Origin of the sequence: Nocardia brevicatena NBRC 12119, assembly GCF_000308495.1 — a bacterium.
GTDB lineage: Bacteria > Actinomycetota > Actinomycetes > Mycobacteriales > Mycobacteriaceae > Nocardia > Nocardia brevicatena.
Genome location: NZ_BAFU01000240.1, coordinates 1 through 45,004, shown reverse-complemented (window position 1 = coordinate 45,004; position 45,004 = coordinate 1). Strand labels below are relative to the sequence as shown.

34 protein-coding genes and 1 pseudogene are annotated in these 45,004 nt (G+C 68.0%); 11 read left to right on the top strand and 24 right to left on the bottom strand.

Annotation, left to right across the window (positions count from 1 at the left end; translation table 11 throughout):
* Window positions 1–722 precede the first annotated feature (722 nt).
* A complete protein-coding gene (locus ON20_RS29030) occupies window positions 723–1,493 on the bottom strand; it encodes an IclR family transcriptional regulator (RefSeq protein ID WP_040840936.1) in 771 nt (256 codons plus the stop codon).
* 64 nt (window positions 1,494–1,557) lie between these two features.
* Here ON20_RS29030 and ON20_RS29025 point away from each other — a divergent pair, with 64 nt between their 5' ends.
* From ON20_RS29025 to ON20_RS29010, 4 genes are read left to right on the top strand one after another with little or no spacing between them, the layout of a single operon-like run.
* Complete coding sequence (locus ON20_RS29025) at window positions 1,558–2,715, top strand: cupin domain-containing protein (protein ID WP_040840935.1); 1,158 nt, start codon at window positions 1,558–1,560, stop codon at window positions 2,713–2,715.
* A complete protein-coding gene (locus ON20_RS29020) occupies window positions 2,712–3,542 on the top strand; it encodes a fumarylacetoacetate hydrolase family protein (protein ID WP_040840933.1) in 831 nt (276 codons plus the stop codon). Before ON20_RS29025 ends, ON20_RS29020 begins: the two co-directional genes overlap by 4 nt.
* On the top strand, window positions 3,542–4,165 hold the full coding sequence (locus ON20_RS29015) for a maleylpyruvate isomerase N-terminal domain-containing protein (RefSeq protein WP_040840932.1): 624 nt from the start codon (window positions 3,542–3,544) through the stop codon (window positions 4,163–4,165). The genes ON20_RS29020 and ON20_RS29015 overlap by 1 nt, the downstream gene beginning before the upstream one ends.
* 13 nt (window positions 4,166–4,178) lie before the next feature.
* The gene (locus tag ON20_RS29010) at window positions 4,179–5,444 is read left to right on the top strand and encodes an FAD-dependent oxidoreductase (protein ID WP_040840929.1); all 1,266 of its coding nucleotides are present in this window, start codon (window positions 4,179–4,181) and stop codon (window positions 5,442–5,444) included.
* 91 nt (window positions 5,445–5,535) lie between these two features.
* Here ON20_RS29010 and ON20_RS29005 read toward each other — a convergent pair whose 3' ends face one another.
* From ON20_RS29005 to ON20_RS28995, 3 genes are all read right to left on the bottom strand, one after another.
* Window positions 5,536–7,770 carry a glycoside hydrolase family 3 C-terminal domain-containing protein gene (locus ON20_RS29005; protein ID WP_040840927.1) on the bottom strand — a complete coding sequence of 745 codons (2,235 nt, stop codon included), beginning with the start codon at window positions 7,768–7,770 and terminating at the stop codon, window positions 5,536–5,538.
* A gap of 132 nt (window positions 7,771–7,902) precedes the next feature.
* Window positions 7,903–8,652, bottom strand: coding sequence for an SDR family oxidoreductase (locus tag ON20_RS29000; RefSeq protein WP_040840925.1), 750 nt, complete (start codon window positions 8,650–8,652; stop codon window positions 7,903–7,905).
* Between the two features lie 99 nt (window positions 8,653–8,751).
* On the bottom strand, window positions 8,752–11,166 hold the full coding sequence (locus ON20_RS28995; RefSeq protein ID WP_169332400.1) for a hypothetical protein: 2,415 nt from the start codon (window positions 11,164–11,166) through the stop codon (window positions 8,752–8,754).
* A 350-nt stretch (window positions 11,167–11,516) separates the two neighbouring features.
* Between ON20_RS28995 and ON20_RS28990 the strand changes: the two genes are divergently transcribed.
* Window positions 11,517–13,256 (top strand): sodium:solute symporter family protein, encoded by a 1,740-nt coding sequence (locus tag ON20_RS28990; protein ID WP_051163590.1) that lies wholly within the window; start codon window positions 11,517–11,519, stop codon window positions 13,254–13,256.
* Between the two features lie 9 nt (window positions 13,257–13,265).
* The gene (locus ON20_RS28985) at window positions 13,266–13,511 is read left to right on the top strand and encodes a hypothetical protein (protein ID WP_040840921.1); all 246 of its coding nucleotides are present in this window, start codon (window positions 13,266–13,268) and stop codon (window positions 13,509–13,511) included.
* 182 nt (window positions 13,512–13,693) lie between these two features.
* Here ON20_RS28985 and ON20_RS28980 read toward each other — a convergent pair whose 3' ends face one another.
* The 10 genes and pseudogenes from ON20_RS28980 to ON20_RS40750 form a co-directional block, all read right to left on the bottom strand.
* On the bottom strand, window positions 13,694–14,194 hold the full coding sequence (locus ON20_RS28980; RefSeq protein WP_051163589.1) for a L,D-transpeptidase: 501 nt from the start codon (window positions 14,192–14,194) through the stop codon (window positions 13,694–13,696).
* Window positions 14,195–14,386: 192 nt separating this feature from the next.
* On the bottom strand, window positions 14,387–15,673 hold the full coding sequence (locus ON20_RS28975) for a hypothetical protein (protein WP_040840917.1): 1,287 nt from the start codon (window positions 15,671–15,673) through the stop codon (window positions 14,387–14,389).
* The gene (locus tag ON20_RS28970) at window positions 15,670–15,894 is read right to left on the bottom strand and encodes a hypothetical protein (protein WP_040840915.1); all 225 of its coding nucleotides are present in this window, start codon (window positions 15,892–15,894) and stop codon (window positions 15,670–15,672) included. Before ON20_RS28970 ends, ON20_RS28975 begins: the two co-directional genes overlap by 4 nt.
* Before the next feature lie 402 nt (window positions 15,895–16,296).
* Window positions 16,297–16,779: a nuclear transport factor 2 family protein gene (locus ON20_RS28965; protein WP_040840913.1), complete on the bottom strand. Its 483-nt coding sequence runs from the start codon at window positions 16,777–16,779 to the stop codon at window positions 16,297–16,299.
* A 115-nt stretch (window positions 16,780–16,894) separates the two neighbouring features.
* The gene (locus ON20_RS28960; RefSeq protein ID WP_174361953.1) at window positions 16,895–17,647 is read right to left on the bottom strand and encodes an isocitrate lyase/PEP mutase family protein; all 753 of its coding nucleotides are present in this window, start codon (window positions 17,645–17,647) and stop codon (window positions 16,895–16,897) included.
* Window positions 17,648–17,751: 104 nt separating this feature from the next.
* Window positions 17,752–18,180: a nuclear transport factor 2 family protein gene (locus ON20_RS28955; protein WP_040840909.1), complete on the bottom strand. Its 429-nt coding sequence runs from the start codon at window positions 18,178–18,180 to the stop codon at window positions 17,752–17,754.
* Window positions 18,181–18,227: 47 nt separating this feature from the next.
* The gene (locus ON20_RS28950; RefSeq protein WP_040840907.1) at window positions 18,228–18,764 is read right to left on the bottom strand and encodes a DnaJ family domain-containing protein; all 537 of its coding nucleotides are present in this window, start codon (window positions 18,762–18,764) and stop codon (window positions 18,228–18,230) included.
* 29 nt (window positions 18,765–18,793) lie between these two features.
* The gene (locus tag ON20_RS37505; protein ID WP_245547556.1) at window positions 18,794–20,686 is read right to left on the bottom strand and encodes a hypothetical protein; all 1,893 of its coding nucleotides are present in this window, start codon (window positions 20,684–20,686) and stop codon (window positions 18,794–18,796) included.
* A gap of 203 nt (window positions 20,687–20,889) precedes the next feature.
* A complete protein-coding gene (locus tag ON20_RS39460; RefSeq protein ID WP_051163588.1) occupies window positions 20,890–21,141 on the bottom strand; it encodes a hypothetical protein in 252 nt (83 codons plus the stop codon).
* Window positions 21,142–21,211: 70 nt separating this feature from the next.
* A pseudogene (locus ON20_RS40750) lies at window positions 21,212–21,505 on the bottom strand (aminotransferase class I/II-fold pyridoxal phosphate-dependent enzyme); the annotation flags it as partial.
* Between ON20_RS40750 and ON20_RS40070 the strand changes: the two are divergent.
* The gene (locus ON20_RS40070) at window positions 21,443–21,577 is read left to right on the top strand and encodes a hypothetical protein (protein WP_281032929.1); all 135 of its coding nucleotides are present in this window, start codon (window positions 21,443–21,445) and stop codon (window positions 21,575–21,577) included. The pseudogene ON20_RS40750 and the gene ON20_RS40070 sit on opposite strands and share 63 nt — an antisense overlap.
* A 533-nt stretch (window positions 21,578–22,110) precedes the next feature.
* A complete protein-coding gene (locus ON20_RS28935) occupies window positions 22,111–22,728 on the top strand; it encodes an LLM class flavin-dependent oxidoreductase (RefSeq protein WP_245547555.1) in 618 nt (205 codons plus the stop codon).
* A gap of 85 nt (window positions 22,729–22,813) precedes the next feature.
* Here ON20_RS28935 and ON20_RS28930 read toward each other — a convergent pair whose 3' ends face one another.
* From ON20_RS28930 to ON20_RS28920, 3 genes are read right to left on the bottom strand one after another with little or no spacing between them, the layout of a single operon-like run.
* Window positions 22,814–23,827: a hypothetical protein gene (locus ON20_RS28930; RefSeq protein WP_040840905.1), complete on the bottom strand. Its 1,014-nt coding sequence runs from the start codon at window positions 23,825–23,827 to the stop codon at window positions 22,814–22,816.
* Window positions 23,824–25,158, bottom strand: coding sequence for a Dyp-type peroxidase (locus tag ON20_RS28925; protein ID WP_040840903.1), 1,335 nt, complete (start codon window positions 25,156–25,158; stop codon window positions 23,824–23,826). Before ON20_RS28925 ends, ON20_RS28930 begins: the two co-directional genes overlap by 4 nt.
* A gap of 12 nt (window positions 25,159–25,170) precedes the next feature.
* A complete protein-coding gene (locus ON20_RS28920; RefSeq protein ID WP_040840901.1) occupies window positions 25,171–25,731 on the bottom strand; it encodes a hypothetical protein in 561 nt (186 codons plus the stop codon).
* A 624-nt stretch (window positions 25,732–26,355) separates the two neighbouring features.
* Here ON20_RS28920 and ON20_RS28915 point away from each other — a divergent pair.
* Entirely contained in the window at window positions 26,356–26,913 is a 558-nt protein-coding gene (locus ON20_RS28915) for a putative immunity protein (RefSeq protein WP_305080304.1), read from the top strand.
* Window positions 26,914–27,086: 173 nt separating this feature from the next.
* Here the strand turns inward: ON20_RS28915 and ON20_RS28910 are convergent, their stop codons facing one another.
* Both ON20_RS28910 and ON20_RS28905 read right to left on the bottom strand, forming a co-directional pair.
* On the bottom strand, window positions 27,087–27,536 hold the full coding sequence (locus ON20_RS28910; protein WP_051163587.1) for an SRPBCC family protein: 450 nt from the start codon (window positions 27,534–27,536) through the stop codon (window positions 27,087–27,089).
* A gap of 13 nt (window positions 27,537–27,549) precedes the next feature.
* Window positions 27,550–27,906 carry a VOC family protein gene (locus ON20_RS28905; RefSeq protein ID WP_040840895.1) on the bottom strand — a complete coding sequence of 119 codons (357 nt, stop codon included), beginning with the start codon at window positions 27,904–27,906 and terminating at the stop codon, window positions 27,550–27,552.
* Between the two features lie 115 nt (window positions 27,907–28,021).
* Between ON20_RS28905 and ON20_RS28900 the strand changes: the two genes are divergently transcribed.
* A complete protein-coding gene (locus tag ON20_RS28900) occupies window positions 28,022–28,819 on the top strand; it encodes a helix-turn-helix domain-containing protein (protein WP_040840892.1) in 798 nt (265 codons plus the stop codon).
* Window positions 28,820–28,924: 105 nt separating this feature from the next.
* Here the strand turns inward: ON20_RS28900 and ON20_RS28895 are convergent, their stop codons facing one another.
* Window positions 28,925–30,487 (bottom strand): FAD-dependent monooxygenase, encoded by a 1,563-nt coding sequence (locus tag ON20_RS28895; RefSeq protein WP_040840891.1) that lies wholly within the window; start codon window positions 30,485–30,487, stop codon window positions 28,925–28,927.
* 583 nt (window positions 30,488–31,070) lie between these two features.
* Entirely contained in the window at window positions 31,071–31,646 is a 576-nt protein-coding gene (locus tag ON20_RS28890) for a dihydrofolate reductase family protein (RefSeq protein ID WP_040840889.1), read from the bottom strand.
* Window positions 31,647–31,717: 71 nt separating this feature from the next.
* Between ON20_RS28890 and ON20_RS28885 the strand changes: the two genes are divergently transcribed.
* Window positions 31,718–32,317, top strand: a complete 600-nt coding sequence (locus ON20_RS28885) for a TetR/AcrR family transcriptional regulator (protein ID WP_040840887.1) — start codon at window positions 31,718–31,720, stop codon at window positions 32,315–32,317.
* Window positions 32,318–32,503: 186 nt separating this feature from the next.
* On the opposite strand, the gene ON20_RS28880 is transcribed toward ON20_RS28885, so the two are convergent.
* The 3 genes from ON20_RS28880 to ON20_RS28870 form a co-directional block, all read right to left on the bottom strand.
* Complete coding sequence (locus tag ON20_RS28880; protein ID WP_040840884.1) at window positions 32,504–32,749, bottom strand: hypothetical protein; 246 nt, start codon at window positions 32,747–32,749, stop codon at window positions 32,504–32,506.
* Entirely contained in the window at window positions 32,746–33,420 is a 675-nt protein-coding gene (locus ON20_RS28875; RefSeq protein ID WP_051163586.1) for a DUF6875 domain-containing protein, read from the bottom strand. Before ON20_RS28875 ends, ON20_RS28880 begins: the two co-directional genes overlap by 4 nt.
* A 48-nt stretch (window positions 33,421–33,468) precedes the next feature.
* A partial coding sequence (locus tag ON20_RS28870) for a non-ribosomal peptide synthetase (RefSeq protein WP_051163585.1) occupies window positions 33,469–45,004 on the bottom strand: 11,536 nt, incomplete at its 5' end.

Below are 45,004 nucleotides of genomic sequence, written 5' to 3'. Positions count from 1 at the left end.
TCAGGGGTCCAAGAATGCATCGGTTGATGAGCACCTCTCCGCTCCGGGTCTACAGTCGCGGATCGCGGACTTGTCGACTATCCGAAATAGGATCCTCATCGACGCCGAAATGCTGCCCTCGCGGCGAGTCTGCGCCCGGGAGCCGGTAGACCGGAAGTAGCCGACCTCGGGCTGCCGGATCAGCGAAACGGCCGAAGTTCCCGAGATAGCTCCCATCCGCCCCACAGGCCGGGACTGTCCACGCTCCTCCTCACCTCGGATCAGAGAGTCGAGGCGAAGGTAGGACTTCAGGTGGTCATGGTCCAGGACAATGCCGTACCTATCCACGAACACGGCGTCCGCCGCCCGCGCCTGCTGCCCGTCCTGCCAGGTCTCGAGCGTGTCGGCGAGCAACAATGCCAGGTCGGCGTAACGGTCGGCCAGTCCGAGGCGGCCCAGCAGGCGATTACCTGCGGTTTCCGATGGTCGGTTCAGGCGGTGTCGGCGGGCGCGGCCTGGGACAACAGGGCCTCGTTGACCATGGGACGCGCAGCGCCGTGTAGGACGGGTGCCGGTCGATGAGTGTTTCGTCGTCGAACAGGTCGAGATCGGAGACGGGTGGTGCCGAAACGGTCATCTTTCACCTAGGCTCGGTAATCGGTGCCCCTCATTGAAGTGACCGCATTCACATCAATCAACCCAATGTTTTGTATGGTGCGGCATGCAGGCGGTGCATGTCTTGCTCAGGCGCCGCCCGCTTCGATGGCCCCGGCCGCTCGGTGAAGGGTGGCGACGAGGGTCGGCAACCGATCATGGTCATAGCGGACCGAGGGCATCGAGATCGACAGGCCCGCCAGCGCGGTACCGTCCGCATCCCGCACCGGGACCCCGATCGCGACCACCCCGCGCTCGGACAGGCCGTTGTTGAGCGCGAAGCCCGCACGGCGGACGCGGGTGAGCCGGGCGCGCAGGCTCGGCAGATCCGGTCGTTCGTCGGGGCGCTCGACATACCGCTGTGCGGCATACAGTTCCGCCACCTCGGCCGGGTCGAGGTCCGCGAGCAACACCAGGCCGGCGGTGGTGCGGTGGGCCGGGAACACCATTCCCTCGCGCGAGCCCACCCGCAGTGCCTGTCGGCACTCGACGCTGGCGATGAAACGCGTCGTGTCGCCCGTGCGGATCGTCAGGTTCGCCGACTCCCCCACCACGTCGACGAGCCGCTGCAGATGCGGCAGGGCGACCGCCCGCAAGCGGGAGGTGCGCGACTGCGAGTGCGCGGCGAGTTGGAGGACCGGGCCCGGGTGGTAGACGCGCTGGTCGTCCTGGACCGCGAAGTCGCGGTAGACGAGTGTCTGCAGCAAGCGGTGGGCCGTCGACCGCGCCACGCCGAGCCGCTCGGCGATCTGGCTCACCGTGAGACCGCCCTCCAACTGCAGCATGACCGCCGCTCGAAGTGCATGGTCGGCGCTGGTCACGACATACGCCGGCGGGGTCTTCGGTTCCGCGTTACCCATCCTGACCGTTCTGCTCTCCAGAATTTATCGTTCTGCTGACCCGGCAAGGGCCACTGTAGGTGATATGAGCACGACTGACACCCCGGTCCGTTTGCGAGCGGTCGCGGCGCCGAACCAGCCCGAGGTGACTCCTGCCCTCGAGGAGCTCTACCGCGGCTTCGAACAGGAGTTGCTCGTTCCGCTGTGGACCGAGATCGGTGACCTGATGCCGGCGCATCCGCGGTCGCGGGCGGTGCCGCACCTGTGGCGGTGGGAGAACCTGCTCCGGCTGGCCGAGCAGGCCGGCGATATCGTCCCCGTCGGCCGCGGCGGTGAACGACGTGCGATCGCGCTGGCGAACCCGACCCTGGGCGGTCGGCCGTTCGCCGCCCCGACGCTGTGGGCGGCGATCCAGTACCTGATGCCCGGCGAGGACGCCCCCGAGCACCGCCACACCCAGCACGCCTTCCGCTTCGTGGTCGAGGGCTCGGGCGTGTGGACCGTGGTCGGCGGCAGCAGCGAGGTGGCGGAAGGCGACGCCGTCCCGATGCGCCGCGGCGACTTCCTTCCGCAGGCCGGGTGGAACTGGCATGCGCACCACAACGCGACCTCGGAGCCGATGGCCTGGATCGACGGGCTGGACATCCCGTTCCAGTACGTCATCGAATCGCAGTTCTTCCAGTTCGGTCGCGAGGAGATCAGCGCCGCCGAGCGGATCACGCCGGAACGCTCGCGCTCCGAGCGTCTGTGGGGTCACCCGGGTCTGCGGCCGCTCTCCGTCGGCGAGGTCGCCCCCGGCTCGCCGCTGCTCGCCTACAAGTGGGAGCACACCGACGCCGCCCTGAACGACCAGCTGCTGCTGGAGAAGGAGGGGTACGGCGGCACCCTCGAGCCCGGACACGCCGCCGTCCGCTTCACCAATCCGCGCAACGGCACCGACGTACTGCCGACCATCCGCGCAGAGTTCCACCGGATCGTCCGCGGCGCGGAAACCGCGCCGGTTCGCGAGACAGGGTCGTCGGTCTACCAGGTATTCGACGGCTCCGGCACGGTGACCGTCGGCGACAAGACCTGGTCGGTCACCCGCGGCGACCTGTTCGTCGTCCCGTCGTGGGAGCCCTTCTCCGCCACGTCGGAGGGCGGCGGCACCGACTCCGACTCCGGCGCACTCGACCTCTTCCATTTCTCGGATGCGCCCATCTTCGAGGCGCTCCGACTCGACCGTCAGGAGACCACCCGATGAAGCTCGCCACCCTCCGTGTCGACGGCGGCACCCGCGCCGTCCGCCTCGACGGCGACGTCCTGGTCGACCTCGGCTACGCCGACCTCGGTGCGCTCTTCGCGCAGGACGACTGGGCCACCATCGCCGCCGACGCCACCGGCGAGACCTGGCCGGCCGAGGGCGCCGACCTCGCCGCCGTCGTGCCCGACCCGTCGAAGGTGATCTGTGTCGGCCACAACTACACCAATCACATCAAGGAGATGGGGCGCGAGCTTCCGAGCTACCCGACTCTTTTCCCGAAATTCGCCGACACCCTCATCGGTCCGAACGACCCGATCGTGAAGCCGGCCGAGACCGATGCCCTCGACTGGGAGGTCGAATTGGTGGTCGTCGTCGGCAAGCCGGTCCGCCGGGCGAGCGAGGACGAGGCCGCCGCCGCCATCGCGGGCTTCACCGTCATGAACGACGTATCGGTGCGCGACTGGCAGTTCCGGACCATCGAGTGGACCCAGGGCAAGGTCTGGGACTCCTCCACCCCCGTGGGTCCCTACGTCGTGACCCCCGACGAGGTCGGCGGCGTCCGCCCGGCGCTCGAGGTCGAAACGGTCGTCGACGGAAAGGTCATGCAGCACGACGACACCGGCACCCTGCTCTTCGACCCCGTGCACCTCGTGCGGTACATCTCGACCGTCATCCGCCTGAACCCCGGCGACCTGATCGCCACCGGGACACCCGCCGGGGTCGGCCACGCGCGTGAGCCCAAGATCTACCTCGCCGGCGGCGAGACCGTCGTCACGAAGATCGCCGGCCTCGGGGCGTGCGTCAACCAGGTCGTCGTGGAGGCGTGATGGCGGGCACGTATGTGGGCTCACGCCAGTGGGTCGAGCACGGGACGGCGCTGATCACCACCCAGGTGGCCGCGCTCGAGGAGCGGGGGATGGCGCAGCCGTGCGCCCTGCCCGGCTGGACGCGCAAACATCTCGTGGCGCACGTCGCCGCCAACGCGGACGCGCTCGGCAACCTCGTGCACTGGGCCAGGACCGGTGAGCGCACGCCGATGTACTCCTCGAGAGAGCAGCGCAACGCCGATATCGAGGCCGGCGCGAAGCTCTCCGCGACCCGGCTGCAGGCATGGATGAACGAGGCGGCGCACAACCTGGCCGCCGCGATGGACTCCCTGACCCCGCAGCAGTGGCGCACCGAGGTCGTCACCGCGCAGGGGCGGACCGTGCCGGCCACGGAGATCCCGTGGCTGCGGGCGCGCGAGGTCTGTGTCCATGCCGTCGACCTCGGCACGGGCGTGAGCTTCGCGGATCTTCCCGACGAGTTCCTTTCCGAACTCGTGGCCGATATCCGCGCCAAGCGCGGGCTCGACGAGGTTCCCGCCGGGCCGCTACCGGAGATCGCCGCCTACCTGGCCGGCCGTTCCCACTCTCTCGCCGACGTCCCCGACCTCGGTCCCTGGCTGTAGAGGAGGCTGCACCGTGAGCACCCCTGATGTCGTCATCGTCGGCGGCGGAATCGGCGGACTGAGTACCGCCTTCGCACTCTCCCGCTTCGGTCTGCGCGTGCGGGTCCTCGAGCAGGCCAAGCAGTTCGGCGAGGTCGGCGCGGGCATTCAGCTCGCCCCCAACTGCACGCGCATCCTCGACGACTACGGCCTGCTGGCGGAGGTGAAGGCCCGCGGCGTCGTGCCCGACCGGATGGTGATGCGCGACGCGGTCGACGGGAGTGAGCTGACCTCGCTCGATCTGCGCGACCTCGAACGGAAGTACGGCTTTCCCTACCTGGTCATCCATCGCAGCGACCTGCACTCCCTGTTCCTGGAGGCGTGCCGGGACTCCGGCGTCGAACTGCTCACCGAGCAGCGGGTCACGTCATACGCGCAGGACGCCGGCAAGGCCACCGCGGCGACGGATGCCGGGACGGTCCACGAGGCGAGCGTCGTGATCGCGGCCGACGGACTCCACTCCGTCGCCCGCGCACTCTTCGTCGAAGACCGGCCGGTCTCATCCGCGTACGTCGCCTACCGCGGCACGGTGCCGATCACGGAAGTGAGTCGCCCCGTCGACCTTTCCGAGGTGGTCGTATACGTCGGCCCCCGCTGCCACTTCGTCCATTACGGACTGCGCGGCGGCGACCTGCTCAACCAGGTCGCCGTGTTCGAATCTCCCAAAGCACGCGCCGGGCTCCAGGACTGGGGCACACCCGACGAACTCGACGTCGCGTTCGCCGCCACCTGCGACTTCGTCCAACAGGGACTGCCGCATATGTGGCGGGACAAATGGTGGCGGATGTACGACCGCGACCCGATCGACACGTGGGTCGACGGCCGGATCGCCCTGCTCGGCGACGCCGCCCACCCCCCGCTGCAGTACATGGCCCAGGGCGCGATCATGGCGATCGAGGACGGCTGGGTGCTCGCGGAGCACGTGCGGCGCCTGCGCGACGACGGCGCCGTCGACTGGACGGGTGCGCTCGCGGCCTACGAGGCGGTCCGCCCGGAACACTGCCGCCGGGTGGTCCTGACCGCTCGCGCGTGGGGCGAACTGTGGCACCTCGACGGCGTCGAGCGCGAACAACGTAACGTGCTCCTGCGTTCGCGGGAAATCGACGACTACTCGTTCACCGACTGGGTCTACAGTCCGACCGCGCTCTTCCCCGAGGACGAACCCGCAATGTTCGAGCCGATCCCGCTCGCCTCGGCCGACCGGATGGCCGGCGGCCTGGCGGACTCGCTCACGCCATGACCTTCTCGAGCAGGCACCGCGGTCGCTGCGAAGTAGTCTTCGGCCGGTGTGCTGTCCTCCGGTCCACGCACCGCCTGTTCGGACCGGTCGGTCAGTCACGCTCCGCACGGTTCGCGGCGGCGAGCAGTTTGTCCAATTGCTCGGGGGCCACCCCGAAATTGGTGAGCCGGTTCAGCGGAATGGACGCCATCATGCGCATCATGTCGACGCCGAGCACGGTACCGCTCATCTCGGCGGGCACCCCGGAGAACGCCTCGCCGAGCGCGGCCGCGGCGGCCGGGTCGGCCAATACCTCGCCGAGGGTGGATTCGGCGGTGATCGGTATCCGGAGTTCGTCACCGCGCACCGCGACCCGGACGGTGGCGCGGAGATCGCGGCTGGACGCGCCCACCTGGATCTCGTAGTCGCCTCCCTCGACCACCCACCGCTCGGTGCGGGTCTCCCAGTAGGCCAGGTCCTCGCGGGCGATCCGGATCGTCATCTGCTCGCTCGCGCCGGGCGCCAGCTCGTCGGTGGTGGCGAAGCCTTTGAGTTCCCGCCGCGGTCGCACGATGCGCGACTCCGGAACGGCGGTGTAGACCTGCACGACCTCCCGGCCCGCGCGCTCACCCGTATTGGTGACGGTGATCCGCACCGTGACATCCGAGTCCGTGACGGTGACCACCGGATCGGAGTAGCCGAACGTGGTGTAGGACAGCCCGTGCCCGAACGGGTAGCACACCGTCATCTCGCGGGTGTCATACCAGCGGTAGCCGACATGAAGCCCCTCGCTGTAGCGGATATGCGAATTCTCCCCGGGGAAGTCGAGGTAGGCCGGGCAATCCTGCAACCGCATCGGTACCGTTTCCCCGAGCCGCCCGGACGGATTCACCACGCCGAACAGCACATCGGCGAGAGCAGCTCCTCCGCCCTGGCCGAGCAGTGCGCCGTCGAGCACGGCGGGCGCGGCGGCCGCGACCGGCGCCAAGCGCAGCACACCGCCATGGGAGAGGACCACAACCGTGTTCGGCTGTACCCGGGTGATTTCCGTGAGCAGCCGCACCTGGTCGGTGGGAAGTTCGATATCGTCGCGGTCGAAACCCTCGGATTCCTGCCCGGCGGCGAGCCCGAGGAATACGACGGCGACCTCCGCCGCGCGAGCGACGGCCACCGCCTCGGCGCGGAGTTCGTCGTCGGGTGTTCCGTCGGTGGTGAAACCGCGGGCGAAGATCACCGTGCCCGCGGCGGCTCGGTCACTGATCTCCGCCAAGGGGTTGTCGAGCCGGGTGGCGTTCACATGTGAGCTGCCACCGCCCTGGTAACGCGGCGATTCGGCGAACTCGCCGATCACCGCGAGGGACCTTCCCGGTGCCAACGGCAGCAGACCGCCCTCATTCTGCAGCAGCACGATACAGCGGGCCGCGGCCGTCCGCGCGAGCTCATGGTGCGTGTCCGGGTCGACGGGTACCACCGCCTCGGCCCGTCCCTGTTCGACCTTCGCCGCCAGTGCGGCCGTATTCGCCGCGGCGCGGTCCACACACGCCGGGTCGAGCGTCCCGGCCTCTACCGCGGCGACCACCCGCTCATCGGTGGCGCGGCCGCTGCCCGGCATCTCCAGATCCAGCCCGGCGGCCACCGACGCCACCCGGTCGGAGACCGCGCCCCAGTCGCTGACCACGGCCCCGTCGAAACCCCATTCCCCGCGCAGTACCCGGGTGAGCAGCCACTGGTTCTGCGCCGCGTACACCCCGTTGACCCGGTTGTAGGAGCACATCACCGTCCACGGTCGCGCGGTGCGCACGATATGGGCGAAGGCGCGCAGATAGATCTCCCGCAGCGGCCGCGGATCGATATCGGAGCTGGCGCGCATCCGATCGTATTCGGCGTTGTTGGCGGCGAAATGCTTCAGCGACGCGCCGACGCCGGTGCTCTGCAGACCCCGCACCCAGGCCGCGCCGAGAGCGCCGGTGAGGATGGGGTCCTCGGAGTAGTACTCGAAGTTCCGGCCGCCGCGCGGATCCCGTTTGATATTGACGCCGGGCCCGAGCAGCACATCCACGCCGAGCGCCCGCGCTTCACGGCCCAATGCCTCGCCGACCCGGCGGACCAGGTCGGGATCCCAGCTCTGGCCGAGCGCCACCGCGGGCGGAAAACAGGTGGCGGGCAGGCTCTCGGCCAGACCCAGGTGATCGGTCGCCCCGGCCTGTCTGCGCACGCCGTGCGGGCCGTCGGTCATGGTCAGCGACGGGATCGGGCCGACAGCCTTGGTGGTCCAGAAGTCGGCGCCGCTTCCGAGCGCGGCTCGGTCGGTCAGGGACAGCCCCGTGAGCCCCGATGCGGTGGTCATACTGTTCCTCTCCGGCGGCCTCGGCTCGGCCGCACTCGCTGCTCGGCCCTGCCCGGTATCGTCGCGGCGAGACCGTTTCCCGGCCCGGCGACACGGATCGCACGCCCAGCCGGACCCACCCGCGGCCGGCGTTCACCCCAGCCTGCGGACCACCGCGGCGGGCAGTACCTTCGTCACCAGCGCCACCGGCGCCCAGGGCCACGGCGGAACGTACGCCTTGAACTTGTGCTTCTCGATGGCCGAGACCATGGCACGAACGCCGGTCGAGGTGTCGACGAGGAAGACGGGACGTTGTTTCGCGCGGTCGTTCATCTCCGATTCGATATATCCCGGGTAGATGATCGACACGTCCACCCCCGGGACGCGTTCCGCCGCGATCCCCTCGGCCATGGTCGCGACACCGGCCTTGGTCGCGGCATAGGTGGTCATCGCCTTGGGCCAACCGCGCACCGCCGACACCGACGAGATCACCACCAGATGGCCCCCGCCCTGGGCACGGAACAGCTGCATCGCCGCCTCCATCTGCGCCAGTGCGCCGACGAAATTGGTCATGGCGGTCTGCCGGTTGGCGTGGTGTCCCCCGGTGCCGAACGGAGCCCCCTTGCCCAGGCCCGCGTTCACGACCACCCGGTCGATACGGCCCAATTCGGCGGCGAATTCGTCGAATACCCGGAACACCGCGTCATCGTCGGTGACATCGAGTTCGGCCACCCGCACCCGAACCTGCGGATACGCGGCACCGATCTGCTCGGCGAGCTCGGCGAGCCGGTCGGTGCGCCGCGCACACAATGCGAGGTCGTACCCGCGTGCCGCGAACTGGCGTGCCATCTCCGCGCCCAGCCCCGAACTCGCCCCGGTGATGAGGATCGTTCCTGCGCCCACTGTGTCCCTCCTGCCGGTCGGACCCGCGCCGCCGTATTCGGCTCGTCGGTGCTGCCCCGACCCTATCCGGTCGACCGCCTCCGCACGTCCACCGGCGGGTCAGGGCGCTCGATCCGGACGGACCAGCGGATCCAGCACGTCCCGAACCTGACGCTGCGACGGACGACCGTACCGGCGACCGGGCAGACCGTCGTCGGGGGCGCCCTCGGCGGCACGGCATATATCGGTCTCGGTGGACACCGGATCCGCGGAGAATCGTTCGCCGTCTACCTCGACGCCGGCGAGCAGGCGCCCGGTGCGGGCCTCGTAGACGGTCACCCGATGGACGCCGCGGAAGAGATTCAGGGTGCGTCCGATGGGACTTCCCCCGGTGGGCTCGTACTGGCAGGTGCGAACCAGCGTTCCGGTGCGCAGTGAGGACAGGCAGGCGACGAGCTGCACGGACGACGAATCCTCCGGCCGCCACACCGGCGAACCGGCGATACCTGCCACCCGCAGGTCTCCCACGAGATATACCGGACTCGGTCCGGTCGAGGCGTAGGCGGCGGCCGCGGTGAACCCGCGCGGCTCCGCGCACATCCGCTCGTATTCCTCGATATCGAACCGGGCGATCCCGGATGCCGCGAACGCGGAGGCCACCAGAGCCACCACAACCAGCACACCGGCTGTCAGGAGGGCGACCGGGCGACGTAGCGCCACCCCGATCACCGGCCATCCGGCGGCCCGGTCGAGCGGCCCCTCCCGGTACGGGGCCGGGTACGGTTCCGTCTCGGTATCCGTCGGATGGCGGTGCACGAGCCCGGTACGGACGGGCCGGGTGGTGCGTGGACCTCCTAGTCCCGGTCCGGCACCGGCGAAGAGACCGGTCGCGGCGGCCGCGGGCGATCCGGCGGTCTTCTGCGCGACCGCGGCATCGACGGCGCTGTGACGAGAATCCGCAGCGTCCGCCCCGGTCTCCACTACCGTGTCCTCCGCCGCGGCCGTAACCGCCTCGTGGTCCTCCGCCACAGACGAGACCGCCTTGTCCGGGACGGGCTCGGCGGATGAGGCGGTTTCCGGCCGGGGCTCTTCCTTCGGTTCCGATTCGGGTGCGGCGGTGGCCGGCTGCACATACCTCGACACGCGAACCACAGCGTCGGGGTCGTCGCCGGAGACAGGCGGCTCCGCCCGGCCCGTGGGATCACCCGCCTCCGGCAACCGACTGTGGTCCGACCGCCTCCCGACGCCACCCACGGTCGAGCGGACGGTCTCGAACCACTCCCCCGCGCCGGCGACGAGGGCGGACGCGACGGCCGATACGCTCTCGACGGCTCCGCCACGCCGTCCGAGGGCCGGTTCGACGGGCTGGGGGGTGAGATCCGCGTCCTGCGGGTCCGGAGCCGAGACCGGCCGCCCGAGGCGAGACCCGGCGGGGTGAGCCTGCCCAGGGTTCTGGGCAGCGAACGCTCGGCCGAAGCCCGGACCGGGCCGGGTGGTACCGGGTTCCGCGTCTGTCCCGGCCACAACCTCGAACGGTCCTTCCGATATGGGATCGGTGTCCACATCCACCGCTACGGCACCGGGCCCGCTCGCCCCGGAGACCGAACCGAGCGGGCCGCGACCGGTACTCCCCGGCTCCGCCGGGAAACCTGCCTGTCCGGCTGCGGCACCGGTCACCTCGCCCGCTCCGCTATCGGTGTCCGCGCGCGCGGCATCGACTCCGTTCTCCGTCTCGTGCCCCGATACGGAGGGCTCCACCTCCGCGCGGCGGATTTCCGCATCCACCCGTGGCGCATCGCTGCTCGGGGGCGGGACAGGGACAGCGACGGATGTCTCGCCGTATCCACCCGCATCCGCTCCCACCGTTCCCGCACCGACGGCCACCGGTTCCAGGGCTCCGGTACGCACCGACGGGTCCTTGTCGATGTTCGGCACGAGATCCCACACCGGCATCGACGTGGTGAATCCCTCGACCGCCAATTCCTCCGGCGCGGGGAGGTGTTCATCGAGGTCGAGTGCCTCGAAGGCTCTGGTCACGTCCTCGATCCGCCACCGCACCGGTCCGGGCCGTGGTCGCCGGAAGTGCTCCGTCAGCGCGGCGGACTGTCCGATGCGGACCAGGACGATATCGCTGCCGGGCTCCGGGCTCGTCCCGTTCCAGGTGATCCGGGAACCGGTTTTCGGTACCAGCACGATCAGGATCTCGATCTTGTCGGCCAGGCCGTGCTGCCGGAAGCAGTTCCGCAATTCCGCGGCCTGTTTATGGGCCTGCAGCAGCGGATTCGGCGCGGATTTCGATACCGCCAGATCGGCGGGGCGATCCCCTACCAGCCAGCGTGCGGTACTGCGGATGTCCAGCGGCCCGTGCTGTACCGAACCGAATCCCCTGATCGCGACCACCGTACAGCCGTGTGGGGTCCAGACCACCAGATCGACCGCCGGGGTGGCGAACCGGCCGCGGCGCGGCCGCGGGACCGGGCAGTCGAATACCGCCACACCGCCCACCCGGGCATCGCCGGGACCCCACTCCGTCACCAACCGATGGACGAATTTATCGACACCGGATAATGTCTCCGTGTCAGGCACGCGTATGATCACGGCGACTCCTCGGCACGACCCCGACAATCCGCGCACGCCAGCGGGACGCCAGGGATGTTGGTCGAAATGCCCTGGCGCCCAACAGGATCGGATGCGCCTCGGTCAATGGTAGCAACGATGCGCGCGGTGCACGAGCGCCTCCTCGCACCGCGGGCACGGACACGCCGGAATCAGGCGAAACCCGCACATCGCTCGGCGCGGCGGGGTAAATTCGCCGCACCGGAATCCATCTGGGATGCAACTCCCCGCTGCGCGCGGGCTCGTGGTCGCTTCGGGAGGAACGTCCTATGCCGCAGCCTCCATCCGCTCCCGCCGCCGTCGACGCCGTTTCCGTTCTCGCCGAAGGCCAAGTACTGCGTCTGGACGCCCAGCCCGTCGACTATGCCCTGGTCGCCCTGTATTTCGTCTTCGTACTCGGAATCGGCTTCCTCGCCCGAGCGCGGATCTCGTCGAGTATCGACTTTTTCCTGTCCGGCCGCTCCCTGCCCGCCTGGGTGACCGGGCTCGCCTTCATCTCGGCCAACCTCGGCGCGGTCGAGATCATCGGCATGTCGGCCAACGGCGCCGAATACGGTTTCCCCGCCTTCCACTACTTCTGGATCGGCGCGGTGCCGGCCATGCTGTTCCTCGGTGTGGTGATGATGCCGTTCTATTACGGCTCGAAGGTGCGCAGTGTGCCGGAGTTCATGCGGCGCCGGTTCGGCACCGGCGCGCATCTGGTGAACGCGCTCGGTTTCGCCGTCGCGCAGATCCTCATCGCCGGGGTGAACCTGTACCTGCTGGGTTCCATCGTGAATGTGCTACTGGGATGGCCGCTGTGGGTGTCGGTGATCGTCGCCGCGGTGATCGTGCTGTCCTATATCACCCTCGGCGGACTGTCCGCGGCCATCTACAACGAGGTCCTGCAGTTCTTCGTGATCATCGCCGCGCTACTGCCGCTCACCCTGGTCGGGCTGCACTGCGTCGGTGGATGGTCCGGCCTGCGGGAGCAGGTCATCGCCTCACCGGGCGGTGCGGCGCAGCTCGATTCCTGGCCCGGCAATGCGCTCAGCGGTTTCGCCGATGACTTCCTGTCCGTGCTCGGCATCACAGTGGGGCTGGGATTCGTGCTGTCGTTCGGCTACTGGACCACGAATTTCGTGGAAGTGCAGCGAGCGCTGGCCACGCATTCCATTGCCGCCGCCCGGCGCACGCCGATAATCGGCGCGTATCCGAAGATGCTGATCCCGCTCATCGTGATCGTTCCGGGCATGATCAGCGCGGTGCTGGTCCCGCAGATGGCCGAGTACAAACGGGCGGTGACCGCGAACCCGGACATCGACAGCGACGTCACCTACAACCAGGCGCTGCTGTATCTCATGAAAGACGTGCTGCCCAACGGGCTTCTCGGCGTGGGACTGGCCGGGCTGCTCGCCGCGTTCATGGCCGGTATGGCGGCCAATGTGTCCGCCTTCAACACCGTGTTCAGCTTCGATCTGTGGCAGCAGTACGTGGTCGAGGACCGGCCGGACGACTACTACCTGAAGGTCGGTCGGCTCGCCACCATCGGCGCCACGGTCGCGGCCGTCTTCACGGCGTTCATCGCGAGCGGGTTCAGCAACATCATGGATTATCTGCAAACTCTGTTCAGCTTCTTCAACGCGCCGCTGTTCGCCACCTTCATCCTGGGCATGTTCTGGAAGCGGATGACGCCCGCCGCCGGCTGGTCCGGACTCGTCGCCGGAACCGGCTCGGCCATAGTGGTATTCGTCCTGCATGAAATGGGAGCTTTCCACTTGTCCGGCCAAGGCGCCAGTTTCGTGGCCGCCGGTGTGGCATTCGTGGTGGATATCGCGGTCAGCGTCACTGTCACCGCGGTGACCACACCCAAACCCGCCACCGAACTCGTCGGTCTCGTCTATTCGCAGACCCCGCGCGAACAGCGCACCGATCCCGAAGCCGCGATACTGCCCTGGTATCAGCGTCCGGTCCTGCTCGCGGGTATCGCGCTGGTTATGGTCATCGCTCTCAATATCGCCACGGGATAGGACACCGCCGTGCTCTTCGATATCCGCACCATCGTCGGCGCGCTACTGGCGTGCTATGGCGTGATCCTGGTGATCACCGGCCTGGTCGACGACACCGCCGCGGCGGAGGCGAAAACCGGCGGCGTGAATGTCGATCTGTGGGCGGGGGTGGGAATGATCCTCGTCGCCGGGGCCTTCTTCGTCTGGGCGCGACTGCGTCCGGTCCCCGACCCGCCCACGGCATCCGCCCCGGGCGGGTCCGAGCACACCGAGTGATGGTGGGTCGGATCAGTCCGGGAAGCCGAAGGAGAAGCCGACCGCGATGATAACGGCACTGATCAGACCTACCGCTGCGATGATCCACATACTCCGGGAGAGTACGGAGTCTTTCCGCACTCGGCCACCGAAACGCCCGAATATGGGACACACCGCGTTCGGGCGGTACCGGGTCGCGGCGGTTACGGAACCACCTCGACCACATCTCCGGGTTCGAGATAGTGGAAGAGCGTGATCGCGCCCTCCTCTGTCATCCGCACACAGCCGTGCGACTTGTGCTCGACCGGCCCCACGTGGAACGCGATATCGCCGTTGAAGAACACGGCGTAGTGCATGGGGGCGTGATGCATGGTGCTCCAGTGGTACGGCCGCTTGAACGCGACGTGGAACACCCCGGGCGGAGTCTCATAGCCGGGCATACCGTGCGAGACCGGGGTCGGACCGTAGACCACCTTGCCGCCATCCATCAACCAGAGCTCGTTCGTGCCCAGGCGCATACAGGCTCGGGCCGCGGGCGAACACGGCGCGACCGTCGGGATGATCGCCGGAACACCCGGAACATCGGGGCCGTTCGGCCACAGCGGGTCCGCCGCCGCGGGAGTCGAAAGCGCCAGTCCGGATGCCGCGACACCGGCGAGGACCACAGTACGAACCATCCGACCGAGGGACAGTCTGTTGCTCATCGAGTACCGACTCCTCTCCGTCGCGCTCGCCGCCGATACCGGCGACGGGCGTCCACTCGGAACGAACATCGGATAACGCTGATGGTCCCTCGATACTCGCCGCCGTGAGCCGCGACGGCCACCGATGCGTCGGATTCGATTCCGAACAGCGACCCAATCGAGCCACACCGGGTATGTCACGGCGCTGCGCGCTCACCAACTGTCGGCGGGGGTGAAACGGCGACGGAGCCGCCGACGACGCTGGTAGAACACCTCCTCCACGGAGACTTCCGGCACCTGCCCGGCGATCACGGCAAGAGGCTGCTCCAGCCGGAGCTCGGTGATCCGGCGATGGATTCCGGCCCGGCGCTCCGGTGACAATGTCGCCCACACCGCGCCGATCCGGTACTGGCTGTCCCGGTCGCCGGCCGCGAGGATGCGCAGCAGCAGCTGCCACAGATCGCCCTCGGTGGCGATCGAGGGCAGGGTGGCCAGGATCTCGGGCGGCAGCTGGGCGATCAACCCGACAATGCGCTGTTGCCGCTCCGGGGAGCGCTCGGCCAGCGCGAGCAGTCCGCGCCACGGATCCGCCCGGCCCTTGGCGCCGACCCCCGACACCAGGGCGGGAAAGGCCGCCGGATCGGCGAACAGCGGGTTCATTGCCATCGTGCCCAGCGCGGATGGATTCAGGTGGCCGGTGAAGATCATCATCTCGGCGACCGCGCCTATCTGGACGGCGTTCACGAGGAACTTCCGGATATCCTCGGGCGCGCCGACAGAGAAGATGATGTCGCCGATAGCGGCGACCACATCCGGTTCACAGCGCGCGAACACCGATATCGCCGCGTGTTGTAGTTCGGCGGACCCGGTGAGCACGGTCTGCACCATGCGCGGAATGCGCTGGAACCGGCCCCCCAACAGTTGGCGCAGGATTCTGCTGATCGCGGGCGCGGAGTAGGCGTTCGCGGCGGAGAATATGATGCCGACGTCGTCGCGTACCCCCGCCTCGATCGCCTCGACCAACCGCGGTGAGGCGAATTCGAGAAACGGACCGGCCGTGATGTAGTCCCTGCGGTCCAGAACCTCGTTGAGGATCGCCACCAGCGGATCGGACGCCATGATATCGCCCAGTTCGCCGAGCGCCCGGGGGTCGACATAGGGGGTGCAGTCCGCGGCGTATTCGGTTTTGAGCATGGTGAGCGTCTCGGCGGCCGCGTCCGGATAGTCCACGCCGACGGCGCCGGCGGCACGGCCGGTCATCATCGGCGGCACGACCCGCTGAACCAGCGGCAGCGAGATTCGCAGCGGGATGATCGGGATCAGGCGGCCGATCCGCTTGAACATCTCGCCGTGGTATTCGTAGATGCGCGCCGAAAACCGCTGTGCCAGCTCGTGCAGATGCTCGTCGCCGAGCCGGTCCAGATAGGCGATCCGCTCGACGGGGACATGCAGCGTGCGCGCCAGCAGGACCATCTGCGCGCGCGTGACCAGATCACTCATCCTTCGAGCAGATCCCCGAACATGATCCTGCGCGTGATCGCCTTGAACGGGCCCGGGTAGAACCGGATCATGCCGTTGACGGCCTCGATGAGCAATTGCTTCTCCCGCTGCTGTGCGCCCCGGAACAGCGACAGCAGGTCCGCGATCTCCGCTTCGGAGAGCATTTCGGTGGCTGCTGTGGGTCCGTTCAGCTCGTGGACGAGTTCGGTCTTGGCACTCATTCCGCTCCTGTGTATCGCTGCGCTGCCGGCAGCCTGGATTACCCGGACCCCGGCGTGTCGAATCCTCCGTTACCCGACCGTGTTCGGCAGGTACGCAGACTCCGCCCGCAGTTTGCCGGCACCGAAGCACTTCGGATACCCGTGTGACCGTACTGTAAGCGAGCCAGAGTACGACACTGCTGTTCAATGCCTCATCCGGACAGATGTCCGGCTCGGTGGGCCGGACACCGCCCCCCGGGCGCCGACGGCGGTATGGCCGACTCCGTGGCGATCGCGGCCCGCGCCGGACAGATCCGGGTGCGCACCCAGCGGTTCGACCTCGAATCGGGTGCCCACGCCTTCGAGCTCCTCGATCAGGGCCGGATCCGGGGCTGTGCCGTCCTGCGCCCTGAAGGGCGGGTCTCAGGCCTGCTCGCTCGACGCCCACATATTCGACAGCAGCCGATGGCTCGGGGTATCCGCCAGGGATTGCGACGATTCGTAGATGCGCCGATAGCCGGTGGCAGTGATCCGCCACACGCCGTCGGCATCGCGCCGGTAGCGGTCGGTGTAGTACCCGGCGCCGCGGATCAGCACACCGTATTCGGTGGCGATCACCGTGTCCTCGAACAACCAGCTGCCGGTGGCGGTATCACCGTCGACGGTGATCTCCGGATGGTTGGCCACATGGGTGGAGATGAGGGAGGGACCGAGGTTGGCGCGCATGAAGTCGACGACGGCGTCGCGGCCGTTGAACACCAGCGGCTCCCCCATCGCGTGGGTACCGTAGCGCCCCTCGACGTCGACGGCGAGGGTATCGGCGAATTCGTCCCACAGTTTCAGGTCCAGGGTCCGGAAGTACCGATACTTGAGGCTGCGGATGGTTTCGAGTGCCACGAGATCCATGGGATCAGACTCGCACGCACGACCCGCCACGGCAAGAACGTGTTCTAATTTTGCGGTGCGGCGCCGGCCGCCGGCCCATTCGCCGATTCCGGCGGCGACCGTGTCGAACAGAGATTCAGCGCCACGGCTCCAGCAACCGCTTCGCCTCCGTGGCGAGCGCGTACTGCAGGAATGGGCCGAAACTCACCCGCGCCACGCCCGCCTCGGCGAAGTACACTCGATCATCGTTATCCGGCAGACCGACGGCGTTGACCGGCAGTGGCAGCTCGGCGCACACCCGGCGTAGGATCTCGGGCGCGTAGCGGCCGACCGGGTACAACACGTCGGCGCCCGCCGCCGCGGCCAGCCGCAATCGCTCGATGGCCTGCTCGACCAGCTCGGCGGGCTCACCGAAGGGGCCGCGCAGCAGATCGGTGCGCGCGTTCACGACCACGTGGACCTCTGTCTCGTCGGCCGCCTGCCGCAGCAGGCCGACGAGATCGGCGTGCTCCTGCGGCTCCCGCATCCGCCCGCCCTCGCCGTGCACGACGTCCTCGATATTGAAGCCGACGCCACCCGCCTGCAGCAGTCCTTCGATGAGCGCCTTCGGCTCGACGCCGTATCCGGATTCGAGGTCCACCGAGACCGGAATGTCCACCGCGGAGCTGATCTCCCGGACGCGGGCGAGCACATCGGTGAAGGCCATACCCTCCTGGTCGGATTTGCCGAGGGAAGAGGCGAGTGGGTGGCTGCCCACCGTGAGCGCCGGGAAACCGGCCTGTTGCACGAGATCCGCCGACCAGGCATCCCATACCGTCGGCAGGATCACCGGATCGCCGGGCCGGTGAAGTTCGAGGAACGAGGAGGCCTTCTCACGCAGTGTGCTCACCACACCGATCATGCCGCATCGACCCGCGCACCCCACCGACGGATGGCCACGGACCACCCGCGGCTACTCCATATCCGCCGATTTCGGCGAATCCTACGACGCTCCTACTCGGCGAAGGCCTGTTCCAGACCGTCGAACCAGGCCGCCTCCTCCACCAGGCGGGTGCTGCGCCAGCCGTCCGCGGTGCGGATCAGTTCGTGGTTGTACCAGCCGCCGCAGGTGAACTGCCTGCCCTCCGATACGATCATCGGGTTGAAGAACATCGCCCGCACCGTCGCGCGGTCACCGTCGAGCCGCACATCGATATTGGAGACGAAATGCTGGGTGCGGCCGAACAACCGCAACTGCTCGGACAACGCCGCCACCACCGTCTCGAGATCGCCGCTGGGACCGCCCGCGGTGCTGTAATCGATCTGCGCGTCCGGGGTGAAAACCGTGCGGTAGAGGGCCCAGTCCTTACTGTCGACGGCGTGCGCGTACCGGGTGAACAGATCGGTGATCTCGATCCGGTCGGCGAGTGTCTGTAGATCCATCCCGCCATACAAGCGCACCGGGCTCGGGTCCGCCATCCCCCGGCCACTCACGACACGGACCTACCCCCGCGGCGAAGCAGACGCCGCCACCACGAACACCGCGACGGCGGTCCCGCTCCGGCGGCGGAGACGGGAACGACGCACGGACGGGCGAGCGGAGGCGCGGGGCGCGACTTCCGCTCGCGCCGCTGCCGCCACTGTCGAACGGTCTCGTTGGCATTCACCGGGGAGAGGGGGACATGCGGTCCGGTCGGCATGCGCAGCCATTCCACGATCCGACGGTTGAGTGCGGAAACCTCGTCGCGAACCTGTTGTTCGGACATCAGATCGGCCACCGTTTCCGGCAGGCGTTCCACATCACGGCGCAGCACCAGCGGCGGGGGCAGGGTCGCCTCGCCGCCTACCCCTTCCCGCCGCAGGTACTCCTTCAGCCACCAGTCCTCGTCGTAATAGGGGTTGCCCGCACCGGGGAGGGGCTTGCCGGCACCGCGCAGGTTCTCGAACTCGCCGCGTTCGGTCGCCTCGCGAATCTTGCGGTCCACCCAGGACTCGAAACCGATGTCCGGCGGTTTCCGCTCCGTCACTGCCGCACCCCCTCATCCGGTGGTGTTGCTCATGCTCCGCTCTTGGACGCACTCCGGGCCGCCTGTGCGCGACGGCGCTCCCGCTCGGCCTGCATCTTGGCGATGTCCTGTTCCAGCATATCCGCCACCCGGTACTGGCCGGTGTCGTAGGCGCTGCCGGGGTGGAAGATATGCGGGTAGGCGGCGACGATGCTGCCCTCGTCACCGGCCGGCGGGTTCTCCGTGCCGTTCGCACGCGGGGCCGACGGGTCGGCGGCCGGTTCGGATAACGCGCCGGGGGTATCCGCTTTCGTCGCCGGGGAGGGTGCGACGGCCTCCGCGACGGGCTCGGCAGGCCCGGACGGACCGTTCGAGGGGCTCGACTTCGCCGACCGGCCGGCGGACTTCTTCGGCGAGGAAACCGTTTCGGTGGACGAGGCGGCCTTGGCCGATGCGGAGCGGGCGGCTTTCTTGGCGGGCGGCGCCACGGCTTCCGTGGAACCAGGTGTATCCGTCCCCGCCCCGGCGGCCGACTTCTTCGCGGGCGCCGACTCACCGGACGACGCGGTGCGCGCGGCGGCGCTCCTCGGCGCGGAACGGGTCGTCGACTTGGCCGGTGCGGTCTTCTTCGCCGGCGCCGCCGGAGCTTCCGGCGCGCTCACCGGCGGAGACCAGTCCGCGAGCTGTTCGTCAAGGGGCATATCCGCCTTGGGCTTGGCCGCGGGCTTGGTGGACGAGATGGTTTCGGCGGTCGATCCCAGCAGTTCGTCGAATGGCAGCGGTGTCGCCGACCGGCCGTCGGACGCACCGGCGCCGGTGGCCCGCGCGGATCCGTTCGCGCCCGATGTCCTCACCGCATCGGATTCCGATGCTACATTCCATGCCGTACCGATATTCACCGCCGCGACGACCGCCGACCGCTCGGCGTCCGAGGAATTCGTCCCCTCCCGCGCGGTATCGGCCGCCGAACTCGCGGATTCCGCCGTCTCCTGCTCCTCGTCGGTTTCCTCCGCGTCGACGATATCGGCGTACTCGTCGGGTTCCGACGAGACAGACTCCTCGAGCGCCTCGTAACTCTGTTCCGGAAGAGCCTGCGCCGCATCGGCTGCCGCGCTCAACTGATAACCGACCCGGGGCAGGGTGCGCCGGATCTGCTCGGCCGGGTCGGGCAGATCCCGGACCTGTTCGGTGGCCCGCGCGATGGCCATGCCGTAGCGTGAGCTCACCGCCTCGTGGATGAGCAGCGCGACACCGATCATCACCGGCGCGACCGCGTGCACGGCGACGTCATACCAGTTACCGGTGCGGATATAGGGATAGGTGTTCAGTCCGACCGTGAGCGACAGCAGGGCGAGCTCGGCGGCCACGACCTGCCCGCGGCTGTCGAGCACCTCCCATTCGGAGACCTTGCTGGTGCCGATCATGATGATGATCAGACAGACGCTGATCATCGCCTCCAGCAGATAGCTGAACCAGAACAGCGGATCGCTCGGCCCGGTGGGCGCGATGTTCTGCTGCACATTGACCGCCGACCACAACATGCCCGCACCGACCACACCGGCCAGCGCGCGCAGCGACCAGGAACGGTGCCGGTACAGCGATGCCAGTTTGGCGTGCGGGCTGGATTCCCGGCGCTGTGCGGCGATCGCCTTGCGGGCGATCAGCAGGTCTCGCATATCGGCCTTCTCGATCTCCTGGGTGGTCTGCCGGGCACGATCGGCCGCCGAGGCCGCCGCCTGGATCTCCTTCCAACGCTGCTCGCGTTCCTGTTCGCGAATACGTTCGGCCAGTTCGCGCTCGGCGTGTAGTTCACCCTCGGACAACGCCTCGGTCAAGGCGGGGTCGAACTGGTAGGCGAGCCGCCGGCGAGCTTTCTCGACTCGCCGCGCCAGCTGCGTGACATCGTCTTCGACCGGGTGCTCGACGGATTGCTCGATGGTCATCTCGACTCCCGACCGGGGAGGTACGACGGCAGACAGGTAATCACGCGGCGCTACGGTACCGCGCTTTCCCCGCGGACGCACAGTGGTAGTCCCAATACCGACATCGGCCGTGCCCGACAGGGGTGGACATACCGCCCCGACCACCCCGGCGATTGCCCCCTCCGGGGCGACGAACCGGCAGATCACCGGCCCGGTCGGGTCGTTCACGACGGGTCGGGCAGGCCGGCCCGCGCGCCGGCGCCGAGGGACAGATCGGGGATGTGCTCGATACGGACGAGAACCTCGGCCAATTGCTCGGCGGTGTCGAGAAATTGGCGTTCGGTGTGTTCGCCGGTGAGGAAGAACCGCAGCCGTCCGGTGCCGGCCGGGACGACCGGGGCGAAGATCGCGCCCGCGTTGATACCGCGCTGCAACAGGGCGGTGGTGGCGTGGCCGGCGCGCACCTCGCCCGACACGATGGGGGGTGGATTCGGAATCGGCCGGATCCGTTTCCCGTTCACGCAGCGCGACACTCAACAGGCGGGCGTTGGACCATAGTCTTCCCAGTCGCTTCGGTTCGTCGGCCAACACATCGAGACCGGCGAGTACGGCGGCGATATTCGACAGTGACGGCCCCGCGGTGTACAGCGCCATACCCGGCACGGCGTATTTGATCGCTCGCACCAGGTCGTCGGCGACGGCGATGAAACCGCCGGTGCTGCCCATCGCCTTGGACAGGCTGCCGGCCGGATAGACCGGATCGCCGGGCAGATCGAAATGTTCGCGGCTGCCCAGACCGTGTGGTCCGAGGACGCCGAGCGCATGCGCCTCGTCGACCAGGGCGGCGCAGTCGTATCCGCGTGCCACGGCGGCGTTCTCGGCGATACGACCCAGATCACCGTCATGCTGTAGTGGCCTTCGATGATCGCCGGCGCTCGGTCGAACCGGTGTCGGGAGGTCACCCGCCGGCAACCCGCCCACTGGGCGCCCGCGACCAGACTCGCGTGCGCCGGCGAATCGCAGACCGCCACATCCGCCTCACCGAGTAGGAACCCGAGCACCGCGGCGTTGGTGAGGAAGCCGCTCGAGACCACCAGCGCAGCGCCGACCCGGTGGATCTCGGTCGGCCGCTGTTCCAGCACTCCGTAGAGACGCTCGCCCGCCACCGCCGTGGACAGCCGTTCGGAATTTTTCGCCGCACCGAGGCCTTCCAATCACCACGACCTACGAACGTCCTCAACTCGATCGGACCGCTATGCCCTTCGACATCGGCACCATCCTTCCCACCTCCACCCCCGATCCCGACCGGCCGATACTCGGCGATGTGCGCGCCGCGGCTCGGCTCGCCGAGGACCTCGGCCTCGACTCGGTGTGGTCGACCGACCACCTGGTGGCCAGTGCGCCGATCCTGGAGAGCACGGGTTGTACTGTCCACCGCCGCAGCGGTGACCGAACGCATCCGAATCGGTTACGGGGTGCTGCTGCTCGCGCTGCGCCCGGTCGCGTGGGCGGCGAAACAGGTCGCGACACTCCAGCACGTCTCCGGTAACCGACTGCTGCTCGGAGTCGGCACCGGCAACCCGGTCCACGGCGATATCGGTTGGCGCGCCGCGGGCGCATCGTTCGCCGAACGGGGTCGGCGCACCGATGAGGCGCTCGCGGTCCTGCCGGATCTGGTGGCGGGCCGGACGACAACGCTTCCCGACGGCACCGAGGTCGCCCTGGCTCCGGCCGCCGATTTGCCGCCGGTACTCGTGGCCGGCGACGGACTCCGGGCACGCCGCCGCGCCGCGGCCTACGCCGACGGCTGGATCGCAATCGGCCTCGGATCCGACGCCCTGCCGGCCACGGTCTCCGAATTGACGCGATTCGCCGACGAATACGGTAGGCCCACACCGGCCGTCACGATTGTCGGTCCCCCGCTGTCGGACGATCCCACCCGCGCCGCCGAGCAACTGGCCGAGTACGCGGACCGCGGCGCCGAACGGGTGATCATCGCCCCGAACGGCCCGGACCGGGAACGCCGCTACGAATTCGCCGCGAAGGTGAAACAGGCCATGTGAGAGGCGGTACCGAGTGCCGACGCCGTCGGTGCGACCGAGCACACTCACCTGATCGAAATCCACGGATCGCACCGAGATTCCCGGATCATCTCATGGTGGCGAGGTTGTGCCAGAGGTTTTCGAGACTGTCGGTGCCGCCGAAGAGTGTGGTGAAGTTGGTGGAGTCGATGAGCACGATATCGCCGGCGCGGCGGCCGGTGGGTGGCATCCAGATCAGCGCGTTGAACTCGGTGTTACCGGCCGCGGTGAAGGGATGGGGGCGCGTGGGGTCGACGCGCTGACGACCCAGGACGCGCAGCGAGTCGCTTTCCGGTGCGGTGAGCTCGTAGTGCGGCAGATGGGGGTGGAAGTTGAACGTGGTGACGTTGTTCAGCAGCCGCGGTCCGTCCAGATCGCGGAACCCGGTCAGGGGGGCGATCTCCCGGGTACCGTCGACGATGGCGGGCCGCAGCCCCCATATGTTGTGGACCGGCACTTCGAGTGTTCGCATCAGCGACCGCGTGTACTGGCCGAATCGCTGTTGCCGGGGCACCAGCGGGTCGCCGTGATGTTCGTATTCGATTTGTCGCTGGGTGTAGTCGTCGGTGAAGCCGACATCGTGGTGTGGCGCCAAGAGCAGGCAGGCGCCCTCACGTTGCAGCCACTGCTGGATCGCGGCGCTCTCTTCGGGTGCGGCTTCCTGTCGGGAGAGGAGGTGATCGAGCCCGAACACCATCAGCGTGTCGGTGTCGGCCAGAATCCGCTCGTCGATCGGCAGTAGGTAACCCGCCTGGTCGATGCGCTGGAACACCGCCACGGGATGACCGGTCGCCTCACCCGCCAGCCGTTGAAACGCCAGCGTCGAGCGGTGAAACAGCTCGAGTGTGCCGGCAATGCCCTGCAGGAAGTGAGCTGTCTCGTACTCGGGGGTTTCGTAGCTCGGCCATGCCACGTTGCGGACTTCGGTCATCGTGGAGAAGCGGTTGTTCATTTCGGTGGAATCACGCTGGGCCTCCCACGGGTAGCTCCATGCCCAATAGATGCTGATCCGCCGCCGCCCGTCGGGCGTGCGCGGGATATGGTGCTGGTTGTAAGTGCGCGCCGGCGGCAGAGTGCTCATGACGTCGCCTCCCGACCATCGAGTCCGGCCAGGTATCCCAGGGCGCGGATACCCGGTAGGAAGAAGTAGGCGCCGCCTCGAAGGGTGGTGAACGCCGGCAGGCCGGCGAGCACCGTGCGGATGGGCCGCTTGGGGACGGTGAACTCCAGGGTGCCGTCCTGGGCGCCGCAGAATGGGTCGCGTTCGTTGCCGAGTCCGTGGAATGTCTTGTCGTTGATCCAGACGTTCTGGGCGAACTCGAACTGTCGGATCAGGCCGGCGCAGATGATGAACGCGGCAATACCTCGGTCCGCCCCGTCATCGGGGGCATCTTCCGGTAGGGCAGGTCCGTAGGTGGCGCCGCGCCGGATCATTCGGTGGCGGTTCATATCCGCCGCGGTGTCGCGCGGGTTGAGCCGCCGGATGTGTGCGCCCAGCGGTACCGCGTAGCCGTGCGGGTCCATCTGTCCATAGTCGAAGTCATTGTTTCGCATCGGATCCGCGCCCAGCCGCGGATCGTCACGGTCGGGGGACAACACCAGAGGGGCACCGCTTCGCCAGCGGCCCATGAACTTGGCCGCGAGCAGCTCCTGCCCGTCCGGCGTGTCGGCGTGTTCGCGCAGATAGTCCCGAAACGCACCCACATGTTCTCGCAGCCGCCGGTAGGCCATGTAGCTGCCGTTACGGGACAACACCTCCGGCTGCGGCAGCCCGCGTGGTGGTCCCGCCTCGTCGGGGTAGCCCAGGATGAATTCGCCGGGCTTCAGCGGCGCCCCCGAGCCGGGTGTCGGTTCTTCACCGGATCCCTCGATCACCGGCTGGGACAACCGATCGCGGAACCCGAAATGATCGTGGGCGTAGTCGAACGGAGGCGTCGCGCTCAATTCCAAGGACGACAACACGCGCACACCCGGGCAGCGGGCCACCAGTTCGCGGTGCTCGGCCGTCCACCGCCGGTGTGCGGCCTCGGTGCGGGCGAACATGATCACGATGGCGTGCAGGTCGTCACCGGCCAATCCGCCCACCCAGTTGTCCGGGTGATTGGCACCCGTGTCGCCCAGGATGTCGGCGCGGGCGGCCATGCCCTCACGGAATTCGTCGGGAAAGGTGGCAAGCGCTTCCTCTGGTACCCCTAGTGCTCGTAGCCCGCGCCAGGTGAAAGCCGGCGTGATCCAGCACTCGGAACCATCCATCGTGGCGCGCACGTCCGCAACCGACCGAACCTGCTTCGACAACGCGGTCAGCCAGGCCCGGCCTCCGGCGGGCTCGTCGAAGGACAGGAACTCGTAGCGGCCGGTCACCGCCGGGGTGCGGGTCAGCAGGATGTGCTGAATATCGTCGAGTTCGAGCATCGGCTCAGGTGCTCACTGCATCTGATCGAGCATCTCGGAAAACGCCGCCTCGAGCCGCAGCGCTTTTTTGATCTCATCGGCGGTGACGTAGGGGTATTCGCCGTACTCGAGGAAACTGGGGAAATGGTGTTCTCGAACGAATTTCACGAACGCGCCCGGATTCTCCTTCCAGTCCTCGGGAAAGCCCTCGAGGTTGGTGAAAACAGTGGTGATACCGGTCCGGGAGAAGAGCGCCACGGCGTCCTCGGTGTATTTGTCGAAGTCCGTGTCGAAGATGCCTTGATACTGGAAATGCAGTCCCGAACCGATATCGAACAACAGCCACCGCAAATAGTGCAGCCGCAGCGGTGCCAGCACGGTCGGATCGGCCCCTACCGCGGCTTCGATCTGCTTACCATATGTTCGAACGGCCTCTTCTCGGCCCGGTTTCACCTTCGCGATTATCGAGAATCCATAACAGGCCGGGGTCCGCGGATAAATCGGACCATATCTACCCCGCTCCAGCTCGAAATAGCCCTCCCTCGGAAGGGCCATCGCCGCCGGTTTGTTCCGGTCGTAATCGGTTGCCGGCATATCGTCACCTACCCTCGAAACAGTAGGAAGCCGAAATTTGGCCCGTGGCCACCACCGATCCTACCCTGCCGCGCCGGTTCGCGAACCGTTCTCCATTACGTCGAGTGGACCGGCGTGGTGACCATCGGACACGGCACCTCGCCGCCGCCCGCGCAGCCGGCGCCACCACCGGCCCGAGAACCTGGACCGCCCGTACCGCCGGCTGCAGCCCACATCGCCGGCAGCGCCGCTCGGCCACGGCTGCTACCGTTCCGCCGAGTTGCCGACCGGCCACCGAGGTATGCCCGGTCGAGCTGCGTGACGAGCAGCTGTGAGGAGCGCTGCCGGCGTGGTGCCGCGGCGGACGGTGAGCGAGACCATGACAAGAGACATCTCGTGGGACGGCTGCCGGCCGAGGTGTGCTCACGAAAACTCACCTGCCGCACGCTACGCCCACCTGCAGCGCCCCTGACATTCGACGCGGTTCCCTACCGAGATATTCATGCGCCCACCGCTGACCTCCGGCGCCGTTCCCCGGTCAACGAACCAATGATCCACCGAGTCGAAGGTTTTGCGTCACCGAACTGCCGGTATCGCCGAAAAGCCCCAACCGATGGTCCAACGATACGGTCGAATGCCATGGATATGGCCAACAAGGACCTGACGATAGAACTCGGCATGGCCGAACTGCGCGACATCACCGGCTATGCCGTGGCCTGCGCGGAACCCGCCTTGGCGATCTTCGAAGGCGAGCGCCCTGCCGATGGGCGCCCACGAACCGCGATCGACGCCGCGCAGGAGTTCGCGAATGGAGCCGAGCGGACCAAGGCGATCCGTGACACCGCGTGGGCGGCGCACCGGGCGTATCGAGAGGCACGTGATGCAGGGCAGGCCGCGGCGAGCGATGCTGCGCGAGCAGCTGTCGCCGCGGCGAGCGCGGCGTTCCTCCACCCACTGGCGAAAGCGACTCAGGTTCTGCATATCCTCGGGTCGGCCGCCCACGCAGCCCGCGCCTTCGAGCTCAATGCCGGCGACGCCCGTAATGTCGGCGCCGACTACATCGAGAGGGCACGAGGCCTGGCCACCCCAATCGTGCTGAGTGTCCTGACGCGTTACCCGAAAGCCCCGGATGGTCGCGGCCGCGTGGGAGAGCTGGTGCGAGACCTGGACATATCGTTGCGACAACTGGCAACCGGTCGTTAGCCGAACGCCGCCCTCGAGCCAAGGCGGTTCCGCCGACCCGACAGCATCAACGACTTCGGCCGGAGACGCCTGTCCCAGAGCCGCATCCCGACACCCACCGCACAGTGGAAGTCCAAGGGCCGGCGCGGAAAGCCCGCACCCCCGCCGGGCTCGGCCCGTGGACGTCCTCCCGGCTAATGAGCGTTCTCCGGTGCGAGTTCGCTGCCACCCGGCCGCCGCGATGCCGCTTCCTGCAGCGCCCGACGCATGACAGTCGATCCGTGTTCGACGAACTCGGCGATCGGTGCGGCCAGAGCATCGGGGAGGACATCGGTGTGCCAGACGAACAGCGTCCCGCCGCCTTTGGCGGGCAGAGCCTGCATCGAGGCGTGGTGATGGGAGGGGTGCAGGCTCCCACCGACAACGGTATAGGCGACGCGCCTGCTCACCGGGTCGAGATCGACGAGCCGTTCGGCGACGACGGTGCCGTCGGCGAAGGTAACGGTACGGGTGTCCGCGTCAAGCCGTGTGTCGATGACGAAGCCCGGGGCGAGGCGTTCATGCACGGCGCCGAAATCGCCGAGTACATCCCAGACCTGCTCGGGTGTGGCCTCGACGATGAATTCCTTGTGAATGGATGCCATGGGATTCTCCTGGTCAGCCCGCGGCGATGCAGAACAGGTGGCCTTCGGGGTCGGCGAGGACCGTCCACTGGCCCGCACCCGGCTGGAAACCGGGTTTGGTCGCACCGAGCGCGAGCAGTTGTTCCGTCGCGCTTTCCACATCGGCGACCGTGAAGTCGAGATGGGCGTGCTTGCCGGAATCCGGCCAACCGGGGCCCCGGTAGCCATCGACTCGTTGGAAAGCGAGTTGGATCGGGCCGTCGCCCAGATAGGCGGAGTCGTCGTCACTGTGGGTGATCTCCCAGCCGGTGATGTTCTGGTAGAACTCCGCCAGTGCCTTCGGGGAAGCGCAGTCGATGCTGATCGCGGTGAGTTCCGCGCGGACGGTCATGTCGGTGTCTCCTCGGTGTGGTTGCTTGCCCACCCAGCATTCATTCCGGACCGGCCCCGGGTCTTGAAGATCCTTGCGGCCTCGTTTGGTCGTCCACTCGGCGTAAGGTTCGCGCGTGCTGTCCGCCATGACCCTCACCATCCGACCGGAATTCACCGTGACCACGGTGGCATGCCACGCCGACCACACCCGCTGGTCGGAGCCGGAAGCGCGTGATGACCACCGCGTCGTGCTCGTGCGGCGCGGCAGATTCCGGCGACAGGCCGACGGGGTCGACGCCGATCTGGACCCCACCATCGGCTACCTGGGCGCACCGGGCGAGGAGGAGCGATTCGCTCATCCCGCCGGTGGTGACGTCTGCACCTCGGTGACCGTCGCGCCCGAGTTCTGGGAAGGGCCCGTGGTCGCGAGAGCGATGTATGTCGACGCCCGCCTCGAGCTGGCACATCGCCGGCTGCTCGGTGCCGCCGCAGGCGGGGACATCGACTACGCGTTGACCGAGGAGTTGCTCCGGCTCGTCGCGGGCGCCGCCGGGTGGCCGGTCCCGAGTCCGCGTCCCGCCGATCAGGCGCTGGTCGCAGCGGCCCGCGAGGCGATCATCGACGGTGCGCGGGAGGCGGCAGGGCTGCGCTCACTGGCCGGGTTGCTGAAGGTCTCGCCGTACCGGCTGAGCCGGTTGTTCTCACAGCACACGGGCGTATCACTGACCCGCTACCGCAACCGGGTACGCGTCGGCCAAGCCATGAACCGGCTCGTGGAGGGCGAGACCGGCCTGGCAGACCTGGCCGCAGACCTCGGCTTCGCCGACCAGGCGCACCTGACACGCACCGTCCGCGAGCACCTCGGCCGCACCCCGACGACGCTGCGCCGACTACTGACCCAGGGAGCGCAGACCACTCAACCGAGCCTCTGAACACGAACTTCGGAAATCACCGAAGACGACCCGCCCAGCACCGGTCGGTGTCGTAAACGATCGTTGACCGGCCGGGCAGACTCATCCGGCCCGGAGCCGGGCCGGTCAGGAACGCCGGTCGCGGGTCGGGATCGGCGTTTCCTCGGGTGTGCCGAACCAGGACGACAGCGCTGCCCGCAGGCCTGCCTCGGCGGTGTCGGCGGGTTCGTCGATGGTCGCCGCCCAGGCGATATGGCCGTCCGGGCGGATCAGGAGAGCGTCGGCCGGCCGGTTATCGGTTTTTGCGGCGCGGATGTCGATGCGGCGCTGCGGATCTCGGGCGACATCGCGGAGGTCCGCGCGGTCGGCGAGGTCGAGCAGGACGGGCCGTGCGGCATACAGGAGTTCGGCGACGCTGGTGGTGCCGTCGTCGGTGTGCAGGGTGAGATCGGGGGCGAAGGTACCGGTCACGGCATGGTTGTTGGGATTGGGCAGCCGATAGCGGATGTCGGCGCCGGCGATGAGGGCTCCCATGCGTCGCAAGGGCTGCTCATCGGTGAGCAGTTCCTGGAAGACTTCCCGCAGCGCTTCGGCGGCCGGGTCGTGCCCGCGCCGCAGCGCCACTTGCGCCCGGGTGTGCAGCATGGTGCGGCCCGCAGCGAGATGGCGTTCGTCGTGGTAGGTGTCCAGCAGGCCGTCGGGCGCCCAACCCTGGACCTCGGCGGCCGGCTTCCAGGCCAGGTTGACCGCATCCAACATGCCGGCGTTGAGTGCCACACCCGTGGCGGGGAACAGGTGGGCCGCGTCACCGGCGAGCAGGATCCGGCCGGCGCGGTAGCGTTCGGCCTGCCGGGCCTTGAAGGTGAAGCGCGACAGTCGGTGCGTGTGCGCCACAGGCAGGCCCACGCCGAGCACGCGGCGGATGCTGTCCTGCAGTTCGGCCACGGTCATCGGCATGTCATCGTCGTATTCGGTGGTCTCGTCCTCGATCGTGTAGACGGACAGTACCTCCGATGTAGGCGACGCACCCATCCCGAACAGACCGTGGTCGGTTCGGGTGAAGCCCGCAGGGATGGTTCCGAAGCCGGGGACCTCGAGGTCGCCGTTGTCGAGGCGGGTCACCGAATCGGGCACGGTGATCTGGGCCAGCCGGTTGACCTCCGGATATACAGTGCCGGGGAACGAAATCCCCGCCATATCGCGGACCCGGCTGCGCGCACCGTCGCAGCCCGCCAGGTAGTGGGCGGTCACCCGGTATATCCCGTTCGGCCCACTGACCTCCGCGGTGACCGCGTCGGCGTCCTGTTTCACGTCCAGCACCTGATGTCCACGACGGATTTCGATGCCGCGCTCGCCGGCATATTCGCCGAGCAACTGCTCGAGCTTCTGTTGCGGCAGCGGCAAGGCGTGCATCGGGGAATCGGTCAGCCGGGTGAGGTCCACATGCACCCCGCCGAACGGAAATCGCGGAGCCGGAATCGGGTCGGTGCAGGCCGCTTCGAACCGATCCAGCAGACCCCGGTAGCGCAACAGTTCCAGGATCTGCCCGCCGAGCCCGCCGGCCTTCGGGGTATCCCGGAGCCGTGACTGTCGCTCCAGCACCAGCGGCCGCACTCCGGCCTGCCGCAACTCGGCCGCCAGCATCAGACCGGTCGGGCCCGCACCCACAATGATCACGTCGGTGTCCATCACTCCGCTTCCCTCGAAACCTTTCGCCGCATTCCCGCTTGTCCCCGTCATAGACACCACACGCATCTATTGCTCCAGTTCCGGTCTTGGAAGAAGATTTTTCTGTATTACCCGGCGCTTGCCGCAAGTCCGGGGGTACCTTAATTGTTGAAATAGAATCCTTCCGCTTTCCTCTTCGCCGTCCACCACCCGCAGACCTGACGACCGAGGGTAGAAGACTCTCTCGGACAGGGTGCGCCAGGCTCCGAGGAAGCGGTCATGGGGGTGTGGGTGCACCGCAGTCGGGGCGATGATGTTGGACACCTGGCAGTCCGCGGCCGTCGTCGCTTTCGACGCCGACGCCCGAACCACCCGGTGACGTTGCGCTTCCTGGCCGATCGGGCGCTACCGCGCGCCATGCCTGCCGTGCCGGGACCACCCGCCTTTGGGGATCGCGGCCGTGCGTGGGGGCGTGGGGCGAGTGACAAAGCGCTGCCGGTTGCCTCGAGCCGGATAGGTGCTGCGCTGCTTTCGCATATCGGTACCGCCTTTCGGGTTGCTCGTGAAGCCAGGGATGCCGGATCTCCGGCGGGATCGCGCCGAATCAGGCGCGGTCGAACCAGGTGACCTGCGCGCCGTTGCTGAATTCCTGCCGCTGGGCGACCGTGAACTGCGTCGGCTTGAAGTTGCCGGCGAGGGCCCGGACGCCGTCGCCCGCGATCACCGGGTAGCTCTTGATGATCAGCTGGTCGACCTCATCGATGAGCTGACCGGCCAGGTTGCCGCCGCCGCAGAGCCAGATGTCCAGGCCTTCTTCTTTCTTCAACCGCCGAACCAGCTCGACCGGATCGGTGTCGACGACCGTCACCTGCGGGTTGTCCACCGGCGCGAGAGTGCTGGAGAAGACGTACTGCTTCAGGTGGTTGTACGGGCTGGTGGCGCCCGCCGCGAGGCCCGGTTCGTAGGTGCCGCGGCCCATGACCAGGGTGTCCAAGGTCTTGTTCGGCGTGTCGAGGGGCATACCGATGGACTCGCGGGTAGGCGTCGGCACCGTCTCCGGGTAACGCTCGTTGATCCACGCCATCATGTCCTCACACATCGGATAGAAGTCGAATTCCCCCTGCGGACCTGCGATGTAGCCGTCGAGGGAGACTGCCACGTAGTAGACAAGCCTTCGCATCTTTACCGCCTCGGGTGTAGTACTCTGCTTGAAGTGGTTTGAACGTAGTACTACGGACGGAGTGGTGTCAAGTGGTTCGCACGAATCCAGAACGTCGGCAGGCCCTGCTGGACGCATCGATCGAAGTCCTGGCCCGCGAAGGGGCCCGCGGACTGACCTTCCGGGCAGTGGACAAGGAGGCGGAAGTCCCCGCCGGAACCGCCTCCAATTACTTCTCCAACCGCGACGAACTCCTCGTCCAGGTCGGGAACCGTTATTACGAGCGGCTGGTCCCCAGTGAGGAGACGATGGCGAAACTGCACGGGCTGCGCACCCGCGAGACCGTCACCGAACTCATGACCGAGGTGGTCGGCCGGGTCGTCCACTTCCGCACCGGCTATCTCGCGCTCCTCGAACTCCGACTGGAAGCCACCCGGCGGCCCGAACTACAGGCCCTGCTCACCGAACGGGTGCGCGCCGACCTGGACTTCAATATCCGCAATCATCTGGAATCCGGGATGCCGGGCGACGAGGACACCGTCGTGCTGCTGTATCTCGCGCTGAACTGGCTCACCCTCGAACGGCTCACGCTCCCGGGCATTTTCGACGAGAAGCGGGCCGCGGAGTTGATGCGGACGGTGGTGGAGCGCGCGATCCCCGCTGATACCCGGGTTGCCCACGACAACCTATGACGCACGCCACCGGCCGGCGAACTCATCGAGGTGGACAACGGTCGGGCCGCCGACCACCGCCCTCGAGATCGAGCAGGTAGAAGCCGCAGGGCCGGCCCGACGGACTCATGCACGAACGCCGACGACGCCCGGGTAGTCGAGGCGCGCTCACGGCGGGATTCGCGGCCCGCCGGCCATGGGGTCGGCTCATACGGCGACGTCGAACAGGCCCGGCTCCTGCGACTGCGATGCGGAGACGGCGCGCCGCCGGACCCGGGAAATCCGGTCGGTGGTGAGTGCCGGAGCGCGGCCGGGGTAGGTGCCGAGGCGTTGGTGGACCGCGACGGCTTCCCGCAGTCCCGGACAGGACACCGGTGTGATCGCCGTGTGGTAGCCGACGGCACTCGACTTCGAGATATTCCTCGATGGGCTCGGCGGCACGGACGGCTTCACGGAGTGCTCTCCGGGAGGGCCTGTGGTTGCACGAGTTTGTCGGACATGGCCGTGGTGACGAAGCCTGGGATAGCGGGCGCGAAGATTTTGAGATAGGTGTCGATCCATTCGTGGCGGGAGTTGAGGAACGGGTAGTCGGTGGGGGCCATATGGCGTACGGCGAGCATCGGCACGGGCGCGTCGAGTGCCGGGAACGCCGGATTGTGCAGTCCGGGATAGGTGCAACCCGGATAGAATTGACCGAGCATCAGGCCTTTGTCGACAAATCTGGTTTTCAGGTCACGTTGAACAGTGTCGATGGCCGCGTAATCGGTAAGGTCGGGAAAGACCGCCAGGACGGCTTTGAACTGTGCATCGGGGGGATCCCGCGGGGGCAGGGTGGGAAACAGGTCGTACAGGTCATCGACGATATCCATAATGCGCGGGATGCCGATATCACGGCCGTCGATGAATGCCACCCATAGGTACCGGTGCGCGATGGCGTGGCTGGTATAGGGGCAGACGGGACCGGGTCGCCCGAGATCCGGGTGGGGCCGACACAGATATTCGCGAGCCCACAGACGAAGCTCGGCCACCTGGGGGCGTTCGGCGGCCTCGGCTTCCGAGTCTGGAGCGAAAAGGCTGGCCGGCTCTACGCCGGAGCGTGTTCCGAGGATTCGGTCGGTATTCATGAGCAGCCTATTCTTCTGGGTGGGATGCCCCGGTGCGGGAGTGGGAGTTCAGCGGAAATATCTGTTCAACACGAGTGCGATTGCGCGGAGCACCTCGGGGTCGGTCATCTGTTCGTGCCGCGCGGGAATGCGGTGCTCGGTGATGGTGCCGGTGATGTATTCGTTCCATGCGAGAGACGGAGTGGGGCCGTCGTCCGGATGGCCGGGTACGGCACGGAAGTAGAGCAGATCACCGTCGAAGAGCGCCGGCCGATGATCACGGGTGAGGTCGATGAGCCGGGTGTAGTCGCTATGCAATATCCCCAGGTGTTCGGGGACCAGGGCGGTGAAGAGACCGCCCTGCTGGTGTAGCAGTTCGGTCGCAGCCTCGACGGTGAGATCGGCGGGAATACGGGAGGCGGCGACGCCGGCGAACTCGGTGAGCACATCCGCGAGGGTGGGTATGGGAACGTGGACGCTGCGAGCACCGACGACGCGGGTGTCCATCATGGCGAGGGTGGCGACGCCGTCGCCCTCGCGGTGGAGTTGCACGGCGATCTCGTGAGCGATGGTGCCGCCCAACGAGTAGCCGAGCAAGTGGTAAGGGCCGTGCGGCTGGACGGACCGGATCTCCGCAACATAGCGGGCGGCAAGTTGGGCGAGCGTATCGAACCGCACGGTCGGGTCGGTCAGTGCCGGGGATTGCAGCCCATGGACGGGACGTTCGGGGTCGAGGTGTTGCACGAGACCGCTGAAACCCCACGCCAATCCGATAGCCGGGTGAACGCAGAACAGTGGCGGATCCGTGCCCGCCGCGCGCAGCGGAAGCAGGACGGCGAGTGCGTCATCGGGTTCCTGTTCATCGAGGCCGCGTTGCCGGGCCTCGATCCGGCGGGCCAGTGATTGTGGTGTCGGGTCGGTGAAGATCCACTGAATCGGCACGTTCACCCCGGTCGATTCCTCCAATCTCGCCACCAGTTGGATGGCGGCCAAGGAGTTGCCGCCGATGGCGAAGAAGCCATCGTCGAGGCCGGTCCGTTCGATGTGGAGGGTCTGGGTGAAGGCGTCGCACACGGTGGTCTCGAGCGGCGTGGACGGCGGCCGGTACCGGGAAGACCGCCGGTCCGGTGCGGGGAGGGCCTTGTAGTCGAGTTTGCCGGTGGGGGTGAGCGGGATCCGGTCCAGGACGAGGATGGTGGTGGGGATCATGTGGGTGGGCAGTCGGGTCGCGAGATATGTGGTTATCGCGGCCGTGTCGGGTGTGGTGTGCGGCGCGGGAACGACGTAGCCGATGAGTCGGCCGGCGCCGTTGGATCCGGTGTGCGCGGTGACCGCGGCGTGGGTGATGTCGGGGTAACCGCGTAGCACGGATTCGACCTCGCCCGGTTCGACACGGTTGCCCTGGACTTTGAGCTGCCGATCGCTGCGGCCTCGATATTGCAGTGTGCGGTCGGCGGTCCAGGCGACCAGGTCGCCGGTGCGATACATACGTGTCCCGGGCCGCCCGTACGGAGCGGGGATGAATCGGGTTGCCGTGGTCACGGGTTGCCTGTGGTAACCGCGGGCGAGGCCTGGTCCGGACACGTACAGCTCCCCGACCACCCCGGGCGGGACGGGGAGCAGCCTGCGATCGAGTACGACGGCGGTGAATCCGCGGACGGGCCCGCCCATGGGGATCGGGACGTCGGTGATCGTGGTCAGCGGAGCGTCGGCGCAGCTCATGACCGTGGTTTCGGTGGCCCCGTAACTGTTGATCACCGTGTGGCCCGATGTCCATCGTGCCGCCAGTTCCGGTGGACACGGCTCACCGCCGACGATCAGGGTCTCGAGTCCGTCGAGGTTCGTCGCGGCGAGCAATGTCGGGGTGAGGGCGGCATGGGTGATATGTTCCGCGCGGACCAACCGGGCCACTCTGGTGCCGGCGCCTACCGGTTCGGGAGCGAGGACCAGCGTGGCTCCCGCAGCGGCGGCGCTGACCCATTCGAGGATCGAGACATCGAAGGTCGGCGGGGAGGCGGCCAGAACTCGAGAGGTCGGAGTGATGCCGAACCGTTCCCGCGCCTCGGCGGCCAGATTCGCTATCCCGGTATGGGTGACCATCACCCCTTTGGGGGTGCCGGTGGAGCCCGAGGTGTAGATCAGATAGGCCGGGTGCTGTGGCCGCAACGTGGCTGTTCGTTCGGCGTCGGTGATCGCGGTCGGGGTCGCGGCCGCTGCCGTCGCGGCGAAAGAGGGGCTGTCGAGGACGAGCCAGCCGACGGTGTCCGGCAGTTGGTCCCGGTACGACTCGAGTGTCAGCCCGACGGTGGCACCGGAATCCGTCAGCACGCTCGTATTGCGTGCGTGGGGCCGGGTGGGGTCGACCTGAACGAACGCGCCGCCGGCCTTGGCAACCGCCCACACGGCGATCACGGCGTCGACGGAGCGCGGTAACGCTATGGCCACCAACGATTCCGGTCCTGTTCCGGCGTCGAGCAGCACCCGTGCCCACCGATTCGAGGTTTCCTCGAGTTCACGGTAGGACAGCCGTACGCCGTCGCCGACCACCGCTTCCGCGTCGGGCCTCATCGCGGCTGTCAACACCCGCGGCAGTACCGACATCACCGCACCGTGGCGACCGCGAGCGGGTACCAGCGTGGCCCGCTCGGCCGGCGAGAGCAGCTGTAGCCGGGCCAACGGCAGGTCGATATTCTCGGCGATGGTGTCGAGCACGCGCAGCACCCGCTCGGCGAGGGCGTCGATCCGGGATCGGTCGAGCAGTTCGGGCAAGTACTTGAAGATCAGATGCAGGCGGGTGTCCTGGTGGATGATCAGCCCGAACGGATAGTGCGCGGCGTCACGTCCGTGTACGCCGAGGACACGCATACCGGCGATGTCGGTATCCTCGGACAGCCCGGACCAGTCGATCGGGTAGGACTCGAAGGCCGTCACAGTGTCGAACATCGCCCCCGGACCGGCGATTTGCTGTATCCGGGCGAGTCCCAGGTGGTGATGGTCGAGTAGCGCGGCTTGTTCGGTTTGGATTCGCCGTAGCAGTTGGGCGAGGCTTTCGCGGTGGTCCAGTCGGACCCGCACCGGCACGGTGTTGATGAACAGCCCGATCATCGATTCGATGCCGGAGACCTGTGCGGAGCGCCCGGAGACGGTGGTGCCGAACACCACGTCCTCGCGAGCGGTCGCGTTGGCGAGCACGATCGCCCAGGCGGCCTGAACGATGGTGTTGAGGGTGAGCTCCTGCCGGTGGGCCGTGGCGACCAGTGCCGCGGTGCGCTCTTCGCTCAGCTGCACCCGGACTTCGCGTGCGGCGGAAGTGTATTGGCGGCCGCGGTCGGCAGGCGTCAGGAGAGTGGGCTCCGATACGCCGTCGAACGCCCGGGTCCACGCGGTTTCCGCCGCGTCCTGATCCTGGGCCTTCAGCCACGTCAGGTAGTCGCGGTAGGGACGACCCGACGCCGGCAGCGCCGGGTCGCTGTCACAGGCGTAGAGGGTCAGCAGTTCTCGGATCAGCAGTGGCGTGGACCAACCGTCGATCAGGATGTGATGCATGCTCAACAGCAGCCGATATCGCCGGTCGGCGGTGCCGACCAAGGTCATTCGGAGCAGCGGCGCCGCGGTAACGTCGAAGCGGGTGCGTCGGTCGACGTCCATGAGCTCATCGAGTGCGGACGCGGGGTCGTCGCGCCCGGTCGGGTCGATCCGGGTGAACGGCACGTCGACGTACCGATGTACCACTTGGACCGCTTCGCCCGCGCCGTCGCGCACGAACGCGGTCCGCAGGTTCGGGTGCCGTCCGACGAGCGCCTGCGCGGCGCGGCGCAGCCGGTCCTCGTCCACGTGCCCGCCGAGTTCCATACAGAGTTGCACGATGTAGGCATCGAGTGCACCGGCGGCGAGCTGGGCATGGAACAGCAACCCGGTCTGCAGCGGCGTGAGCGGCCATATGTCCGCCAGTGCCGGGTATCGGCTCTCGAGCCGGTCGATCGCATCCTGGTCGAGGTCGACGAGGTCGAGGTCGGAGGGGGTCAGCCCGCCGGCGCCGGGCCGCGACGCGTGGGTGGCCAGCGCGGTCACCGCCTCGCGCCACAGTTGCGCGAGATCGGTGACCTCGGCGGAGGTGAGCAGACCGGTCGGGTAGTCCCAGGCGGCAGTGAGAGTCGGCCCGTCCGACGTATCCGTGATGAACGCGTTGACGCCCAGCGCGGACGCCACGGCCGCGTCAGGGTTCTGCCCGCCGCCGCCGGCGGTGCCACCGCCGGCGGGCATCCACCCGCTCTCGCGCAATGCCGCGGGAACGGTGTCGAACCGGCCCAGATAGTTGAAGCTCACCTGAGGATTGGGCAGTGCCCGCAGGATGCGCGCGGTATCGGCGTTGAGGTAGCGCAACAGTCCGTAGCCGATTCCGTGACCGGGGACCTGTCGGAGCTGTTCCTTGACCGATTTGACAACCGCCCCGGCGGCGGTTCCGGCGGCGAACGCGTCGTCGATATCAATGCCGGACAGGTCGAGCCGCACCGGGTAGGTGGTGGTGAACCATCCGACGGTGCGGGTGAGATCCGCGCCGGGAAGCACCGTGTCGTGGCGGCCGTGACTTTCGAGGGTCAGCAGTGTTTCGGACACGGTGTCGCCGTGCCGGCGCCGCCATCGCATCAGTGCCAGAGCGAGCCCCGCGATCAGGGTGTCGTCCACGCTGCCGTGGAATGCCTCGGGCACAGTGGTGAGTACGGCGCGGGTCACCGTGGTGGGCAGCGCCACCTCGAGGGTCGCGACGGTGGCCTGCACGTCCACGGCCGGGTCGATCGGGCGGGCACCGATCGGCGGGTCGACGGTGTCGAGCGTGGACCGCCACCGGTCGAATTCGTCGATCCTCGCGGCGGCGGTGTGCAGAGCATGAGCCCAGCGGCGCATCGACGTGCCGACCGGCGCGAGCCGCGGCCGTTGCCCGGCACACACCTGTGCCCACGCCATCGCGAGGTCGGGAACGAGAATCCGCCACGATACGCCGTCGACCGCCAGATGATGCGCGACGACCAGCAGCCGTCCCGGCTGTTCGGGCCGGTCGAGCCAGACCAGTTGCAGCATGGTTCCCGCGACGGGGTCGAGACGTTCGGCCGCCGCGTCCGCTTCGGCGGCCACGAACTCGGCGAAGTCGGCGCTGTCCGGTGCCGCGTCCACCGGCACACGCCGGATGAGCCCGGCGGCGGATACCGCGGTCGACCCCACCTGCAGCGCCCAGCCGGACGCGTGCGCGGGGTCCGGGCGTAGTCGAGCCCGCAGCATGTCGTGGTGGTCGAGCACCGCTTGAACGGTGGCACCGATACCGGTGCCGTCGATATCGGCCGGCAGGGTGAGCATCACCCACTGGCAGAAACGGTCGAAACCGCCGCGCTCGAACATCCAGCACATGATCGGAGTCACCGGTACCTGCCCCACGCCTCCGCCGGGAAGTTCCTCCGGAAGGGGGGTTGCCGCAGTGCTGTCGCGGACGGCGATATCGGCCAGCCCGGCGACGGTTCCGTGGTCGAACACGTCGCGTACGGAGAACACCAGATCCGCCGCCCTGGCCCGATTGACCAGCTGAATCGCCATGATGCTGTCGCCGCCCAGGGCGAAGAACGAATCGTCGGCCCCCACCTCGTCGAGTCCGAGCACCTCCGCGAAGAGTCCCGCCACCATTGTCTCGGCCTCGGTGGCCGGCGGTCGGGAGGCGCCGCGGGTGGGGAAAACCGGTTCGGGCAGGGCGGCGCGGTCGAGCTTGCCGTTCACCGTCACCGGTAGCGCGTCGAGCACCATCACGGTCGCGGGCACCATATGCGGGGCCAACCGCTGCCCGGCGAAGGCCAGGATCGCGGATGTGTCGAGTTCGGCCCCGGACACGGGCACCACATATCCGACCAACCGGTCGCCGGTGGTCGTACCCCGGTGCACGGTCACCGCCGCCTGCGCCACACCCGTACAGGCGAGCAAAGCCGATTCGACCTCGCCGAGCTCGATACGGAAACCACGAACCTTCACCTGGGAATCCGCCCGGCCCACGAACTCGAGCGTCAGGTCTCCCTCCGGTGACCGCAGCCACCGCACCAGGTCCCCGGTCCGATACATCCGCTGCCCCGGTCCCGCAAACGGATCGGCGACGAACCGCGACGCCGTCGAACCGACCCGGTTGCGGTAGCCACGAGCCAAACCCGGGCCCGATACATACAACTCACCCACGACACCGACCGGCACCGGCCGCAGCCGTGGGTCGAGCACCACCTCCCCGACCCCGCGGATCGGACCGCCGATCGTCACGGCTGTACCCGCCACCATCGGGGCACTGGCATTGGTCTGGATCGTGGCCTCGGCGGGGCCGTAGGTATCGGACAACCTCCGGCCCGGCGCCCACCGCGACACCAACTCCGGTGTGGGCGCCTCACCACCGAGCACCACGGTCCGCAGGTGCCCGAGCCCGGCCGGATCGACCGTCGCCAAGGCCGCGGGCGTCAGGGCCGCATGGGTCACCTTCTCCCGCGACAGGATCTGTGCCAGCTCGACCCCGCCGTAGACGGTCGGCGGCGCGACCACCAGCTGCGCGCCCCTCGTGAAGGCCCAGAGGTATTCCAGGACCGCCGCATCGAAACTCGGGGACGCGGTATGCAATACCCGCGCGCCCGGTCCGATGCCGTACCGCGAACTCTGGTCGGTCACGAGATTCGCCAACCCCCGATGCGACACCACCACCCCCTTCGGCACCCCCGTCGACCCGGATGTGTAGATCACATACGCCGCCTGGTCGACTCGCACCGGCAGTGTGCGCTCCGCGTCGGTCACCGGCACTGCCGGCAGCCCCGACACCTCCGCTTCCACCGCCGGCTCGTCGAGGACCAGCCACCGCACCGATCCGGGAAGCCGATCGCGCCACTGCGACAGGGTGATTCCCACTGCCACACCGGAATCGGACAGCATGTAAGTGATCCGGTCGGCCGGATAATTCGGGTCCACGGGTACGAATGCCGCCCCCGACTTCGCCACCGCCCACACCGCGAGCACCGATTCGACCGACCGGACCAACCCCACCGCGACATTCGACTCCGGCCCCGCACCACGACGTATCAGCATGCGGGCCAACCGATTCGACTTCGCGTCCAACTCGCCGTAGCTCCACCGGCGATCCTCACACACCACCGCGACCGCCGCCGGATCCAACGCCGCCGCCGCTGCCAACAACTCCGGCAATACCCGCCCCGGGGCTGCCGGAGCGCCCGACACCGGCATCAACTCGCGGTATTCCGCCGGGGAGAGCAGATCCAGCCGGGCCAACGGTAGATCCGGGTCGGCGGCAACGATGCCGAGCACACGCAGGACCCGACGCAGGGTCGCGTCCATCGTGGCGTGGTCGAAGAGTTCGGGCAGATACTTGATGGTGAGCCGCAGTCGCGTGTCCACATGGGCGACCACTCCCAGCGGATAGTGCGCGGCGTCGGCGCCGGACACGTCGACCAGCCGTAGGCCGGCGATATCGGTGTCCGCGGTCAGCCCACCGCGATCGACCGGATAGGACTCGAACACCGTCATCGTGTCGAACACCGCCCCCGGACCCGCCACCCGCTCGATATCGGTCAGCCCCACGTAGTGGTGGTCGAGCAGCGCGGTTTGCTCCGCCTGGGTCCGGTCGAGCAGCCGGCCCACACTCTCGGTGGTATCGAGACGGACGCGCACCGGCAGCGTATTGACGAACAGTCCGATCATCGATTCGACGCCCGCCAGTTGCGGGGGCCGTCCGGAGACCATGGCACCGAAGGTGACATCCGTCCGGGATGTCCACGTACCCAATACGATCGCCCACGCCACCTGGATCACGGTGTTGAGGGTGATTCCGCGCACCCGCGCGAGGTCGGTCAGGGCCGCGGTCTGCTCCTCGGTCAGTTCGCCGTGTACATCACGTGATTCGGTGTATCGGCGGCCGGAACCGGACGGAGCCACCAGGGTCGGCTCGTCGGCGCCGTCGAACGCGTGGGCCCAGATGTCGAGCGACGCGGACGGGTCCTGCCGGACGAGCCACGCCAAGTAGTCCCGATAGGGACGGATACGAGGCAGTATCGTGGCGTCGCCGTCGGTGGCGTACAACACCAGCAACTCCTTCAGGAGCAGCGGCGTCGACCAACCGTCGAGCAGCAGGTGGTGATTGGTCAGCACCAGCCGGAAGCGCTCCGGTCCGGTGGTGACCAGCATCCAGCGGAGCAGTGGGGCACGAGACGGGTCGAACCGGGTCGCGCGGTCCGCGGCCATCAGCCGATGCCACTCTCGATTTCGGGTACGCTCATCCGACCCGGACAGGTCGAGTTCCGTCCACGGCGCCTCGACGTCGTCGACGACCACCTGCACCGGCCCGAGATCGGTGACGAACGCGGAACGTAGATTCGCATGCCGGTCGACAAGCGCCTGCCCGGCTCGGCGCAGCCGCTCCGGATCCACCCGCCCCCGTAGTTCGAGGACCAGCTGGACCACGTAGGCATCCACCGACTCCTCGGCCAACAGCGCATGGAACAGCAACCCCTCCTGCAACGGAGTCAACGGCCAGACATCGCTCAACGCCGGATACCGGTCCTCGAGTTGTTCGATCTCGGACTGTCCGAGCCCGACCAGGTCCAGATCCGACGGCGTCCGTCCCCCGGCCCCTGCCCGGTGGAGATCTGTCGCCAACGCGGTCAGTATCCGACGCCATGACTCGGCCACCTCGCGCACCTGGTCGGCGGTGAGTACCCCGGTCGGATACGACCAGGTCGCCCGCAGCCGTGGCCGGTCGCCGTCGTCCAGGACGAGGGCATTGATATCGAGCACCGCCGACACCGGCATGTCGGGATCACGCGCACCGGTGAACTCGGCACCCGAGAAGTCGCCGCCGTCGTCGACCGGGAGCCAACCAACCGGTTGCGTTCCACCGGGAATCCCCGTGGGGACGCGGCCCAGGTAGTTGAAGCCGATCTGCGGTGTCGGCGAACTCCCGAGTTCCGGTCCGGTGTCCTCGTTGAGGTACCGCAACATTCCGTAGCCGATGCCGTGGTCCGGTACGGCGAGGAGCTGTTCCTTCACGGACTTGACCGCGGCCCCCAAGGCCGGTCCGCCCGCGCACGCGTCGTCGAGATCGATACCCGACAGCTCCAGGCGCATCGGGAAACTCGTCGTGAACCAGCCCACCGTCCGGGTCAGGTCCGAGCCCGGGACCACATGCTCTTCTCGGCCGTGCCCTTCCAGACCGATCACCACGTCCGTCGGAGCGGCGAACGCCTCCGAACGCTCGCGCCGCCACTTCATCACCGCCACCGCCAGCGCGGCCAGTAGCCCATCGCCCACACCGCCGTGGAACGCCGCGGGCACGGTGGTCACCAATGCCTCGGTCACCTCGGGGGATATTTCGATCTCGACCGTGCCCGCGGTGGCGTTCACGTCGACCGCGGGGTCGAGGGGCCGGGATCCGAGCACCGGGTCGTCACCGGAGGCCATCGCTTGCCAGAATTCGAGCTCGGCGGCCCGCTCCGGGCTTTGGGCAGCCTCGACCAGCCCGTGCGCCCACCGTCGCATCGATGTCCCGACCGGGGCCGGGTCGGGCGGCTCGCCGGCCTCGATCCGCGCCCACGTGACCGCGAGATCCGGCACCAGCACCCGCCAGGACACCCCGTCGATTGCCGTGTGGTGCACCAGCACCAGCGCCCTGCCCGCCTCCGCCGCGTCTGCCGGATCGAACCAGACCACCTGCACCACGGCCCCGGAGCCCGGGTCGAGCCGGTCCGCGGCGGCGTCCAACTCGGCCGCCGCCGATGCGCGGAACTCGGCGCTTCCCGGCTTCCCCGTCATCGCCACCCGGTGGATGACGTCATCGGCTCGAATCGTTCCGGCCGGCAGGGCCTCCCACGTCCAGCCCCCGTCTGCTGCCAGGTGCAGCCGCGCGCGCAACATATCGTGCCGATCGAGTACCGTCTGCACCGTGTCCGCCAGCCGCTGCCGGTCGATCCCCTTCGGCAGCCCCAACATCACCGCCTGGGAGAATCGGCCGAACCCCGACTCCGCCCGCTCGAGCAGCCACTGGACGATCGGGGTCAGCGGGACCTGCCCTACACCCCCGCCGGGGAGTTCCGTCGGAAGCGGGGTCGCCGCGGTGCTGTCATGGACGGCGATCTCCGCCAGTCCGGCGACTGTCTTGCGCTCGAACACATCGCGCGCGGAGAACACCGCCCCTGCCGCCTTGGCCCGATTGACCAGTTGAATCGACATAATGCTGTCGCCGCCGAGGGCGAAGAACGAGTCGTCGAGTCCGACGGTGTCGGCGTGCAGTACGTCGGCGAATGTTTCGGCGATGGTGTGTTCGAGGGGTGTACGGGGTGGGCGGAACGGTGCGGTGTCGGTGAACACCGGATCGGGTAGCGATTTGCGGTCGAGTTTTCCTGTTGACGTGAGCGAGATGCGATCGAGCACCATGATCGCCGACGGGATCATGGAGGAGGGGAGTTGTTCGGCGAGGTGCTCGGTCAGGGCCGTGGTGTCGATCGAGTGGCCGGGCGCGGCAAAGACATACGACACCAGTTTCTGGGTGCCGGAGTCGTCGCGATGGCCGATCGTGGTGGCGAAACCGACGGTCTCGTGAGCGGTGAGAGCGGCATCGATCTCGCCCAGTTCGATACGCAGACCACGGACCTTGACCTGGAAATCCGACCGGCCCAGATACTGGATCGTTCCCTCCGGCAGCCAACGCACCACATCCCCGGTGCGATACATACGCCCGCCCGGCACCCAAGGACAGGCCAGGAAACGCTCGGCGGTCGGCCCCGCCCGCCGATGATACCCACGGGCCAACAACGGACCGGCGATATACAACTCCCCCGCCACCCCCACCGGCACCGGCTGCAACCGCTGATCCAACACCCACGCCCGAACGCCGCGAATCGGTTCGCCGATGGACACCACCTCCCCCGCCGCCAACGGAGCGGTCAACGTAGCCGCGATGGTGGTCTCGGTAGGCCCATACTCGTTATAGACGTTGCGATGATCGCTCCAACGGTCCACCAGGTCGGTGCCATACCCCTCACCACCGACCACCAGATGGGTCAAATCCATGAGAGGCCGGCCGGTGTGGTCCACCGTGGACAACGCGGACGGTGTGATGAGCGCATGGCTGACGTGCTCACGATCGAACAGCCGAGCGAGTTCGTCGCCACCGAACACGGTGCCGGGCGCGATGACCATGGTCGAACCCGCGCACAGTGCCAGCAGCAGCTCCAGCACCGCCACATCGAAACCCGGTGAGGCCGAATGCGCGATCCGGGACGAGGGATCGAGGCTCATGGCATCCCGATGCACAGCGGCACAATTGCCGAGACCACGGTGGGTCACCGCCACCCCCTTGGGCAGGCCGGTGGACCCGGAGGTATAGATGACGTAGGCGATATCGTCGATGCGCAACGGCCGCACCCGATCGACATCGGCGACGGGACGACCATCGGCCTCGCGAAGATCGTCGAGTATCAGCCAGTCGATGGTGTCGGGTAGTTGCGCGCGGGCGGGGGCTGTCGTGAGGCCGAGGGTTGTTTTCGAGTCGGTCGTGATGTGGGTGATGCGTTGGGCGGGGTGGGTC

Excerpts from the sequence above, each read along its gene's own strand:
- ON20_RS28955 (WP_040840909.1), bottom strand. The coding sequence starts at position 18,180 with ATGGATCTACAGACACTCGCCGACCGGATCGAGATCACCGATCTGTTC.
- ON20_RS28930 (WP_040840905.1), bottom strand. The coding sequence starts at position 23,827 with ATGAGCACTCTGCCGCCGGCGCGCACTTACAACCAGCACCATATCCCG.
- ON20_RS29020 (WP_040840933.1), top strand. The coding sequence starts at position 2,712 with ATGAAGCTCGCCACCCTCCGTGTCGACGGCGGCACCCGCGCCGTCCGC.
- ON20_RS28925 (WP_040840903.1), bottom strand. The coding sequence starts at position 25,158 with ATGCTCGAACTCGACGATATTCAGCACATCCTGCTGACCCGCACCCCG.
- ON20_RS28905 (WP_040840895.1), bottom strand. The coding sequence starts at position 27,906 with ATGACCGTCCGCGCGGAACTCACCGCGATCAGCATCGACTGCGCTTCC.
- ON20_RS28910 (WP_051163587.1), bottom strand. The coding sequence starts at position 27,536 with ATGGCATCCATTCACAAGGAATTCATCGTCGAGGCCACACCCGAGCAG.
- ON20_RS28965 (WP_040840913.1), bottom strand. The coding sequence starts at position 16,779 with ATGGATCTCGTGGCACTCGAAACCATCCGCAGCCTCAAGTATCGGTAC.
- ON20_RS28920 (WP_040840901.1), bottom strand. The coding sequence starts at position 25,731 with ATGCCGGCAACCGATTACGACCGGAACAAACCGGCGGCGATGGCCCTT.
- ON20_RS28990 (WP_051163590.1), top strand. The coding sequence starts at position 11,517 with ATGCCGCAGCCTCCATCCGCTCCCGCCGCCGTCGACGCCGTTTCCGTT.
- ON20_RS28970 (WP_040840915.1), bottom strand. The coding sequence starts at position 15,894 with ATGAGTGCCAAGACCGAACTCGTCCACGAGCTGAACGGACCCACAGCA.
- ON20_RS29005 (WP_040840927.1), bottom strand. The coding sequence starts at position 7,770 with ATGACCACCGCATCGGGGCTCACGGGGCTGTCCCTGACCGACCGAGCC.
- ON20_RS29015 (WP_040840932.1), top strand. The coding sequence starts at position 3,542 with ATGGCGGGCACGTATGTGGGCTCACGCCAGTGGGTCGAGCACGGGACG.
- ON20_RS28975 (WP_040840917.1), bottom strand. The coding sequence starts at position 15,673 with ATGAGTGATCTGGTCACGCGCGCGCAGATGGTCCTGCTGGCGCGCACG.
- ON20_RS28875 (WP_051163586.1), bottom strand. The coding sequence starts at position 33,420 with ATGAATACCGACCGAATCCTCGGAACACGCTCCGGCGTAGAGCCGGCC.
- ON20_RS28890 (WP_040840889.1), bottom strand. The coding sequence starts at position 31,646 with ATGCGAAGGCTTGTCTACTACGTGGCAGTCTCCCTCGACGGCTACATC.
- ON20_RS28895 (WP_040840891.1), bottom strand. The coding sequence starts at position 30,487 with ATGGACACCGACGTGATCATTGTGGGTGCGGGCCCGACCGGTCTGATG.
- ON20_RS28915 (WP_305080304.1), top strand. The coding sequence starts at position 26,356 with ATGGCCAACAAGGACCTGACGATAGAACTCGGCATGGCCGAACTGCGC.
- ON20_RS28980 (WP_051163589.1), bottom strand. The coding sequence starts at position 14,194 with ATGAGCAACAGACTGTCCCTCGGTCGGATGGTTCGTACTGTGGTCCTC.
- ON20_RS29025 (WP_040840935.1), top strand. The coding sequence starts at position 1,558 with ATGAGCACGACTGACACCCCGGTCCGTTTGCGAGCGGTCGCGGCGCCG.
- ON20_RS29030 (WP_040840936.1), bottom strand. The coding sequence starts at position 1,493 with ATGGGTAACGCGGAACCGAAGACCCCGCCGGCGTATGTCGTGACCAGC.
- ON20_RS37505 (WP_245547556.1), bottom strand. The coding sequence starts at position 20,686 with ATGACCATCGAGCAATCCGTCGAGCACCCGGTCGAAGACGATGTCACG.
- ON20_RS40070 (WP_281032929.1), top strand. The coding sequence starts at position 21,443 with ATGTTCGCGGCTGCCCAGACCGTGTGGTCCGAGGACGCCGAGCGCATG.